Here is a 57,671-nt window from a genome sequence, read left to right as displayed (position 1 = left end):
GTCGCACGTTAAATCAACAACTGTATGCTCAATACCTTTGCTCTGTAACGCCTTAACCGTTGCTGTGCATTGCACACACTGTGGCTTGGAATAAACGATGACATCCATATTATACAACCTCAATTAAATCTTAATGATAATCATTACCAATGTATATTGGCACATATAGTATTTGGGATTTATGTTTTGTCAACATATTGATCCTCGACTTAAAGACCATAGACAATACATGGTTGATATGCAAATGATAATCAATATCATCTATTGTCACCAGTCAAATATGGAGCAGTAAGGTGAGTATTTCGAGTTCCGGTTCTAATGACATATCCATACATGATATGGAGTGGCAAGGCGTCACGTTAAGTGAAAGTGCCGCAAACAGAATTTCCCAGTTATCACATGGGCAAAAGCACTTCCACCTCACGGTTAAGTCCTCTGGCTGTACGGGGTTTGCATATGAAGTGGCGCTGATCGATTCGCCATCCGATGACGACATCAAGTACGAATCACATGACGTCATTTTCTATATTGCACTCAAAGCCCTACCTATGATCGATGGCACAGAGATCGACTTTGTGCGTCAGGGTTTAAACAGTAATTTTGTATACAATAATCCCAAAGTGAAGAACCTTTGTGGATGTGGCGAGAGTTTTGGAGTTTAACCATGTGCGCATTAGAAACGCAGCCTGAAGTTACAGAGTTACTGCAGAGCAGTCACTATCGTGAAGGTTTCTACACTGAGTTATCTTCAGATACTTTGTCGAAGGGAATCAACGAACAAGTCGTTCGAGCAATCTCCGCAAAACGTAACGAACCCGAATGGATGTTGGAGTTTCGTCTCAAAGCATTCCGTAAATGGCGAACGATGAAGGAACCGCATTGGTTAAAAGCCGATTATCCAGACCTAAATTACCAAGATTACAGTTACTACTCCGCGCCAAGTTGTTCTAGCTGCGACAAAGATAGTTGTGATAAAGATAGTGATGATGGCTCGAATGAATTTTTAACCGAAGAAGTCGAGACAGCCTTTGAAACACTGGGGATTCCAGTTAGAGAAGGTTCAGAAATTGCTGTCGATGCAATCTTCGATTCAGTTTCCGTCACCACTACCTATCAAAACGAACTGAAAGAACTCGGGATCATCTTCTGTTCATTCAGCGAAGCTATCCAAGAATACCCTGAACTTGTGCAACAATACTTAGGCACCGTTGTTCCACCTGAAGATAACTTCTTTGCAGCTTTGAATGCCTCTGTTGCCTCTGACGGCACTTTTGTTTACATCCCTAAAGGTGTGAGATGCCCAAGAGAACTCTCTACCTACTTTCGAATAAACCAAGCAAAAACAGGCCAGTTTGAAAGAACAATTTTAGTGGCTGATGAGGACTCATACGTCAGCTACATTGAAGGTTGCTCTGCCCCGATGAGAGATACCTATCAGCTTCACGCCGCCGTCGTAGAAGTCATCATTCACAAGCGTGCTGAAGTTAAATATTCCACTGTGCAAAACTGGTTCTCAGGAGCAGAGGAATCACAAGGCGGCATACTCAACTTCGTAACCAAACGTGCGGTTTGCGAAGGCGAGTACAGCAAAATGTCTTGGACTCAATCAGAAACAGGTTCTGCGATAACGTGGAAGTACCCAAGCGTGATTCTCAAAGGCGATTACTCTGTAGGTGAGTTTTTCTCCGTCGCTTTAACGAATGGCGTTCAACAAGCCGATACCGGCACTAAGATGGTTCATATAGGAAAACACTCTCGCTCTACCATCATTTCAAAAGGGATTTCAGCAGGCAAAAGCCAGAACAGTTACCGAGGACTGGTTAAGGTCACCCCTAACGCAGAAGGTGCGAGAAACTTCACTCAGTGCGATTCAATGTTAATCGGCGCTGAATGTGGGGCTCACACTTTTCCTTATATCGAAGTCAAAAACCCGTCTGCTCACGTTGAACACGAAGCGACGACCTCTCGAATTGGCCAAGATCAACTGTTTTACTGCACCCAAAGAGGGATCAGTGAAGACAACGCCATATCCATGATCGTCAATGGTTTTTGTAAAGACGTATTTTCAGAATTACCACTCGAATTCGCTGTTGAAGCGCAGAAACTTCTATCAATCAGCCTCGAGCATAGTGTGGGATAAAATGTTAGAAATTAAAAATTTACATGTCAGCGTTGAAGAAAATACTATCCTAAAAGGTATCAACCTAACCGTTAAACCTGGTGAAGTTCACGCAATTATGGGGCCTAATGGGTCAGGAAAAAGTACCCTATCCGCCACACTGGCAGGCAAGGATGATTACGAGGTCGTCAGTGGTGAGATTGTTTTCAAAGGTCAAGATCTTACAGAGCTAGATCCAGAAGAAAGAGCCGGTGAAGGGGTATTTTTAGCCTTTCAGTACCCTGTCGAAATTCCAGGTGTCAGTAACAAACTCTTTCTAAATACAGCTCTCAACGAGGTTCGTGAATATCGAGGCTTAGAACCGATCGATCGTTTTGACTTTGAAGATCTATTGGAAGAAAAAGCGCAATGACATTCTACAAATGGCGGTGCTCTCACCTGATCTTTGTATACTAGACGAGACTGACTCAGGTCTAGATATTGATGCCCTTAAAGCCGTCTCTGAAGGTGTAAACGCGCTACAGAATGAACAACGAGCTTTCATTTTAGTCACGCACTATCAACGTATCCTCAATTACATCAAACCAGATTTCGTGCACGTGTTGTACCAAGGAAAGATTGTAAAATCTGGTGACCACACGTTAGCTCAAGAATTAGAAGAGAAAGGCTATGGGTGGATCATTGATGAACAATAAACATTCATTGCTTGATTCATTTGAAACCCTTGTTCGACCGCATGAGTGGCAAAAAAAGCAATGGTCTAAATTGCTTGGAGTCGAGCAACCGTCCCCTCAACATGAGGACTGGAAATACACGTCTCTTGACCGATTAAACGAACTAGAGCTAAGCAGCGCACCACAACAGTCGACAGCTAACACGCCATACAACAAATTCAGTTTAGACATTGATGCTTATCGATTAGTCTTCGTCGACGGCTTCTTTTTAGCTCGATACTCCGACTGGATTCCAAAAGTTCGAGTGACTCCCATCGGTGCACTCTCTCCAATTGAGATCGATGAGCTATCTCGTTCAATCAAGCCAGACGCTTTTACCTATATTACTGATGCTACCGCTTCAAGTGGCATATCAATCGAAGTCGAAGCTAACACGCAGATATCGAAACCTATTTATCTTCTGCATATCAATTCCGAAAAACAAGGTGATGTATCAAGCTACAGAAGTCATATTGAAGTCGCAGATCATGCGGAAGTCACCGTCATCGAACACCATGTTTCACAAGGTAGTGGTGGAGGCGTAACATTATCTCGCTTAACACAACACGTTGGTTGTGGTGCTCACTACCATCACACTAAAATTGTCGAAGAGTCCTTAAACCAACATCACTTCGGTCACAACGATTTGATAGTTAATGCGCATGCTAGCGCCTACTCTTGTTGCTTGCTCTACTCCGGCCAATTGATACGACATCAAGTAAGTTCAGAACTGACTGGCGAACAAGGTTTTGTTGCTATGGACAGTATTTCCCTACCTCAAGGTGAAGCCGTTTTTGATACTCGCACCTATTTAAAGCACAACTCTCCTCACTGTCAAAGTGAACAAAATCATAAAACCATCGCTCGAAACCAATCTAAGTCTGTTTTCGACGGCATGATCTATGTTGACCCTGCTGCGCAAAAAACAGACGGGCAAATGGACACCCACAGTCTGATTCTAGGCGATGACGCCCAAGTAAACTCTAAACCTCAATTAGAGATTTATGCCGATGATGTCAAATGCAGCCATGGTGCAACAACAGGGCAAATCGACCCAAACCAAATCAACTACTTACGCTCTAGAGGTATCCCAAAAGAACGAGCCGAGCACATGATTACCTCTGCGTTTGTCATTGGCGTTACCGAGAGAGTTAAACACCCCGCCCTAAGACAATCTGCGATAGATAAAATCAATGCGTCACTCAATAAAGGATGTCCAAATGATTGATTCGAGCGAAAATACAAGCCCTTGGTTTAATGACTTCCCAGCTCTAAGAACTCAAGTTTACGACAAGCCTTTGGTCTATTTAGACAGTGCTGCAACGGCCCAAACCCCTCAAGTCGTTATCGACCGCATGACTCAGTTTTATCAACATGATTATGCGAGTGTTCATCGCGGTGTCCATTACCTAAGCTCTAAAGCAACCGAAGAAATGGAACAAGTGAGAGAAAAACTTGCTCAGTTCATTTCAGCTAAATCCAGAGAAACTATTGTTTTTACCAAAGGGACGACAGAGGCCATCAATCTCGTTGCGAATAGCTATTTGCGCCCTAGGTTAAAAGCGGGTGACGAAATCATCGTGACGGAGATGGAGCATCACGCCAACCTTGTTCCTTGGCAGATGCTTTCTGAAATTTATAATGTCAACATTCGTGTTTGGCCAATGGCAAAAAATGGCTATTTGAATCTCAACGACCTTGTCTCGTTAATGAATACAAAGACAAAGCTGCTGGCGATTAGCCACGTATCGAATGTTCTAGGCCGCGTAAACCCAATAAAAACGATAGTCAAAGCTGCACATAAAGCAAAAGTCCCCGTGTTAGTCGACGGTGCTCAAGCTGTCATGCACGATGAAGTCAATGTGACGGACCTCGATTGTGATTTCTACGCCTTCTCTGGGCACAAACTGTATGGCCCGACAGGCATCGGCGTGCTTTATGCAAAAAAAACACATCTCGACAACATGGTGCCATGGGAAGGCGGCGGAGCCATGATCGATCAAGTGACCCTGCCTTTGGGAACCTCGTTTGGCCAAGCGCCATGGAAGTTCGAAGCAGGTACTCCGAATATTGCCGGCATTTTAGGTTTAGGCGCCGCTCTAGACTACATTGAAGCTATCGGCTTCAAAGAGATCTCTGGCTATGAAAAAAATATAATGAATTATTTGGTGGAGAGCATTAGACAGGTACCAGCAATAGAGCTCTATGGCGACGATGATAACCGCACCGGCGTTTTGGCCTTTAATATGAAAAACCAACACTCTTTTGATGTGGGTTCATTCTTAGATAGATATGGTATTGCGATTCGTACCGGACATCTCTGCGCAATGCCCCTTATAAAACGACTCGGTCAGAACTCGCTGTGTCGCGCATCGATTGGCATGTACACAAGGCCCAAAGACATAGATGCCTTGTGCCAGTCACTAAAACGAATCCACCAACTGTTAAGGTAGCTTATGTCCCCTGAAAAGCTCCAGAAAAACTTCGAGCGATGCGCTGACTGGGAAGAACGTTATATGTATTTGATAGAATTGGGGGACCGATTAGAGCCCTTCCCTGTGACAAAGATGAATAAAACACATCTTATCGCAGGCTGCCAAAGTAATGTATGGCTAGATCTTTCCATCGGTCAACAGAATAAAATGTCGATACAAGCGACCAGCGATTCTTCATTAGTTAAAGGTTTGCTGGCGTTGGTGTTGATCGCCTATAACAACCAACAACCCGCGAGCGTTCTAGAATTCGATATTAAAGACTGGTTCCGCCAGCTAGACCTAAAATCTCAGCTTAGCGCCAGTCGGAGTCAAGGCTTAGAGGCCATAATAAAACATATTCGGTGTCACGCTCGGGCTGTTTAACCTTCAATAAACAATAGCCCAGCATGATTAGATCACGACATTTTGCTTCTTCTAAAAAGCGAACATAAAAAAGCCCCAACCTAAGTTGGGGCTTCTATCTATCTATCTATCTATCTATAATTACAGCTTAAAACGGCTGATTTCATTTTCTAGTTCATTAGACAGTTCAGAAAGCTGAGCAGCTTGTTCTGCAGCTTGGTGCGCTTCACCTGCTAGCTCGTTAGATACGTCACGGATTCCTTCAGTGTTACGAGTAATCTCAGACGTTACTGACGCTTGCTCTTCTGCAGCAGAAGCGATTTGAGTCGCCATATCACTGATACGTTCAACAGCAGCATGAATTTGCGTTAAGCTAGCGGCCGCTGAGTTTGAGTCATCAACACTGGTTTCAGCAAGCGTTCGGCTATCGTTCATGATACTTACCGCTTTGCCCGTTGTACCTTGCAGTAATTCAATCGTTTGTTGAATTTCTTGAGTTGAACCGTGTGTACGTTGGCTCAAAACTCTCACTTCATCAGCAACAACCGCAAAACCGCGACCTTGTTCGCCAGCACGGGCAGCTTCAATCGCTGCGTTAAGTGCAAGTAAGTTAGTTTGTTCAGCAATGCCTTGGATATTGGACAAGATAGCGTTGATGCTATTGCCGTGCTCTTCAAGCTCAAGAATCACGTTCGTTGCAACTTGAACTTCTTGTGCAAGGTTTTGGATTGAGCTTTGAGTCTGTGTAACTTGACCCGTACCGTGCTCACACGCGCCAACAGCTTCAGATGAATTCTGTGCAGTTTGATCAGCATTACCCGCAATCTCTTGTGTTGCTGCAGCCATTTCGTTCACGGCTGTTGCTACCATATTGATTTCGTCTTGTTGCATCTGAATGCGAGCACTACGCTCTTCAGCTTGAGAAGCCGTTTGACGTGCTTGGTTACCTAGCGCAGCAGATACTTCGCTTAGCTTGATCACCATGGTGTGCATGTTGCCTACAAAACGGTTGAAGTTTTCAGCAAGCTTACCAATTTCGTCATCGCTCTTAGGCTCAAGACGTTGTGTAAGGTCGCCCTCACCTGAAGCAATTTCTTCAAGTGCCGCTGAAACACGGTTCAAATCACGGAATAGGAAGCTCACTAACCAGGACACTAATACGATTACGATTAACGTAATAATGACCGCCGTTGTGATCAACTGAGTAAGTAGTGTTGAGTGATTCGCTTCTTCTGTTGCTTTGTCCATCTGAACTGCAAAAATCCAGTTCGTATTAGGCACATTAGTGAAGTAAAGAAGCTTCTCAGCACCGCGCTCTTTGATGATCTCGATGCTACCCGTACGCACTGCGTTTTCGATGATAGGCATAGAAATGTCGTTTGAAAGCTGGCTTACAGGCTTAAGGCTCAGTGCTGAGTCTGGGTGTGCTAGGAATGTGCCGTCAGAGGCATCAATGAGCATTGCGTAAGCGTTGTCACCAACATCTAAGCTGATAACATCGTTGACTAGTTGATCAATAAGTACATCCGCACCAACAACACCAACAAGCTTACCGTTATGACGAACAGGTTCAGCAATCGTAACTAGAAGCGCTTGGGTAATCGCATCTTGATAAGCGGTTGTAATAATTTGCTTACCGGCTGCGTTTGCTTCCTGGTACCAAGGGCGTTGACGAGGATCGTAACCGGCGCGATTACGTTCAGGATGTGAACGGTACATTCCGCCTTCTGGAGTACCTAAAAAGATATCGTCAAAGCCACCCGCTACACGAGCTTGCTTAAGGAAAGGAACAACATCATCCTCTCGTGAAAAGTCATTAAATGCTGATGCGATATCGGTGCGGATATCAATCCAGTTTTTAATACCTTCAGATGCTGCTTCTGATACGCTTTCAGCTCGCAGGTATACGCCGTTACGAGTCTGTTCAAATAATTGGTTTGCTGATAACCAAGTTAACGCTGTTGCCATAACGACAACAGCAGATAGGCTAGCACCTATTAACTTCTGCTTAAGTGTTAGTTTCATGTCAAAGTTTCACGAGTAGTGGATAATCTAGCGAATACTACCCAATTTAAGCAAACGATTCGAGCTATTTCACAGTTTTACATCACATTATATTTGCAATAAAACCAAAAACTTAGCTTTCGCCAATTACTTGGCTTTTCGCCAAATTCAAGGCGCCATTTCAACGACGATTTCTACGATATATACAGTTTTACAGGCTGTAAAATGGATAAAAAAAGGCAGGAGAGTTTCCTCTTCTGCCTTTTGTTTTACTTTGTATTCGACATCAAAAAGATGAAAAATCGAATAGTAGGTAGTCTATCTTTTCTCTGTTCGCATACCCATTAGTAGGCTCACACACATCAACAATAGAATGATGGTGAATGGCAATGCTGTTGAGATTGCACCCGCTTGCAGAGCTTGAACGGCTTCAGTACCGCCAACCCACAATAGAGCTACTGCAATCGCACCTTCAAGGAACGCCCAGAATACGCGTTGAGGCACTGGCGTATCAACTTTACCACCAGCGGTAATACTGTCGATGACTAAAGAGCCCGAGTCAGACGATGTAATAAAGAATACGAGAACCAATACAACCGCAATGATTGAAAGCAGAGTACCAAACGGCAATACATCAAACATTTGGAACATTGCCAGTGATACATCAGTTAAGCCATTTTGACCTAGGGTACCAACCTTATTCACGATTTGATCAATTGCCATACCACCGAACACTGACATCCAAATGATAGTCACTGTCGTTGGAACAATCAGTACCGCTGTAATGAACTCACGAACAGTACGACCTTTAGAAACACGCGCGATAAACATACCGACAAATGGAGACCATGAGATCCACCAGGCCCAGTAGAATACAGTCCAACCATGTAACCAAGCTTCATCTTCACGACCGTGAGGGTTGCTCAACGGAATGATGTTCTCGATGTATGCCATCAATGTTGTAGGGATTGAACCTAGAGTCACTGCGTAGCCGATTAGAGCTACTAGGATAAGCAGTAGGAAAGCAACCAACATGTTGATGTTACTGATAACTTTAACGCCACCATCAATACCACGAAGTACGGATACGACCGCTAGCAAAGTTACTACGGTAATAACAATGACTTGTAACCCTAAGCCTGCCTCAATGCCGAATACATGCTGAATACCACTTGCGGCTTGCTGCGCACCAAGGCCAAGCGATGTCGCCAAACCAAACAGGGTTGCAAGTACAGCAAGAATATCAACGATGTGACCAGCCCAGCCCCACGCTCTATCACCTAAAATTGGGTAGAAGATAGAACGAATTGAAAGCGGTAATCCCTTGTTGTAAGAGAAGAAAGCCAGTGAAAGCGCCACAACACCATAAATAGCCCAAGGGTGAAGCCCCCAGTGATACATGGTTGCACCGAGTGCTAGTTTTGCAGCTTCTGGTGTATTTGCCTCTACGCCAAGTGGCGTTTCATACCAACCTGTGTAGTAAGCCGCAGGTTCTGCGACACTCCAGAACATCAAGCCAATACCCATACCTGCAGCAAACAGCATCGATAACCAAGACATGAATGAGTAATCTGCCGTTGCATCAACACCACCAAGGCGGATTTTACCAAACGGAGAAACAATCAAGCCCAAGCAAAAAATAACGAAAATATTACCGGACCAAATGAACAACCAATCAAATGAATTGATAATTTGCCATTTAACACCATCCAATGCTGACTTTGCTGAAGCGGTATCTGTAAGCAGCACACCGATCAAGAACAAAGTGATGAGTCCCGCACTGATACCAAACACTGGGTTATGAACGTCAAAACCCCATTTTTGGACGTTATCTTGACCAACAGTGTAATCCGTACTGTCGATACTGTATTTATCTATACCTTTAGTCATTATTCCTCTCTACGGAATACTTATAAGGTCTGTTGACCTCATATCCCTTACTTTCCTGTGACTGAATCACAAACTCGAACATACGATCCAAGTAGTACAAGCTGTTGTCACAATAATTCAAATACTTGGATGTCTGAAGTTTAGCAGGTTAACTTATTGTTTTCAGTAAACTAGAATCAGTTCGATGGATTTTCAAACAAAATATAGATAATCACTTATGTTTACGGCGAAAAAAAGGCCGACTAAGTCGGCCTCTATTTGAAAAAATACTTTTAGCTCAAAGCACTTTGCTGCTTAACCAATTGATTCTCTGTACGTAAACCAAGAAACAAACTTAGGCACATAAGCAATAATATGAAGGCAAATGGTAGTGCCATTGAGACTGTTCCAGCTTGTAATGCCTGAATAGATTCAGTACCACCAACCCACAGTAGAACCGCCGCAATCGCGCCGCCCATCAATGCCCAAAATACACGCTGTGGAACAGGTGCATCGACTTTTCCGCCAGAAGTAATGCTATCAATAACCAATGAACCTGAGTCTGATGAAGTGATGAAGAACACCATAATCAAACCAATCGATACCACTGAAAGCACTGAGCTCATTGGTAACGCATCATAAGTGTGGAATAGAGAAAGTGTAATATCTTGCAGACCATTTATACCAATCTCACCCACTTTATTCGCCACCTGGTCAATCGCAATACCACCGAAAATAGCCATCCAAATGATAATGACAGACGTCGGGATAAATAAGACTGCAACGATAAATTCACGAATTGTACGACCTTTAGAGATACGAGCGATAAACATACCAACGAATGGTGACCAAGACATCCACCAAGCCCAGTAGAATACCGTCCAGCCCTGCATCCAAGTTTCATCATCACGACCATGAGGATTACTTAAAGGAATAAAGTTTTCGATATAGCCCATCAATGCCGTTGGAATGGCTTTAATACCCGCCATGCCACCAGCGATGGTTACAAAGATTAGCAAGCCCAAAGCAACCAACATGTTGACGTTACTTAGAACCTTTACACCGCCGTTAATCCCGCGAACCACTGACATTGTTGCTAAGAAAGTGACCACTGCGATAACAATCAGCTGCATGCCAATACCACCATCGGTACCAAACACATGGTTAATACCACTGGTAGCTTGTTGTGCGCCTAAGCCAAGTGATGTTGCAAGGCCAAAAAGCGTTGCAAGTACAGCCACGATATCAACGATATGACCAAACCAACCCCAAGTTCTGTCGCCTAAGATAGGGTAGAAAATAGAACGGATTGAAAGCGGTAAGCCTTTATTGAAGGTGAAAAAAGCGAGGGCTAGAGCAACAACGGCGTAAATAGCCCAGCCGTGAAGACCCCAGTTGTAGATAGTTGCGCCGAGCGCCAACTTAGCCGCTTCAGGAGAATAAGCTTCAACACCAAGTGGCGTTTCATACCAGCCTGTGAAGTAAGCCACTGGCTCTGCAACACCCCAGAACATCAAACCAATACCCATTCCCGCGGCGAATAACATCGACATCCAAGATAGGTTGGAGTGCTCTGCTTTGGCATCATTGCCACCAATACGTATCTTGCCATACGGGGAGACAATGAGGGCAAAACAGAAAATAACAAAGATGTTGGCTGCCCACATGAAGAAACCATCGAAGTTACCGATGACTTTCCATTTAATTCCATCAAGTGCTGATTTTGCGGTTTCAGGGTCTGCGACTAAAAGTGCGACTAGGAAGAGAATAATCGCTCCAGCGCTGATTCCAAAGACTGGGTTATGAACATCAAAACCCCATTTCTGAACGTTATCTTGTCCTACTGTATAATCGGTATTTTCAATACTATACCTATCTTTTACAGGCTCCATGCTTCCTCTCTAATTTGTAGCGCACAGTTTGCAACATTGCATTCGGCGCTTAAATTTCGAAAAGAAGAATATCAACCTGTCGCAAAAATACTAAAAAAACCTCCAAAAAGTAGGCATAAATGGCAAAGTTAGTAATTCAATTACACTTTTCATGTAATTTAGCGTAAGATCAGTCCACAAGCCCCAAATTGATAGCATACTTAGCCAACTCTGCAGTTGAGTGAATATCAAGCTTATGCTTAATGTTTTGTCTGTGTGTTTCTACCGTTCGGTAACTGATATTTAACCCCTTCGCGATCTCTTTACTGCTCTCCCCTTTTGCCACCAATTTCAACACCGCTTCTTCACGTCTGCTCAATGGATTCTTGACAGATTGAGTCGGAGTAATCGGTTGAGTAAACAAATTCTGCGTCACTTTTTCACAGAAATAGGTCGAGCCTTGATTGACCGTTTTGATCGCCTGCACCATTTTTTCAGCGGAAATCTCTTTCAACATATAGCCGACTGCGCCCGACTGCATCACCTTCATGATGTATTCACGGTTGTTATGCATAGTCAGCATCAGCACCTTCGCATCAGGGTCTTCTTCTTTAATCAGGTGGGTTGCATCAATGCCATTCATAATAGGCATGCTAATATCCATTAGCACCACATCGGGACGTAAAGACTTAACAACCTCTACCGCTTCTAAACCATTACTGGCGGTACCTATCACACAAATATCTGGCTCGAGTTCCAATCTCGCCATAAAGCCATCCAGTACCACTTGGTGATCGTCAGCGATCACAACTCGAATAACTTCACTCATTCATTAATCCCTCTAGTGTCAGTAACACTGTAATTTCCGTTCCGAGGCCAATCTCACTCATCAGTTCAAAATCACCACCGATGAACTCCACTCGCTCTCTCATATTACGCAGACCAATCCCTCGTTTTTCCATCGCTTTATAAGTGTTGAAACCGACACCGTCGTCTTGGATCAGCAGTTGCAATACATTGCCAATTTGCTGCGCGATAACCGTCACTTTGGTCGCTTGTGCGTGCTTTTCTATGTTGTTCAAAGATTCTTGCACGACTCGATACAAGGTCGTTGCGGCTTCTGATTTCAGCTTTCCCGGCTGCGTATTAAACAAGGTTTCCACTTCAATGCTCGAGTGCGCCTGAAAATCCAACAACAACGAAGACAATGCCGCTTCTAAGCCGATATCATCCAGTGAACTTGGTCGAAGTTGATGGGAGATGTGCCTCACCTCTTCAATCGCTCGCATCAGTGAATGCTGAGACTTATTCAAGTGCGCCTTGAGATCTTCATTTTGTAACTTATTACCAAGCAGTTCTAAATGGCAACGACTTGATACTAATAATTGATTAATACCGTCATGTAGCTCTCGCGCTAAATGCTTCTTCTCGTCTTCTTGAAACATCACCGTTTTATGGGCGAGCTCTTTCAAATTATTATCCGCGATTCGATGCTCGTGCATGTTGATGGCTAAGGTCAACACGATGATCACCGCCACGGTTACGCTTAAAATGACCACAATGGAAAAGAACGTGGTTTCAATATTTTTGTTGATCGCGGCCTGCATCGAAGCCACTTCTTGATGCACGTCTTCAATATATAAACCCGTGCCAATCATCCAATCCCAACGTTCTAGCCAAGCGGCATAGCTCAGCTTAGACACCACTTCTCCGGTTGACGGCTTTTGCCAAAGGTATTGGTGAAATCCTCCTCCGGTTTGCGCTTCCTTCAACAGCGCTTCGATTAGGAAGTCGCCATCTTCATCTTGCAGTTGAAGTAGGTTTTGCCCAATCAACTCTGGCTGGATTGGATGAACTAAATTGGTTCCGTGGCGATCATACGCAAAGAAGTAACCGTCAGAGCCATACCTAAGTTTAGACAATATGGTTCGAACTTCTCTTTTGGCTTGGGCTTCTTGGATATCGGGATCGTTGTAGATATGTTCGATGGCATCAAATGCGAGATCGACAGTGTCTTTGAGGGCGTTTTCACGCGACTTGATTAAGCTGTCTCTGAAGATCTCGATCTCTTTCGCACCCAACGTCTTAGTTTGATGCAACGAGATCCAACTAATGCTCGCCGTTACTAGCAGCAACGGGAGTAGCGTCAGCAAAATCAGCTTAGCTTTTAGAGGCATTCCTTTCCCTCACAAAAAACGGCTTACTGAACATCAATAAGCCGTTTTACTTTATCAATTTATAGATAGCCGTTGAAACATATCATTCACATTCTAGGCTTCACTCACATTCCATAGAAAGATGGGAAAGCGAGAAGTGATCCAAGTACGAGGATTTGAATCAGAATGAACGGCATCACGCCTCGGTAGATGTCCTTTGTGGTGACGCCTTTCGGTGCTACCCCTTTCAAATAGAACAAACTGAAACCAAATGGCGGTGTTAAGAATGAGGTTTGCAGGTTCATTGCAATAAGGATAGCAAACCAAGTCATGTTGATACCCATCAATTCAGCCACTGGCGCAATGATTGGGACGATGATGAAACAGATCTCTACGAAGTCGATGAAGAAACCCAGAATCAAAATAACCAACATGGTGATGATCAAGAAGCCCCACTTCTCACCTGGCAGCTGCAACATCCACTCTTCAACCAGATAATCACCACCGGTATAAGTAAACGCCATCGAGAATGCCGTAGCACCAAGTAGGATAGCAAAAACCATCGCGGTCACTTTAACTGTCTCTTTCGACGCAGCAAACACCATCGACCAACTAAATTGACCGTATAACAGTGCAAGAACCAATGCACCTGCACCACCTAACGCTGCCGATTCAGTTGGCGTTGCTACACCAGCAAAGATAGAGCCCAATACAACAATGATCAGCGCTAAAGGCGGAAGAATCGCTTTAAGCGCATTAAACACTTCTTGCTTACGGCTAATGGAGTCATCACGCTCAATAGGTTGAGCCGATTCAGGGTTGAGCTTTGCGTATATCAAGATATAAACAATGTAAGCACCCACTAGCATGACGCCCGGCCAAATCGCCGCTTGGAACAAATCCCCAACCGGTACACCCAATACATCACCCAATAAAATCAAGACGATGGATGGCGGAATGATTTGCCCTAACGTGCCAGAAGCACAGATGGTGCCGCAGGCTAAGCCTTTGTCGTAGTTATACTTGAGCATAACAGGCAGAGAGATAAGCCCCATTGCCACTACTGAAGCACCCACTACACCCGTTGATGCGGCAAGTAGTGAGCCCACCAGCACGGTCGAGATAGCAATACCACCTCGAACACCACCAAACAATCGACCCATTGACTCAAGTAACTGCTCAGCAAGCTTGGTCTTTTGTAGAACAAGCCCCATGAAAACGAACAATGGAACGGCCATCAGCACCGTATTTTCCATGATCGATTGAATTCGATATGGCATGAAGGCGAACATTTCGATGCCCTCAGCCCAAACACCAAAGATTAACGCGATACCACCAAAGGTAAACGCCACAGGGAAGCCAAGTAAAAGTGCAAACAAGGCTACGAAAAACATTACTATTCCAATCATGTTCAGCCTCTACTTATTCTTTGTATGAGTATTATTTGCATGCGTGTTATTTGCATGGATAAGGTGCGGATTAAAAATCTTGTTCAACGAGTGCAGGATCAAACCGACTCCGCTGAGTGCCATCAAGAAAAATGACAGTGGAATCATGGCTTTGATGATCCATCGATATGGCAGGCCACCCGGGTCACCTGAGGTTTCGCCGAGGTTATAACTCTCTTTGGCAACATCAATACCAAACCAAGCAACCAGCAAACAGAAAGGCATCAGAAAGATCAGTGTGCCTAGCAGGTCAATAATGGCTTGCGCTTTAAAGCTCAATTGTTCGTAGAACACATCAACTCGAACGTGGCCACCTGCCTTGATGGCATAAGGGACACCTAATAGAAAAACGGCTGAGAAAAGGTGCCATTCCATCTCTTGGAAGGCGATTGAGACATCATTGAAGGCATATCTCATGACAACGTCATACACAACGTTAGCGATAAGTAGAATAAACAACATACTGGAAAGCCATCCCAGTGCATCACCGATACGATTAAACAGGCGTTCAATATAAATTAGACTTCGCATTCCCGACTCCATGGAATTTGAAAAGACATCGCGTATTAGAGTTAGTGCAGCTAAAACAAGTAGCGCTAACTAGATGCACGACGTAGAAAGGGTTCTTGGGCGTATTACAGGGTTTATCCTGCTTAGGGCGTGTTAACCTTTCGTGGTTAAATTTTGTTCGAGATAAAAGCGTTTTAATCGCGGCGAGGGGGGAGTAGCCTAGTCATTCTAAGCAAATCCCCCTCAACAAAGAGTAAAACGCTTTTAGCCGAACCCTTCGGGCAGCGTTTGCTGGCCATTTCTACTACGTTATCGACTTCTCATGGAGGCTAGCTACACATCAAATCCTCTGCCTTGTATAAATACCCAGCAACTCGCTGCAAAAATCAGCTCGAAAGGTCAACACGCCCTAGTTATTATGGTTAAAATGAACCCGCCGCTTAGTCACTCTTAGTTACCTAACAAGAATAGCTTTGGGTTCATTTAGCTTCAGTTCAAAAACTGTCGATTATTTCGCTTGGCTATTTAAATAAGCTCTATGTGAAATATCTGTCCATGAACGTACTTGCTCTAGGTAGCTTGCTTGTGAAGCTTGAATCTCTTTTGCCAATGCATCTTTCTCAGCGTGCTTAGCAAGTAGGCGATCGTTCGCTTCTTTCAGTGCAGACATAACCTCTGGTGGGAAATCTTTAACTTGTACGTCTGGGTATTCTGTTTTCATTGAAACCCAGTTCTTTCCACTTTCGTGCGTTGCTTGTGTGTACATGTCGTAAGCCGCTGTACGCATTGCAACACGCAAGATTTCTTGTAGGTCTTCAGGAAGCTTGTTCCATGTACGCTTGTTCACTAGGAATTGAAGCTCTGAACCCGGCTCATGCCAACCTGTGTAGTAGTAAGGCGCGATCTTGTGGAAGCCCATACGCAGATCAAGTGATGGGCCTACCCACTCTAGTGCATCGATTGTGCGACGCTCTAGAGACGTGTAAAGCTCACCTGGGGCAATATTAGTAGGTTTAGCGCCTAGCTCCGCTAGAATCTCACCAGCAAAGCCAGGGATACGCATTTTCAGACCTTGTAGGTCTTCCACACTGTTGATCTCTTTTTGAAACCAACCGCCCATCTGGATATCTGTATTACCACCTGGGAACGACATCAAATTATGTGGAGAGTAAACCTGCTCCATCAACTCCATACCACCACCGTGATAGAACCACGCATATTGTTCAGCTGGCGTCATACCGAAAGGCATAGAAGTGAAGTAAAGCGTGTTTGGAACTTTACCTTTCCAGTAGTAAGAGCCTGAGTGCCCCATGTCGTATTGACCAGACTTAACCATGTCAAAAACGCCAAGCGGTGCTTTGTGCTTGTTCGCAGAATCGATTCTGATTTGCAGTCGACCGTTCGACATTTTCTCAGCCATCGCAGCCATGTTCTTCGTCGCGTCACCGAATACAGGGAAGTTTGGTCCCCATGTTTCAGCAAGCTTCAAGCGATAAACCTTATCAGCAGCAGTTGCACCAGTAGCGACCAAAGCTAAACAAGCCGCTGCAGTAACTGCAACGTTTTTAAAAACTCGTGTGAGGGAGTTAGAAATGAGACTCATATTCACGTCCTTTGTTGGGTTAACACTCTTTCTATGAGCATTTTTTATGATTCAACATAAGAGTGCACCGTGATGTAGCAACAAGATATCAGGGAGAGCACGCACGACGGACTCACATAAACTGCGTATTAGACCAAAGGATTACGTAGAACTACGTAGGAGATAATTTAGCGATGTCGATTTTAAAGGCTCTGGGAGATTCATTAGGGTAATTAGTATTGATAAATACCTAAGTAGTTATAGTGAAACTGCATTAACAATTGATTTCCATTTCGTGAGGAAGCTCTATTCTCGCCACACATCGAATACGCACTTAAATGCATTTATCCATATAAATCAAAGTTTCAGAGAATTAGACGTCCTACTTTGGTACCTACTGATTCGAAACATGGGACACGCGAAAGACTGGTGAATAACGGAAGGGGCCTGCCGATTGGGAAAAGGCTTCTGGGGCTAGGTTCGAATATGAGTATGGGTCGAGTTTAGGATTGAGATTAACATGATCCGCCAGATACAAAAAAGCCTCGATAATCGAGGCTTAAAAACTTTAACGAAACGAATGTCATCCCGCGGGATTACATAGCTTTGTAGATAACCTTGTTACCTGCAAGTTGCTCTTTCGCTACTAGGTTTTCTTCAAGAAGTTTTTTCAATGCGCCTGTTGCCCATGAAGCTGCTTTCGCGTCTTCTTGACCAGCTGCTAGGCCGATACCTTTAGGGTTAATGCCTTCAGCATTGCTAACAACGATGTCTAGAACTTGTTGTTGCTTAGGAGTCAGTGCTACTGCAACTTCTTTAGTTGCTGCTACTGCTTTCTCTACCGCTGGTTTTGCTGCTACAGTTTTTTCTGCTACAACTTTCTCTGCGACAGGCTTCGCTTTTTTCGGCGTTGCCACTGCTTTAACTACAGCCGCTTTAGTGCGTTTCTGCAGTTTAGCCTGCACCTTACGCTTATGAGCAAGTCTCATTGAATATTTCTCCAGTTCACTGCTCTTTTCGCAGTGGTGAAAATTTGAAGCGCGATTTATACCAAAAAAACGGAGCTATTTGTAGAGTGAAGCGTCGAAAGTCGACGAAAAATACCGATATTGTCTACTAGCGTCTATTATTTAATCATCGACTTATCAATTCAGGGTCATATACACTGGTTATCCATCCAGACAAAAATATGAAAATTTGGTGTTGCCTATGGACACTCGTCACCTTACAAATTTCTCTTTGCCTTCATTCAAACGTTCGTATCGTATTCTCGCCATCATTTTAGGCTTCGTTTGCTTGATCGTTGCGCTCTACAGCGACAACCCAAAGTTACTGATCGTGGGTGCTTTTTGCATTATTGCCCTACTAAGAACTGGCTATTATTTAATGTTGCGCAGCAGAGTGATGTTCACCCTCACACCGACTCATTTTCAGCAGCATTTTTATAAAGGCGGGTGGGTTTTAAAATGGAATAACATCCAAAAGATTGGGCTTTGTACCTATGAGAAAGATGGATGGCACCAACCTCTTCCTTGGATTGGTATCAAGGTTAAAGATTACTCGCCCTACCTCGATTCGATTTGCCCTAAAATCACTTGTGAATTACTGCTCAGCCAGCGAGCACTTTTGTACTTGGGAGCGAAGCAAGCGGGTAAAGAATCGAACTTTGAAGATATGGTTTTAGACTCATCGCACTACCACACTCGTTGTACCGAAAACGGGTGTGTGGAATTAAGCCAATATAAAGAATCAAAGAATACCGACGAAGTGAGTTTCAGCACTCAACAAACGCAAATGGATGCGGATTCATCCGATAAAGCAAATAATCACAACGCGGTGATTAAAGATTATTCAGGATTACAGGCGATGCTTGCCAACAGGATGAAATATCAAAGAGGCTTCCACGGGTATGACATTTTCATATCAACTCATGATTTGAATATCAGTGGGGAGGAGTTTGTTGGACTGGCTCGACGCTACTTGGCGGCAGCCGAACGTCTTTCTGATTAAAATTAAACAGGTTTAAAAGTAAAACCGCACGCAATAAAAAAGCTTAGCTTCCGTAACAAAAGCTAAGCTTCATTTTCAATCGTTCTTATATTAAATCAAAGATTTAATTAATAAAGAGGCATCTCGTCGGCAACGAATGGATTTGATGCGCGTTCACGACCAAATGTAGACTCTGGACCATGGCCCGGTACAAATGTCACGTCACTGCCTAGCGGCCAAAGTTTAGTCTTGATTGAAGCAATTAGCGTGTTGAAGTCGCCTTGCGGGAAATCCGTGCGACCAATAGCACCGTTAAATAAAACATCACCAACAAACGCCATACGCGCTTGCTCACTGAATAGCACGACGTGACCCGGAGTATGACCCGGCGTGTGAATCACATCGATAACTTGGTTACCAAAAGTCACTTTGTCGCCCTCTTCTAACCAAGTGTTTGGTTCAAAAGCTTTACACAGTGGGAAGCCGAACATCTGGCTTTGATTCTCTAGACCTTGAAGCCAAAAGTTATCGGCTTTATGTGGGCCAACAATGTTCACGTTCAAGATTTCAGCAAGCGGTACTGTTCCGCCCACATGGTCTAGGTGACCGTGAGTCAATACCAAATTCACCACTTTAACACCTAACTCTTCGATGATAGCAGCCAGTTGCTGAACATCACCGCCCGGATCGACAACAATGCCTTCCATTGTCTCATCACACCACACAATTGAGCAGTTTTGAGAGAACGAGGTAACAGGGACAACTTGATACTTAAGAGACATATACAAACCTTAGAGGGCAAACTGAAATTTGGGCAAACTATGACATTGGATGTCTACTTTGACAAGTACCTAGCATTCGCTCGTAAATTCAGCTTAACGCTACCAACTGCGGGCTGGACCTGTATCAATATGGATAAAGTTGCTACGCGCATAATAACCGACACCACCCGCATTCAAGCTTTTAGCAACGTCTCTTAATTCTTTTAGGTTAACGCCATCAATACGGAAATCGATCGCTTTACCTAACATGTGGTAGCTCTTCTTGGCTACGCCACTCGACTTTGAGCGCAGTGCTTCATTGGTCGCTGGAGAACGGTAACCAGAGATGATTTGAACTTCTTTTTGAATACCCAGTACATTTTGAATCTGAGTGATCTGATCAAACAGGTTCTTATCCATTGGATGAATCTCATTACGACGGAAATCACGGCACAGTTTGCTTAGACGAGCCATTTCATCACCAACATAGTTAGTACCATCGAAATAACAGGTCTCTAATCGTTCACCTGTGTGAAGATTGTTCATGCTAATCGTTCTTGGTTGATCAGGGTATGAAGCAAAAGCGATAGAAGGAGTAATTGAGGCGGCAACAGCAGTACCACCAGCGTAAGTCAGAAACTGACGGCGTGAAAATAAACTTTGAGACATACAGCAAAAAAACCAATTAGATCGAACGAAAAATGCACGATACATAATGGAAATTGCTGCGTCAACGTACAAAAACCGCCCAAAAGGTTAGTAATTGTAACCTTTGTACGGTTAGTTATTGATCCACATTATAATTTTATCAATAGAAGCTTGGTTGTCATTTTTTGGTCAAGATCACCCTTATTGGCTTCAATGATGGTTAACCACCCTCTTTATCATATTGGTAGATGTCACCACGATACTGTATGCCCCCTTCTTCAAACAGCACGGTTTGATAGATGATATGCAAGGGGATTCGCTTCTTGAGGCGAACCTTAGTATTAGGAGCAAGATCGTTACTTTGGTTAGGTACTTTCCTTACCTTGGTGGCAAACAACAATTCAGCCAATTCCTCTGCATGTTCGACACGTATACAACCTGAACTGTAAGCACGGAAGTCATCATTAAACAGGCCTTTACTTGGCGTATCGTGCAGATAGATAGCTCGCTTGTTGGGTGTGTTGAACTTGTACAAACCTAATGCATTACGTGAGCCCGCCTGTTGACGCATTCGATATGGGAACGAATTGAAATTGATGGTCTGCCAATCAATATCTGTGGTGTCGACGGTTTCCATGGTGCGCCAACCATCAATCACTTGAAAGTTGTGTGTCTCTAGGTAGCTTTCGTCCGCTTTTACTTTAGGCAAGATGTCTTTGACCATGATTTTCCATGGCACGTTCCAAGTAGGATTTAAGATAACCGAATCTAGGTTTATCTCTAAAAGCGGTGTTTTTCGCGACTTTCTGCCCACCACGACTTTGGACTCAAAGACCTCTTCACCATCTTCCCAATACTTCATATCAAAACTAGGGACATTGACGACGATGAGAGAGTCTCTGTCTCTTGGCCACAAACGAACACGTTCGGCATTGAGAGCCAGCGAAGTCAATCGTTCATCAAAGCTCATGTTGATCCATTTGATCGTATCCGGCCCGACGATCCCATCGTCTGTAAGGCCGTGCATTCGCTGAAAAGACTTAATTGCCGATTGCAGATCTTGGTCAAATACAGGGAAATCGACCGCGATCATCGAGGTATCAACACCAACCAAAGCAATGCGTTCAACAAGAATGGTTTTGTCTGAAAGCTCATCACCTAAGCGTTTCAACCCTTTCTGTCTGTATCGCTCTATATTGAGTTCAGACGCAGTTTCTAGCACGGAGTAGGTCGCCTTGAATTGGTCAAAATCCCCAACAGGCGGCGCATAGGACAATACCATTTCTAATAAGTAATCATTGGTGACACTGCTTTTCAATCTCATCAGGATATGTGGAGAAGGCGCAGGCAACTTGGAATGCAGCTTGCCCGAGAAATACCACTCTTTACCGGCAAGTGGCGCATTCTCAACGTAGCTTAGGTAATAAATAAAGGTATCGGTTAACAAGATGTCCAACTCTTGCCATTGCCCACGAGTTTGATAGTGGCGGATTTGCTTAAGTTGTCGTTCAAAAAGCGGGGCCATTTGCGCTTGTTCGAGAAGCGACAACTGGAATTCAAACGCCTTAACAAGTTCAGGCGAATCCCACAAAATTGGAAGAGATGAGTCTTGATAAATACTTTGGGTAAGCTCTGGATAAATCAGCATAAAAGAGAGCTCTGAATCAGCCGGAATAAATCGGCTCTCGTCAGAACTCGTATAGCTCCATGCATGCACAGAAACTAACACCAATAATCCACAGAAGTATTTTGCTAACATGCTTAACCCCATCACCAATCATCTCATAAGTATGGCAAAGAAATAGGAGTAAGCATGTTATTTTTTAAGGAGCTTTATGAACTAGATTGCACTCCAATGGTTATCCCACTGGACGGATGATTGCTGACTGGATTTTTTATAAGGCTTGCGTTGGCTCACCACACTGCCCGCTCCAGAGCTGAGTCGAAACTCACCATCAAGTAGCACTGCGCCAGAAGCATCAGACAACGCAGAGAGTTCCACTAACTCTTTAGTCTCTTTAGACCAAATACCATAACAGTTGCCTCTTGGCGAAGTCGCAATAATCCAATCATCTGACGCCGCAATACTGGCGATATAGTGATTGAACCTTGCCCATTGCTCTGGTTCTGCATTCAGTGATTCAAACTGCCCACCTTTAGTATGCATCGCCAACAGCGAAGGATACTCATCTGGTTCACCACGATATTGCTGGCCACATAGTACGGTTTCAGCACCATCATGGGCTAAGTGTCGAATGCTCAGCTTCTTGTCTAGCAATTCAACCTGATCAAGCAGCGCACCTTCAGGTGAAACATAACTTAAACTCGGTTGCATTGAATTCAAGTTTTTCGGTGTTCTACCGTCAGTATGAACGCCGCCAACACCAATCGCGAGATTACCATCCGGCATGATGATCACTTCATGAGGGCCGATACCAAAGCCCGTGAACTCCTCGACCTTACGATAGCCTTGTGAGACATCGTAAACACCAATCACACCTTGGCTACTGTCGGTTTTCCCTTCCGTGGCATACAGTAACTTGCTATCTAATGAGTAAACGCCATGACCATAGAAGTGGCGATTGTTACCTTTCACAACCATCTTGATCTGCTGACCATTTTTATAGTCAAACACCATAAAATAGTCACCAGGACGACGAGCAAAAACCACCGCATGTGATGATGTTGGGCAAATTGCGACGCCATGCCCACGATCTGGGATCGGCAGTTGACTCAACGGCATACCATATTCGTCAGCCACAACCGCTGAATATTGGCCACGACCATTAAGCGCACAGCCGATCAGTTGAGGATCATTAGATGTGCTTGCGGCGCCAGAGCGACTAGCGCAGCCAAACGGAAGTACAGGTACAGCAGCACAACCCAGTGCAGCCTTGAGTAGCGTTCTTCGTGTAGTATCAGTCACCATCGGTAGCATTAAATCCTATTACCACGCCAAGCTCTATTGCCACTTCTTCATGAATCAGGTACTTCAAACGTTCTAGTTTGTTGTATTGAGTCAGCACATTTCGATAGCCCTCTTTGCTCTGCAGCAACTCGAACAAACTTGAGTCTGTAGGCCAAGTATCTAACGTTAGCGTGAACTGGTCAGCAACACGGTCAGCAAGGTCATTTAAGCCCTTCTCTCTCAACAAGCCGTCTAGGCCATTGCCATCGGCTAGGTACAAATTCTGAAGTGCTGCTACATTCGCTTTTAGTTGAGTCATCGAAGTTTGTGCACGCCATGATTCTGAGAAGTAAGGACGCGGATGACCGATTTTAGCCATCGGACGACTCAGCTTTTTCATGCTGTAATCAAGTTGGTTGGTCAATAAAGCGATGTATTCAGACTCCCAACGAGTCTCGTCTAACGCTAGCCAAGGGTTAACCTGCCATGCCTGTGCAATCGAAGATGACTTAATCGCTAAGTTTTCAGTAATCGCTTGTGATGATTGGCAGCCTAGTGCTTTGTCTTGAAGCAGTGACGATTGCTCGTCATAAAGGGACCATTCCAACGCACCCAGCCCTTGAACGGTCACGCTCTGCTGTGCGATTTCGTCTTGAGACCATGCTTTATCCTGCTGAGTCAATTGACGCATTTTAAGACCGGTGGTGTTCTTCTTATCAGGCCAAAATTGAATATTCCAGCTCTCTTCAAGTGCCGCAGTTGGGCCTCTTTCTTGTCCTTGCAGTGCCATCCAACTGTTCATGGTGAGCTGCCACTGACTTTTCAAAGCATCTAACTCAACATCATTAGTTTGGCAGTAACCCTGCATCAAGACTTCTAGCTCATTGGCTTGCTTGGCGAATAGGACGGCAGAATCAAACTCTTGTTGATAGACACTGCGACTGATGTGGTCGGTCGTATCTGCTTGATAAGACACACCATTAACCTCAGATGAAGCAGCTTGTTCGCCCGATGATTGGCAGCCTGCCATGATTAATACCGACAAAGGCATTAACAAAAATTTATGCGTCATGCTGTTACCTTACTTCCTAATTTTTCTTTTAATTATATGAGTTCATTAAATACCAAACGACCGCTGACCTCGTATTCCTACAAGTTCAGCGGTGCTAAGTGGTTTGATAGCGGCTTTCTTAAGTCACTAGCCGTTAACTAAACTGAATTCAACTCAGCCTATAACGAGTTTAAGAACGCCAATAGCGCTTCACGTTCGCTGCGACTAAGAGCTAAAACGTTTTGTTTCGCCATTTCTGCTTCACCGCCATGCCAAAGTACCGCTTCCATAACGTTTCTTGCGCGACCGTCATGAAGCAGGAACGTATGACCATTCACTTCTTTGGTATAGCCTAATCCCCATAATGGCGTCGTACGCCACTCTTGGCCATTGGCAAGATATTCAGGGCGATTGTCGGCTAAGCCTTCCCCCATATCGTGCAACAACATATCGGTATACGGGCTGATTAATTGCTTAGACAACGCAGGTAACCCTTCACGCTCTGCTGTGCGAATTTCGGCTTGGTGGCAACTCTGACAACCAACGTCTTTGAATAATTTTTTGCCTTGCACTACAGCAGGCTTATCGACGTTGCGACGAATAGGGACCGCTAAATGCTGCGAATAAAACTCAACGAAGTCTAATATATTATCACTGACTTCTGGCTCGCCACCATTTGGGAAATCATCACAGGTTGATTGCGCTGATGTGCAGTTTTCATTCGGGAATAAGCGACTCGTTAAGCCCAAATCACCGTTAAACGCAGCCGCATTTTGCTGCATTAGGTTTGGCTGGCCAGCTTTCCAACCGAATCGACCCAACGCCATTTCGTTAGTTTGAACATCAAGAACGTAGTTCGCTTTGCCTGAAACACCTTGCTTGTCGGCCAACTGCTGTTTAGCAAATCCGAGAATCGTTTCTTGCGGGATGCTTTCAAGTAAACCAAGGCCAATCATTGGCGGCGCAACACGAGCTGAAAACTCAGTTTTAGGATGCATCTCGCCAAAGGCAAGATCAGTAATCTTTAAAATTGGTTTACGCAAAGTAACGACTGTACCGTCTTTGAATTCAACAGGAACATCGGTGTAGCTGATGTTCACTTTGCCCTCGGGTTTTACACCTTGAAGCGCGAAATCTTGTAACTGGCCGCCGTAAGTTGGTTCAGGAATACCACCATCACGAATGAAGGCTTGTCTCTGTTCTGGCGTTTCAGCAGGGATACTTAAGCGGACCAACAATGAAACCGCGTTCTGGTCATCTTTTTCAGGCGCATGACCACGACCATCTTTGATATGGCAATTTTGACAACCGTTGGTATTGAATAGTGGGCCTAACCCATCACGTGCATCGGTTGATGACGGCGCAGGAACCCAAGGGTTTCTAAAGAAGCTGTTACCTACGCTGAAATCCAAGCGTTTGCTCATTGGAAGGTTGGCTGCAGGAAGAGAAAAAGCGTTCGCGCCTTCTTTCTTTACTGTGGTTTTTCCACCAGAGTAGGTTTCATGGGCGTGCAACGGAGATAAGAAAAACAGTGCGGTTAATAGTGAGGCTGAGAGATACGACTTCATACATTGCCTTGCTGTGTTTTTGATTTTAGTTTTTATTAGGGAGTAACTTTTTTGAATAACAAACAATTAAGGGCTCAATAAGAGCCCTTACAATAGTTTTGGACTCGGGTTCTTAAAACTCGTGATCCGCTGTGTCTGGGTTTAGGCTATCAATGCCAATAACACCAGCAGCACGCTCGATTGCAGCGGTTTGAGACACTAGCGCAACAATAGTTTTGTTTACTAATGCGTTACCCGCAGCATTGTCAGCAGCAATTAGCTGATCGAAGTGCTGGTTATTTTTCTCTGCTGACACAACAAGTTGACCAACTTGCGCACGTGCTAGGTCAAACTGCTTTTGAATCTCTTTCGCCGCTTGCTCGTCTTTTTGCTCAACGAGGTCAAACAGGCTAGGACCTGAAAGTAGAGAACCATCTTCACGCTTGTACAAGCCAGTGTATACGTTGTAGATACCTTGCTCGTTGTAGTAGTGAGAGTTATGCGTGTTATCAGAGAAACAATCATGCTCGTCTTCAGTAGAGTTTGCTTCTAGTGCAACTTTCATACGCTCACCCGCTAGTTCACCTAGAGATAGTGAGCCCATACCAAATAGCATTTTACGTAGACCGTTCTCGCTAGATTCAGAAAGAAGCTCTTGACGGTAGTTGCCTTTTTCGCCTTCAGCCCACTGCTTTTCCATCCACTCTAGGTCTTGGATAAGTAGTTCAGCTGATGCTTTTAGGTATGCGCCACGACGGTCACAGTTACCATTAGTACACTCAGCACCAACAACGAAATCAGTGTAAGCACGCTCACCTGCACCGCTGTTAGTACCGTTTAAATCTTGGCCCCAAAGTAGGAATTCAATCGCGTGGTAGCCAGACGCTACGTTCGCTTCAGAACCACCGATCTCGTTCAGGTCTGCAATTAGCTCTGGAGTAATGTTAGTTGCGTCTACTGTTGTCTGACCAATTTGGAAAGTCTTATTTGCAACGATGTTTGCGCTAGCGCCTTCGTTACCAAGTTCATATTGGTAATCAGTCGAAACGTAATCGATAAGGCCTTCATCTAGCGGCCATGCATTTAATTGGCCTTCCCAATCATCTACAACAACGTTACCAAAGCGAAATACTTCAGACTGTTGGTAAGGTACACGAGAGTCTAGCCAAGCTTGCTTTACTTGTTCGAAATTGCCAGCAGAAGGAGAAGCTAAGAAGGTATCAATAGAAGAGTTCAACGCTTTTGCTGTAATTACTGAATCTGCAAACACTGCATGAGCAATATCGGCGTAATGTTCTACAACTTGATCTTGAGTTACTGCTGCAAAAGAAGAAGCAGAGGCAAAAATGAGTGACGAAGTTACGGCTTTTGTCACTAAAGATTTAATGGTCATGAAGCATCCTTGTTGAGCTTTGAATTATTATTCGTAGTAATAGTGCAAACCATTATCATTTACACCACAGATTTGAATAATACAAACTTACAATTTTATTGCAAGATAAATACAAAAAAACCTCACATTTGTGAGGTCTTTAAATACTTTTGTGCTATAGCAATAAAGGAAGCTTATCAAATATCCAGATTATGCTTACCGTGTGAGACTTTCGCCTTCAGGTAACTCTCATTTCCCGACTTGATATGTGCAGAAGTATTCACCACTTCTTCAATCTCAATACCGAAAGATTTCAGCTCATTGATTTTCTTAGGGTTGTTAGTAACCAAACGAATTTTTGTGGTTCCTAAAGCGCGAAGCATTTCTGCCGCTTCGGTAAAGTCGCGTAAATCATCACCAAAACCTAGGTGGTTATTCGCTTCATAGGTGTTCATGCCTTCGCTTTGCAGACGGTACGCATCGATTTTGTTATACAAACCAATACCACGACCTTCTTGGCGTAAGTAAAGAATCACTCCCCCCGTCTCACCCATAATTCTGATGGTTTCATCTAACTGCTCACCACAGTCACAGCGAGAAGAATGAAAAACATCACCAGTCAGGCACTCAGAGTGCATACGAACAAGAGGTATGTCTTGTGTCTTATCCGCTGATTTAAATATCACAGCAACATGCTCTTTATCTGTTTTCAATCCATGAAAAGACAGAAGTTCAGCATCAATACTGCTTGTTACCCCTACTTTGAAATCTATTCTGGCACGCACTTCCGCCATAGCTATACTCACTTGAAAATTCGATGTATTTAACAACACTACACTATATGTCTAGGCAATATTTTGTAGCTAACTATCTAATGATAGACACTATGAGGCTGTTAACAATTTTTTTCAAGGTCGACCACGTACAAATTGTTATATTATAACAATTAATTTTCTGGGTAACAAAAAACCCCACGTTGGGATGACCAACATGGGGTTATAAATCAATCAATTGCGGCTAAGACTACACTTTTTGCGGAACGATCAGCTTAGTTGAGTTTGCTTCCAGATAACAAGCTGCACCCAAGCATTCTCTAATTCACTTAACTCTTCTTGTGTCAGTGTAGAGATGCTCGACTTTGCACTGTATTTTTCTGCCCATTTATCAGAACGGACATGAGTATAGAACTCTTTTTTTAAATTTGAGATTACGTTATCCACAAACACATCCTTATATAACAGTGCTTAGCCTTTATAATCCGTTAATATTACAAAATACAGCTCAATTGGTAAACAGTAATACACAATTTTTATGAGTCCTTCCTAACACTCGCTACTGATAAATATACAAACAAAAGAAATAATAGGCTCGGTAACAACCAAAGTAATATGTTTGAAACACTCATTGCTGGCTTATAAAGCACAAATTCACCAAACCTTTCTGTCATGTACTGAGTGATTTCATTGTTACTCTTCCCTGCTTTCACCATATTGAATACAACAAGGCGTAAATCTTTTGCTATGGGAGAGTTCGACTCAATCAGATTTTGATTCTGACATTGTGGGCAGCGCAGCGATTTTGCCAAACTAATAGCACGCTGTTGTTGATTAGGGCTTTCAAACTCAAATAACTCTACCTGAATGCTTGTATCTTTATCACTCGCCGTAAACAAGTCCTCGGCTATTACAGGGAAGTTGACGACAATAGCGGAGCTAAGTATGAGCACTATGTTGAGCAGGAACTTCATCATCCATTTTTACCTTTAAAATAGTGAGCGAGTTCTTTGCGCCAAACCGATTCATTAATCACACCTAGCAACTTCTTAACTATTTGGCCTTCAGCATCGACTAAATACGTCTCAGGAGTCCCTATGACACCGAGTTCTAAAGCCAACTTCCCTTGAGGATCACTGATCACAGTTGCGTACGGATTGCCGTCGTTGGACAATACATTAAGCGCAGCACCGGGGTTATCTCGATAATTGAGACCGACAATTGGAATGCCTTTCTTCTGCAGTTCGAGTAAAAAAGCGTGCTCGGTTTTACATATTCCGCACCATGAAGCCCATACATTGACCAGTTGGTAAGGATGTTGAGTAATATCAGTAAGCGTAAGCTTAGCCGTTTCAGAGCTTAATGCTTCAGAATCGAATGACTCATCAGTAACGAGTTTTTCTGCCGTAAATTCAGGGAAAGCCCTTTTTTGATCTGAAACGCTGGTCGTTTGTTGCTTATTGTCGAGCGCATATGAAAATGCAACGACCAAAGCAACAGCCACTGAAAATAGAGCAATGAGTTTATTACGAACGCTGGTATGCATACTGTGCAGCCTTAACGGTTTTCTTTTTACGATTGGTCAGTGAAAGCACAGCACCTAGAATTGAGAACAGCCCACCAAGCCATATCCAACGAGCATACGCTTTGTACTGAACTCGAAATGCGTAAGCGGTAGCGTCAACTTTCTCACCCATGGTGATATACACATCGCCATGCCAGAACCATTTCATTGCGGGCTCGCTCATGTTCATCACTCGAACTTGATAATGTCTTCTTTCAGGTGTAATGGAAAAACTTTGCTCACCAGTTTCTAGCTTAAGTATCGCCTTCTCTGCGGTAAAGTTTGAGGCGACATAAAGCTCTGTATCTTCATGAGCAAGCGTCCAATCCATGAACTCTACTTGTGCTCCTGGGCTCAGTTTATAGCTGCGCTCAAACGAGTGGTAGCTATTCATTGCCGCACCTACAGCGAGTACTGCAACCCCGACATGGGCAAATGTCATCACCCAGACTTTTCGTTGGAACTTGGAACTGCGCGTTACCGCTAAGCCATAAACATGAGTGAGTAAAACCCAAAATGCGAGTGCCCATGTCATCAGAGCCATCACTTGTCGTTGGACTTGTTCCACTTGCCAAGAATAACAAACGTAACCCAATGCCAACGACATAAGAACTAACAATGAAATAACACCTTTGGTTGCTTGAGGTTTAACACTCAACAATGGGGCTAAGCCAACCACGCCAAGTGCAAGCAAAGCCAAAGGTGCAATCAACAGATTAAAGTATGGTGCACCGACCGATATGTTACCTAGCCCAAGCAGCTCAAAGACCATTGGATAAAATGTACCAAACACCACAACAGCGGTCGCTAATACAAAAATGAGCACCGCAACTAGGCTTAAAAAGCTCTTACTGGCGAAGCTAGTAATCGGGTTAGATTCAAAAGATTCCCCTCTGATGATAAGAAGAGAGAAAGAGCTCACTAGCACCAACATCAATATAAGTAGTAGTGCGATACCTTTGGTCGGGTCGACCGCAAACGCATGCACCGACGTTAATACGCCAGAACGAACAATAAAGGTGCCTAAGATACTCAAACAAAATGTAATGAAAGCAAGGCTTAGAGACCACTTCAGAAGCTGTTGTTTACCCTTAGCAACACCTAAACAATGCAGCAAGGCTGTCGAAGTGAGCCACGGTAACAAACTGGCATTTTCAACAGGGTCCCAGAACCACCAGCCGCCCCAGCCTAATTCGTAATACGCCCACCAAGAGCCAAGAATGATCCCTGCGGTTAAAAAGATCCAAGCAACTAGACACCAACTGCGACAATGGGCAACCCAATCAAACTCAATAGGATCAACCAGCAAAGCGGCAACTGCAAATGCCAGCACCACAGAAAAACCGACATAGCCAAGGTAAAGTAATGGAGGGTGAAAGATCAGGCCGACATCTTGCAGCATAGGGTTAAGGTCACGCCCTTCTAGCGGCAAGATCGAATTCATTTCAAATGGGTTTGATGCGAATAAGGTGAACCAAGCAAATATCGCGAGCAGTAGATTCATTACCCACAACACGCGGCTTTGGTATTCATTCGAATAGTGTTTTTGTAAGGCAATCACGCCAGACCAGACGCTGATCGTCAGTACCCAAAATAACAAGGAACCTTCATGGCCCGCCCATACGGCTGCTAGCTTAAAAAATGAGGGTAATTGAGTATTTGAATGTTCAGCGACATAGAGAATAGAGAAGTCATCACTGACAAAAGCATAACCAAGCAATGCGACAGAAGTGAGAGAAAACAATGCACTTGAAAGAGAGAAACTGCGGATTAAACTTATATTTTGCGTCCGTTTGTTTAGCATTTGATAAAACGAATGCACACCAATAATGCTACTGAGTACAGCAACCAACACTAAACTAAACAGCCCCAAAGAACCGACCATATCACCTCAATAAGGCTCCGCTAGAGCAGAGCCGATCCGAACACGCATCTCATGTTTACTAAAAGCATGTTCATTAATAAGCAGATGTCTAGTATCCAACATCTGCTCACTAATAAACTTGCGCGAAATTAAGCTATCGTTAACTGCCCTGCATAAAGGACAAAAGTTCGCAGCATTAATACGCCCATTAGGCTTAGCGAAGTCACGGAGAAAATATACACCGAGCTATGGCGGATTGAGGTTGGTGTCACGGCATTCAGCAACAACGGTAAAACCATGCCAACACCGATGACGCCATACCAGAACCAACTCGCCCAGAAACCACTGCCAATTGCGTTCCATACTGCTTGTTCACTTTGACCGCCAGCGAAGATAAGCCCAGTAAAGAAAGTAATAAGTACAAACAACTCAAACATCACTACCGGACGTTCAAATCCGTGGATCCATGAAATACTCGGGCTATGAGGTGATTCTTTAAAGACCAACACACCAAATAAAATACACGCCGCCGCACCCGAAGATAAACTCGAGAACAAGAACAAAATCGGCAGTACTGGGTTATTCAATAGTGGGAAGGTATTTAAAGCTGACAGCAAGAATCCGGTATAAGCGGCAAGCATCAAAGCAAGAACAGCTAGGAATATTTCCAGAGCATTCTCAAACACTTCTAATTTGCCAATCCAGTTCCCGACAAAGTCGAGTCGTCCTTTTAACCATGTTTGGTCACTCAAGAACACGACAATTTGATCTCTAAATATAATGCCGATCCAAAGGAACAAGATCACCATATACACTTGGAATAAGATCACACCCATCGACATCACAGACGTTGGATTATAGAAGATCATGATCTTCCAAAAGGATAACGGTTTTGTCAGGTGGAAAACCAAGATCAGCAAGCCTGAGATGATCCCAAATGGCGCAAGAAAAGCTGTCGCCTTTAACACACCATTATGAGCAGGATCGCCTTCAATAACCTTGCGCTTAAGGTAAATGGAGATCATTACGGCACCCGCCGACATCCCCGCGAGAAATAGATAGATTGCTATAATCCAGTCCCATACCACGGTACCAGACTGAAAAGCTGCGTCCCATGCACTCATAATCAAATCTCCCCTTTTTGGTGTGGCACTTTATAGAGTTTTGGTTGAGTGCCTAGATAGGCTTTATCTCTGTAAACCACCTCGGATTGAAGTACTTGGTTTATCTCACTCTTAGGGTCATTTAAATCGCCGAATGTCAGCGCTTTAGTTGGGCAAGATTCGACACAAGCAGGCAACTTTCCTTGTGCTAGATTAGTATCACGACAGAAGTTACATTTATCGGCTGACTTGTTCTCTGGATGGAAAAAGCGCACTTGATATGGACACGCTAACAAACAGTAACCACAACCGACACACTTCTCTTGATGAACGTCGACAATGCCGGTTTTTTCATCTTTGTAGGCTGCACCTGTTGGGCAAACCATCACACACGGCGCGTTATCACAATGTTGGCAAGAGTTACGAGTAAAACGGTAATCAACATTTGGATATTCGCCTTGGGGTTCACTCTTAATAATTTCTAAGCGCGACACGCCTTCAGGCACTTTATTCACTTCACGACATGCTTCTGTACAAGCAGTACAACCAATACACGCGGTTTCGTCATGAATCATTCCATAACGTTTAGCACCATCTTCTTGAACATTGGCTAACGTTTTACGACTTGTCACCGCCGCAGTTCCCGCTACACCCGTGGTAAAAATAACGGCACCAGCGCCTGCTAAAAAGTTTCTTCTTGAGCAGCTCATAGATTACTCCCCTTCTTTCTTCTGGTTGAAGTCTGAATGGCAATCCACACACAGCTTAATGGTTTGCTTTTTATCTAAGCCCAACACCTTTGCTTCAGTCGCATGAACATCATGACAGTTTGAACACGTTAAGTTTTGCGCGTGAACATCGTGAGTCCAGCTAGCTTCACGCAGATCATCAGGTTTGTGACAATCGATGCATTGGCTATTGGCATCTAAAATTAAGCTAGGATCGAGGAAAACCTTTTCGGTTCCTGGTTGTGATTGAGCCGCGCGATACTTCACCACTTCAGGTGCACCTTCACGGTGATCGGGGCTAATTGAACTATGACAATCGGTACAATTTACTTCACGGCCAAGTAAAGCGTGTGCACTTTCACCATGTGAACCCAATACCGTTTCTTTTGAATCTTTATGGCATTGAACACACTTGTAGTCTTTGTCGCGGATTAATTCGACTTCATGTCTTGTTGATTCTCCTACTGGCGTAACAGCAGGCTCAGCAACAGCATGAATGGAATAACCATAGAGGCAAAATGCTAGAAGGGATTTAAGCATTATGACTATGGCCAATTTAATATTGCCCATTTTATCCTTTCCTTATACCGGCATTATTTAACTCTCAACTAAATAATATTCCGGTTAAACAAAAGTACCCTTAAACGATATTATTACCGCTTAAATGATATCAATTCTTATTTTGGATAAGCCACAACGCTTTCTATAATCAGAATATACCTCTAATTAGGTAATGCGAAATTTGAATGGGTTAATATGTGAACACAATCACCCTATTTATATAGTGGTCAATTTAGGTAATTGATTGTTATATATGATAATAATTCTCAATTAAATTTTAATACCACTAACCACCAATACCCCTTTAGGGGTATATAAACTTCAACGTGATTGAAGTCACTACCGTTAATTGATCTAAGACAAGCTATATCCAACACGTAACAAAATGTGTTTGTTTATGAATTAATATAAACAGGAATTCTCCAGTTCTTAATTTGAATAGCAAACTCACAACGCTTGGTATAAGAATCAGTATATTGGAGATATCACTGTGAAAAAGCATTGGATACGTAATTCGGTCACAGCACTATTAATGGTTAGCGCATCACTAGCAAGCGCGACCAGTTTTGCTGCGTCTGAACAAAAAGAAATTGGCGACCCTCGTAACGACCAGTTCGAGCAAAACCACCCAGATCAATATCATTCATGGAGACAAACTTCAGAAAGCGAAGTTATTGAAGACGCACTAAAAGAAGATCCAAACATGGTCATCATGTGGGCTGGCTACGGCTTCGCAAAAGATTACAACAAAGCACGCGGCCACTTTTATGCCATTGACGATGTAAGACAAACACTTCGTACTGGCGGCCCAACGGACGAAAGCTCTGGCCCAATGCCAATGGCGTGTTGGAGCTGTAAGAGCCCAGATGTCGCTCGTGTTATCGAAGAGCGTGGTGAAGATGGTTATTTTGAAGGTAAATGGGCGCGTCTTGGCAACGAGATCATTAACCCTATTGGCTGTTCAGACTGTCACGACACCCAAAGCGAAGGCTTTAAGAATGGTGAGCCTGCACTGAAGGTGACTCGTCCTTACGTTGAGCGTGCATTTGAAACGATTGGTAAAAAGTTTGATGAACAAAGTCGTTTAGACCAACAAGCTTCTGTTTGTGCTCAGTGCCACGTGGAATACTACTTCACAGGGCCAACCAAAGGTGTGAAATTCCCTTGGGACCAAGGTACAACCGTTGGCGACATGGAACGTTACTATGATGCAATCAACTTTAAAGATTGGACGCATAAAGTATCGAAAGCACCCATGCTGAAAGCACAGCACCCAGGCTTTGAAACATGGCGCGAAGGCATCCACGGCAAGAACAAAGTCGTTTGTGCTGACTGTCATATGCCGAAAGTCACCAAAGAAGATGGCACTGTTTATACCGACCATAAAGTGGGTAACCCATTCGACCGCTTCGAAGACACGTGTGCAAACTGTCACACTCAATCGAAAGAAACCATGCGTAACATCGTTTCAAGCCGTAAAGCGCAAGTACTGAACATGAAGCTGACAGCAGAGAAACAAATCGTTGCTGCTCACTTTGAAGCAGGCGCAGCATGGGAAGCGGGTGCGACAGAGCAAGAGATGGAACCTATCCTACTCGATATCCGTCACGCTCAATGGCGCTGGGACTACGCTATCGCGTCTCACGGTATTCACATGCACGCACCTGAGATCGCTCTAGAAGTGCTAGGTACTGCCGTTGACCGCGCAGCCGATGCTCGTACTAAGATTGTTCGTCTACTGGCGAAGAAAGGCATCACCGATCCAATCGAGATTCCAGATATCTCGACAAAAGAAGCGGCTCAAAAAGCGCTTGGAATGGACATGGATAAGATGAACGCAGAGAAACAACACTTCTTAGACACGGTTGTTCCTAAATGGGAAGAGCAAGCTGAAAAGCGTGAAGCCAACTACGAATACTAGTTTCTTCAATTAGACCATTAAGTAAAAACCAGTCACACTATTGTTGTGTGGCTGGTTTTTTTAGGCTTTTGGGGAATACACATCAATATCGAACCCCCGTTCCACTCGCCAATTCAAGGGATAAACAATGAAAATCTTACTTTCGCTTTCGGCATTATGTATTGCACTACTCAGTTCAAGCGTTCACGCATCTGAGCGTGCTGAGACAGGGTGGGAATTAATAGAGAAAGGTGCATTAGTGGTTGATGTCAGAACACCTGCAGAGTTCGAACAAGGGCATCTAGACAACGCCATCAACTACCCTCTTTCTGAAGTGGCTACTCACTTTGCTAAGATAGATAAAGACCAACCCATCGTGTTGTACTGCCGCAGTGGCAATCGTTCAGGGCAAGCTTATCAATTCTTGCGTGCTCAAGGGTTTACTCAAATCCACAATGCTGGTGGCTTAATCGAGATGCAGGAAGACCAATAGTCTTAGAGATGAGAGCTTAAGTAAGGCCGCCTCTTTAGCAATTAGCCAAGCTTAACGGATCATCTGTTTGGCTTGGTTGATCGAATGGATAATAGAAACACGATCAATGCCCTTCTGATTGGAATCTAAGATTTGAGTCCACGCATCGATCGCTTGTTGATAGCGCATGCTGATGAAGTGATCGGTCGCAATCAGCATCAATGCCGTACGATCATTGGGATCAAGCTGCATTGAGTGCTCCAACAACGCATTAACATCATCACTCATCGCTTGAGAGCTAAGATAATAAAGTGCGGTTGCTTTGGCAGCATAGAGGCCAGAAGGTGCTTGAGGATCTAAGCGAATCGCATAATCGTAGCAAGTGAATGCCGCATCAAACTCCCCTTTCTGCATGTACACACCACCAAGCTTAAACCACAAGTCGGATTGATTCGGGTCTTGTTTGAGGCTTTGTTGAAGTTCATCTTCGAAATCTGTCGCCGTGTAATTATTGCTATCATCCAAAGGAAGTTGAGGTAACTCTTGTTTCAGTTGAGACCAGACCAGCACGCTCAAAGCCACTGCAGTAAGAGAAATCACCACATTGCCTTTTAGATGGCTGCCATTGTTGCTCGCGGCAATAACGACCGCGAGCAAAAACAGACTTATTAGTACCAACGCAACCAACAACCAGATATCCATTCCACATCCCTTTTATTTAGATCTACCTCTACTCTATCGTTTTCGTACTGCCTAGTTATTGATCAAAGTTTAGCGTTCGAGATTTAATGCTCAAACTTTTGCATAAAAGCGACGGGTTAAGGTTGGTATTCAGACCTAAGCCATAAGCCATAAGCCATAAGCCACATGAGAAGAGAAATGACAGGCAATAAAAAACCGAGCACTTAGGCTCGGTTTTTTCATTGGTAAGCTTAATTACTTAACGTAATCGAGATTACTCAGTGTCTTGCTCGCTATCACTTTCAGAGTCAGAAGCATCAGATGCTTGCTCTTCACTTGATTCAGAAACAACAGCCGTTTCAGCGTTCACTGCGTCAGCATTTGCTTCTTCAGTTTCTTCGCCTTCAACAATCTCAGCTTCTTCTACTTCGTCGATACGTTGTAGACCTACAACATTCTCGTCTTCAGCAGTACGAATCAGTGTTACACCTTGAGTGTTACGACCAACTTGGCTTACTTCCGCTACGCGAGTACGTACTAGTGTACCTGCGTCGGTGATCATCATCATTTCATCGCCTTCTTCAACCTGAACAGCGCCAACTACTGGGCCATTACGATCAGAGACTTTGATAGATACTACACCTTGCGTTGCACGGCCTTTCGTTGGGTATTCAGCCAACTCAGTACGCTTACCGTAACCGTTTTGAGTCACAGTTAGGATATCGCCTTCGTTTGAAGGAACAATCAGTGAAACCACTTGATCGTCTTCTGGAAGCTTCATACCACGAACACCAGAGGCAGTACGACCCATTGGACGTACTTTGTCCTCGTTAAAGCGAACAACTTTGCCCGACTTCGAGAACAGCATGATGTCGCTATTACCGTCAGTAATATCAACGCCAATCAGTGAATCATCGTCACGTAGGTTAACTGCGATTAGGCCGTTAGCACGTACGTTTGCGAATTGATCCAGTGATGTCTTCTTAACGGTACCGTCGCCTGTTGCCATGAAGATGAATTTCTCGTTAGAGAACTCAGAAACAGGCAGGATAGCCGTAATACGCTCACCCTCTTCTAGAGGAAGAATGTTAACGATAGGCTTACCACGAGCGGTGCGGCTTGCTTGAGGCAGTTGGTAAACTTTCAGGCGGTACGTTTTACCACGAGTAGAGAAACATAAGATGTTATCGTGAGTATTAGCAACAAGCAGACGCTCAATGTAATCCTCATCTTTCATCTTAGTTGCACTCTTACCTTTACCACCACGACGCTGAGCTTCGTAGTCGCTTAGGATTTGGTACTTAACGTAACCTGCGTTAGAAAGCGTTACTACCACGTCTTCTTGAGCGATTAGCTCTTCCATGTCGATGTCATGAACCGCTGCTGTGATTTCTGTACGACGTTCGTCGCCATAGATATCACGTACCGCTTCAAGTTCTTCACGGATAACTTCCATCAAACGCTCAGTGCTTGCAAGGATATGCATTAGCTCAGCGATCTCTTCTAGAAGTGCTTTGTATTCGTCTAGAATCTTCTCGTGCTCAAGGCCAGTTAGGCGGTGAAGACGAAGTTCTAGAATAGCTTGCGCTTGAGTTTCCGTTAGGAAGTATTGACCATCACGGATACCGTATTGGTCTTCAAGCCAATCTGGACGAGCTGCATCAGTACCAGCACGTTCAAGCATTGATGCAACGTTACCAAGATCCCAACCACGAGATACTAGACCAACTTTAGCTTCTGCTGGTGTTGGTGCGTTCTTGATCAGTTCAATGATTTCATCAATGTTTGCAAGCGCTAAAGATAGAGCTTCCAAGATATGTGCACGGTCGCGCGCTTTCTTCAATTCGAAGATAGTACGACGTGTCACAACTTCACGACGGTGATCAACAAAACACTTCAACATATCTTTAATGTTGAAAAGTTGTGGTTGGCCGTTGTTCAGAGCAACCATGTTGATGCCGAAAGTTGTTTGCAGTTGAGTTTGTGAGTAAAGGTTGTTTAGTACAACTTCACCGACAGCATCACGCTTACATTCAATAACAATACGCATACCATCTTTATCAGATTCGTCACGCAGTGCACTGATGCCTTCAACTTTCTTGTCTTTTACAAGTTCTGCAATCTTCTCGATCAGACGAGCTTTGTTCACTTGATACGGAATTTCAGTAACGATAATAGTTTCTTTACCGTTCTTTTCCATTTCAATGTTCGCGCGCGAGCGCATGTAAACTTTGCCACGGCCAGTCTTATATGCATCGACAATGCCCTTACGGCCACTGATTAATGCTGCTGTCGGGAAGTCTGGACCCGGGATGTAGTCCATTAGCTCATCAATAGTGATGTCTTCATTATTGATAAATGCTAAACAGCCATCAACAACTTCGCCAAGGTTATGTGGCGGGATGTTGGTAGCCATACCTACTGCGATACCAGAAGCACCGTTAACCAATAGGTTTGGTATTTTTGTTGGTAAAACTGCTGGTATTTGCTCGGTTCCATCATAGTTAGGAACGAAGTCAACCGTATCTTTATCAAGATCCGTTAATAGCTCACCAGCTATTTTTGACATACGAACTTCGGTATAACGCATTGCCGCAGCTGAATCGCCGTCAACCGAACCAAAGTTACCTTGGCCATCGACTAACATATAGCGTAGTGAAAACGGCTGAGCCATACGAACAATTGACTCGTATACCGCACTATCACCGTGTGGGTGATATTTACCGATTACATCGCCTACTACACGAGCAGACTTTTTATATGCTTTGTTCCAATCATTACCTAATACATTCATCGCGAACAAAACGCGGCGGTGTACTGGTTTTAGGCCATCACGCACATCTGGAAGGGCACGACCAACGATGACGGACATCGCGTAGTCTAGGTATGAACCTCTAAGCTCATCTTCAATATTTACGGGCGTGATCTCTTTCGCTAGATCGCTCATAGAGCCATTTTCCCTCTATAGTCAGATCGTATTTTTGAATACGTATAAGACCGAAAAATATAACACAAATTTACCTACGGAGGCATCACTTTCCCTCTCCTTTTACCATCTTGTGACCCTTGTAGCCAATCTATTGATGAGAAATTGCACCTCAGCGTCATATCTTGCTGAAACATGGTCACTTTACACTCAATAAACTAGCAAAATTGTAGATCTTCTGGTCAGCAGGAAAAGGCAAGTTATAATGCCTGCAATTTCATGGATGCATTATTTAACTTGGAAATGCCGATTATGACTAAATCACAAAACGTAGACCCAGCAGAAATCAAAAAATTCGAAGACATGGCGTCGCGCTGGTGGGATCTAGAAGGCGAGTTTAAGCCACTACATCAAATCAACCCACTGCGCCTAAATTACGTTCTAGAGAAAACCGAATGCCTATTTGGCAAGAAAGTTCTCGATGTTGGCTGCGGTGGCGGTATTTTGGCTGAGAGCATGGCCGTTGAAGGTGCGCTAGTCACAGGTTTAGATATGGGTAAAGAACCGCTAGAAGTCGCTCGTCTGCATGCATTAGAAACCGGCACCAAGCTTGATTACATTCAAAGCACCATTGAAGATCATGCTGAGCAAAACCCACAAACTTACGATGTGGTGACGTGCATGGAAATGTTGGAACACGTCCCTGATCCACAATCGGTTATCTCGGCTTGTTCAAAACTAGTGAAACCGGGCGGCCACGTATTCTTCTCGACATTGAACCGTAACTTTAAGTCTTACCTATTCGCTATAATAGGTGCAGAAAAGCTACTTAAGATTGTCCCAGAAGGTACTCACGACCACGAAAAGTTCATTCGCCCAGCGGAACTTATCAAGATGATAGACAACACTCCGCTGCAAGAATTGGGGATTACAGGACTGCACTACAACCCGTTAACGGACACTTACCGTTTGGGCACAAATGTCGATGTTAACTACATAGTCCACACGCAAAATCTCACCCGATAACTATTAATATCCCCAGCTTAAAATCTTTTAGAAAAAGACGATTGAAAAGAGTTGTAATTAACATAACTTTACGACTTTTTTCAGTCTAAATTTCGTGCGCTCGCTTCCATTTTGACCACCTAGATTTAATTTTAATCATCCAAAATCCATTGCCCATTTTGCTCAAAGATCAAGGGATTTTTTTTTATGTGTGCGCAAAAATAAAGCAACCTTAAAAGGCTATTTTTATACAATCAAGTCACATCGAACCTCGTCAGTTAGTGGTCACTTACAGTTTTTTTTCAATCCACCACTTATCCACAAGCACTCCCATTTCTTTACCTTGAAAAATATAAGCTGTAGCACTATCTTGTAACCCAACAAACAAATGACCCCTATATGTTGTGTTTGAACTACAATGTATGGGTAGACCAAGATCACAAAGCCGAAACGTAATTTACAAAAATTACACAGAAATACACAAAAACACGGCTTTGTTCAGTTTTGTTAGGGAAATTAAGCAGAATGAACCAACAACTTACTGTTACCAAACGTAACGGGCGCAAAGAAACAATCGATTTAGAGAAAATCCATCGAGTGATCACTTGGGCAGCTGAAGGCTTGCACAATGTTTCTGTATCACAAGTAGAATTGAAAGCTCACATTCAGTTTTACGATGGCATCACCACCACTGACATCCATGAGACAATCATCAAGTCAGCAGCGGATTTAATCTCTGAAGAGACTCCTGATTACCAATATCTAGCAGCACGTCTGTCAGTATTCCACCTACGTAAAAAAGCGTACGGCGAGTACGAGCCACCGGCTCTATATGACCACGTTGCAAAACTGGTTGATATGGGTAAATACGATAGCCACCTAATGGAAGACTACACGAAAGCTGAGTTTGACGAGCTTGACGCGTACATCGACCACAAGCGTGACTTAGACTTCTCTTATGCAGCGGTCAAGCAGCTTGAAGGTAAATACTTCGTGCAAAACCGTGTAACAAAAGAAATTTACGAGAGTGCTCAGTTCCTTTACATCCTAGTTGCTGCTTGTTTATTCGGTAAATACCCGAAATCAACTCGTCTGGATTACATCAAACGTTTTTACGACGCCTCATCTACGTTTAAGATTTCTCTACCTACACCAATTATGTCTGGTGTACGTACGCCTACTCGTCAATTCAGTTCTTGCGTACTGATCGAGTGTGGTGACAGCCTTGATTCTATCAACGCAACAGCAAGCTCTATTGTTCGTTACGTATCTCAACGTGCTGGTATTGGTATCAACGCAGGTCGTATCCGTGCGCTTGGTTCTGAAATTCGTGGTGGTGAAGCGTTCCACACTGGCTGTATCCCTTTCTACAAATACTTCCAAACAGCAGTAAAATGTTGCTCTCAAGGTGGTGTGCGTGGCGGTGCAGCAACCGTGTTCTATCCACTATGGCACGGTGAAGTTCAGTCTCTATTAGTACTGAAAAACAACCGTGGTGTTGAAGAGAACCGTGTTCGTCACATGGACTACGGCGTACAGCTTAATAAGCTTATGTACTCTCGTCTTGTTCAAGGTGGCAACATCAGCCTGTTCTCCCCTTCAGATGTACCTGGACTTTACGATGCGTTCTTCGAAAACCAAGAGCGTTTTGAAGAGCTGTACGTTAAGTACGAAAACGATCCTTCAGTGAAACGTGAAACTGTGAAAGCGGTTGAACTGTTCTCTCTACTAATGCAAGAGCGTGCTTCTACTGGTCGTATCTACATTCAGAACGTTGACCACTGTAATACACACAGCCCGTTTGATTCTGAAGTAGCTCCTGTTCGTCAATCGAACCTATGTCTAGAAATCGCGCTACCAACTAAGCCACTTTCTAACGTGGAAGATGACGAAGGTGAGATTGCACTGTGTACGCTTTCAGCGTTCAACCTTGGCGCAATCAATGAACTCGACGACTTAGCAGAGCTTTCTGAGTTGGTTGTTCGTGCACTTGATGCACTGCTTGATTACCAAGATTACCCGCTTCCAGCAGCATACAAATCGACAATGAATCGTCGTACTTTAGGTGTTGGTGTCATCAACTATGCATACTACCTGGCGAAGAATGGTGTTAAGTACTCTGACGGCAGCGCAAATGGCCTGACTCACCGTACTTTTGAAGCAATTCAATACCACTTACTAAAAGCGTCTGTTGAACTAGCGAAAGAACAAGGCCGTTGCCCATCTTTCCACGAGACCAACTACGCGAAAGGCCTACTGCCAATCGATACTTATAAAAAAGATATCGACTTAGTATGTGAAGAGCCTCTGCACTACGATTGGGACACGCTACGTGAAGAGATCATGGAGCACGGTCTGCGTAACTCTACGCTAACAGCGCTTATGCCTTCTGAGACTTCGTCTCAAATCTCGAACGCGACTAACGGTATCGAGCCACCACGTGGTTATGTATCAGTGAAAGCGTCGAAAGACGGTATCCTGAAGCAAGTTGTTCCTGATTTCTTAAATCTTAAAAACAACTACGAGCTACTTTGGAACATTGGCAATAACGACGGTTACCTACACTTAGTGGGTATCATGCAAAAATTCGTTGACCAAGCTATCTCTGCAAACACTAACTATGATCCAAGTGTTTACGACAGCGGTAAGGTTCCAATGAAGCAGCTGCTTAAAGACCTACTAACTGCATACAAGTATGGTGTTAAAACGCTTTACTACCATAACACGCGTGATGGTGCTAAAGACGACCAAGGCGATGCAGTTCAAGTGCCGGAAGAAGATTGTGAAGGCGGCGGTTGTAAGATCTAAACCGCAATAAACATTAAGACCCCAGAGAAGAGTTATCTTCTCTGGGTTTAAAGCATTAACAGGGTCCGTTTTATTGCGGGTCTTTAAAGGATTTGAGGCATTTATGGCTTACAGTACTTTTTCTCAACAAAAAAATGACCAACTAAAAGAACCAATGTTCTTGGGTCAGTCGGTAAACGTTGCACGTTACGACCAACAAAAATTTGAAATCTTCGAAAAGCTTATCGAGAAGCAGCTTTCTTTCTTCTGGCGCCCAGAAGAGGTCGACGTGTCTAGTGACCGTATCGACTACAACAAGCTTCCTGAGCATGAAAAGCACATCTTCATCTCTAACTTGAAGTACCAAACGCTTCTAGATTCTATCCAAGGCCGCAGCCCTAACGTTGCCCTACTTCCATTGGTATCACTACCAGAAGTTGAAACTTGGATTGAGACATGGTCATTCTCTGAAACGATTCACTCTCGTTCTTACACGCACATCATCCGTAACATCGTAAATGATCCAGGCGTAGTATTCGACGACATCGTTGAAAACGAAGAGATCCTGAAGCGTGCTAAAGACATCGCATTTTACTACGACGATTTGATCAAGCTGACGGCTGACTACCACCGCTACGGTGAAGGCAACCACAACATCAACGGCGAAGACGTTAAAATTTCACTTCACGACCTGAAGAAGAAGCTTTACGTATGTCTAATGTCTGTAAACGCACTGGAAGCGATTCGTTTCTACGTGAGTTTTGCATGTTCATTCGCATTCGCTGAACGTGAGCTAATGGAAGGTAACGCGAAGATCATCAAGCTAATCGCTCGTGATGAAGCACTTCACCTTACTGGTACACAGCACATGATCAACTTGCTGCGTAATGGCCAAGATGACTTCGAATTCATGCAGATCGCTGAAGAGTGTAAGCAAGAGTGTTTCGACCTATTCAAAGAAGCGGCTGAGCAAGAGAAAGAGTGGGCAGAATACCTATTCAAAGATGGCTCTATGATTGGTCTAAACAAAGATATTCTTTGCCAATACGTTGAGTACATTACCAACATCCGTATGCAAGCGGTTGGTCTAGGTACGGCTTACCCAGAAGCAACATCGAACCCAATTCCATGGATCAACGCTTGGTTGTCTTCAGATAACGTTCAAGTTGCTCCACAAGAAGCTGAAATCAGTTCTTACCTAGTTGGCCAAATCGACAACGAAGTAAAAGCTGACGACTTTGAAGGATTTGAGCTGTAATGCCAACAATCAAAATCAACAAGCTGACTTCTATTGAATCTAACCCTTCAAATACTCTATTGGAAACAATGGAACAAGCAGGGTTAGAGCCAGAATACAACTGCCGAGATGGCCACTGTGGCGCTTGCCGCTGTACGTTGGATTCAGGTGAAGTCGAGTACGTTGGTTTTGCTATGGCTTACACGCAAGGCGATGAAATTTTGCCTTGTATCTGTAAAGCAAAAACAGAACTATCGCTGAGTAACGTTATTCACAGAAATAAGCAAAAAAGTGCTTAATACTTGTACTTAGATCTTATACTTAGCTACTTAGCTACTTAGCTACTTAGCTACTTAGCGCGATTAGTACAATGTTGAATCGTTAACAGAAAAGCTTAAAAATTTAAGGGCCCGATAATCTTCATTATCAGGCCCTTTTTGTTTTTCATGTTGGCTCAATCAGACAACTCGCTTATTGCACCAACACGGCTTTGTTGATGTATATGATTTATTACATATATAGCTTTATAGCTTTATAGCTTTAACTTGGACTTTATAGCGTTAACTTGGTTTATAGTACCGCTTTAGGAATAAACATGTCTTTCAATCGCTTAACCGAAGAGTAAGTACCAAACATCGGTTTGTTGTCTAGATGCCTTCTCAGCATATCGGCGGCAACGGTCTTAATCACGTTGCGTTGGTCTTCGCGTGAGTACTGACGATAAAACTCAAGCACCTGTCCCCACTCTCCTGCTTCAGTAGACAATGCGACGCTAAATGTGTTGTCTTCTAACTTACCAGTAACCAAAGCCAGTTCTGTACCGCACTTCTCTCTTGTAGCGCCAGCCAGTGCAAAGGTTGCGGCTAATGGATCACTCTTTTCAAGTTGGCTCTCTTTTGGCTCAGCCATGACCCATGAATGACCAAAGCAGTCTTCAACCTGCTCATTCAATTGCAGCCACGCTGATAGGGCGCCTTTGGTCGACACTTCAGATACAGATAACGTCTTCTTTTTTTCCGCCATGATGTGTCCAATATGGTCAATCATTGGCTCATCAACGCTCACGACATTACTCTCTAGCAGCTTGTAAACCATTTGCAGAAGCTTAACGCGAATTTCTAAGTCTGCCTTAGGACCAAACAGTTTGACCTCAATAAAAGGCAGATAAGAGCGGTAGCCAAGTTCATAGCCTGCTGGAAGCTTAAGCTGGTCTAACACATCCGAGATACCCGACTCAGACAAACCAAACGTAAACAATCGACTGCATTCAGAGGCAACCACTTGAGGGTAGGTACGCGACAAGTCAGGAAGAATCTCAAACGTCACCATACGTTTGAATTCACTCGGTACACCAGGAGTAAAATAGAAAGTCGCATCGTTGATTTTCAGCTTGAAGCCGCAAGCCGTACCCACAGGATTATCAACAATCTCTGAACTCGCGGGCAATAAAGCTTGCTTAAGGTTACTGTCAGGCATCGGCATGCCACGTCCAGAGAACATCTCTTCCATACGAGTCAGCCACTCAGGGAACATGACAAGCTTTTGATCTGAGGCCGCAGCCGCAGCGGCCGCACTCATATCATCAGTTGTCGGCCCCAAACCACCATTGACGATAACCACATCATAGTTGAAGCTCAGCATCAGCAGTTCTTCAATCAGAGCGTTCATTTGGTCGCCCACAGTTGAACGCTTTGCCAAAGCAAAGCCGTGCTGATAAAACTCAGCAGACATCCAAGCTGCGTTTGTGTCGACAATGTCCCCATGAAGAACTTCTTCACCAGTGCTTAACATTGCGATTTTCGTCATATTTATATCCCTTGTGGCCATTAAAAGACACGGCATTATTTACAAACTAGTCTAAGGTTGAGTTTGAGTCATTCACCTTTTCACAAATATTACTAATGCTTAATCTAAGGTTTTCTTAGGAAAAGCAATAAATTATTAGTTCCCTAAACTCAGCATTTAATAGATAATTGTGACTCAGATCAATTATTAACTTCTCATGGAGACCCTTGTGGCCAAATCACCGTTACTAACGAAGGTTACTGCTGCATTTACAATGCTAATGTCAGTTAACTCGGTTGCAAGCCAATACGACTTCGACCAACCAATCAACCTTTCTTATTCGGATGAATGCGCTCAAGATTACTGTGTTAATGAAAGCTTGTACACCTATAAGCCTAGTAACAATTATGCGCTAAGCGAAACAAGCGACCAATATGATTTAACGATCGAAAAACAACCACTCTACCTTACCGTTAGCGATGGCAAAGATTGGGATTACCTCATGGGCCAAACTTATACCATTCTTGGTTTAAGTGTCGCAACCGTTGGCCTCATGACGCTTTTACCTGAAAGCATCACTAAGTGGGATGATGACCAGCGTGATATCAGTGCACTAGGTAAAAAATGGAAAGATAACGTTTCTGAAGGCCCAGTATGGGACCGTGATGAACACTTCCTAAACTACGTAATGCATCCGTATTTCGGTGGTGTTTACTACACCGCAGCTCGACATGCTGGTTATGACGAGTTTGAGTCTTTCTTATACTCTTGGACAATGTCGACATTTTTCTGGGAATACGGCGTAGAAGCGTTTGCTGAAGTACCGTCATGGCAAGATATATTTATTACACCATTCTTTGGGGCTGTTGTCGGTGAAATGATGCTAGAAGCAGAGCAAGACATTGTTGCTTCAGGTGGCGAAGTGATGGGCTCTCAAACCATGGGTGATGTTTCATTATTCTTCCTCAACCCTGTTGGCCATATCCACTACTGGGTAAGTGATGCATGGGGTGGTGACGCAGAAGTTAATCTGAATACTAACCCTTGGTGGGATAACAAAGACGCAGCCCGATTCGCTTACGATGCAGGGGCAACATACGACTCTCAGTTTGTTGGTATGAACTTTAAAGTAACGTTTTAAATCGACTTCCAGTCTCTGAACTCTATGTTACTGCATTTCAAATAAATGCGACAACTCTTCTAAAAGCGGCTCTCTAGCCGCTTTTTTTGTGCCCTACTCTTCATTCTCTTTTTTTGCATCACAGCTTAGTTTCAAAAATTGACACAGGTCAAACATTGTTCGATGTAACCTTCTACACTGAAATTAAAGAACTTTATCGCGTGATATCAATCATTTAATTAGCAACGAACAATTGAGACTTTGGGGGCTGATATGAACAGTACATTTATCGTAAACTTTATCGGACAAGCATCACCAGCAACAATCAAGCAACTTGCTGCGGTTACTCACGAAAACGACGGGAAATGGCTCATCAGTAAAGTTAACTTTATTGAAGATCAAGTTGCAGGCGTATTAAAGATTCAACTTCCTGCCATCAACGAATCAATTGTTAAGGATGCTTTCAGTGCCAATGCTGACTTGATCGTGCAGTTTGTTGATTCAGACCACACTCACAACGCACAAGACACAATACATCACTTACGACTCGACTCTAACGACAGAGCGGGTATCGTCAACGAAGTGACACATGTACTAGACAGACAAGGGATCAGCATTCTTGATATGGATTGCCACCGAGTCTTCATCGCTGGCGGCGGTGGTGTTAGCTCAAGCTTATTTACTTCCAAGATTGCCGTTAAGCTACCAATCGAAGTTTTGATTGATGACGTAGTGAATGAATTAGAAACGCTCAGTGAAGATACTCGAGTGATGATTGAAAGCTAACAAGCTAGCCTCCTGATGATAAATTCATCATTGGGGGGCTCCCCTCCAGACAGCCCCCTCCTCTTACATAACCTACAAAAAACCATATGGAAACATTCGAAATGCATAACTTAACCATATGAATTCAGGCATTCGTATAATATTTTTGTTACCATAGATTATCTTATACAATTTAATGATTTAGGTTCAAACATGGAAAGAAACACGTCGAGTTGGCAGCTCAATACCATCTCAGTAATCCTTCTCATAACACTATTCAGTGGCTGTAAAAGCGGTCATGAGAATAATGGTAAAACAACGTCTACTTCGTCATCATCACAAATTAACGTTAGCATCCCGAAAAGTGTTTCATTTTCTGAACCACAATCAGGGTCGAAGACAGAGTCAATTACAGTTTCTTTTTCCAAAGCCTTAAGCCAAGAGCTCACTCTAACTATCGTCACCAGCGATATCACAACACGCTCTACTGGTATGTTTAAAAGCTACGATGCTATCTCTAGCCAAAACGTCAAGGTTTCGGCGGGTGCAACTAGTGCAGCTCTTCCTTTGAATCTTACCCATAATAATCTTTACGAAGGGAACAAGACCTTTCACTACACCATTAGTGTGGATAACAGTGCAAATTACACTCTGACCAACAAGCAAACCGAAGTAACCATTAATGATAGTGACGCTCAGCCAACTGTCCGGTTTAGCAAAGACTTAAGTACCGTTGTAGAGGGCGATAGCGTTATTCAAAAAGTGGAACTAAGCCACTACACTTCTAAAGATGTTACGCTGACACTCGCTCAAACGGGCATCGCCACCGCTAAAGACTTCAGTGTTGATATCGCTGGTTCAAGTATCAAGATACCCGCAGAAACACTATCAACAAACATCAAATTTTCTGCGATTACCGACAGTTTCAATGAAGGCGGAGAATCCGTCATCTATACCATAGCTAGTGCAGGAAACGCGGCTATCGATGCTAAGAACAATTCTCTTTCGTTCTATATTCCCGGCCAAAAAAGCTTCAACGATACGGGTTATGTGACCTATTTCGATGGTACAGACTACGACAGTGTCACTCCACCAGCCTCGCACCCTAATCAAGATGCCGATTTTGGTTTAGATAAAACAGATGGAATTGAACACGCTGATGGGGAATATGGCTTCCGCTACACCAAGATCGATGCGAATTCTAACCCTGTCAGCTCATCAGCGTCGAGTTGGCGTTGTGTAAAAGATGGACGCACTGGGCTATACATCGAGAATAAACAAGCAGCTAAAGCACTGCCTTCGACAGGTGTCATCGAAGATTGGGTGAAAAAACACAAGCTAGATGCGAACGCAAACCCTTACCCTTGGGTAGATGAATCAAGCTCTTGGCGAAGTGCTTCATACACCTACACTTGGTATGACTCCGATGCGACCACCAATGGCGGTTATGCCGGTGCGCCTAACGACCTACTCTATAACGAAGGACCAATATCTTCTAAATGCGCTTACCCTGATGACAAGTCAGGTAACCGCTATTGCAATACCAGTAGCTATATTAATGCCCTAAACAGTTATGCCATCTGTGGTATTACCGATTGGCGTCTGCCTTCTCCTGCTGAGGCACGCTCATTTATAAGCTTTAATGTGGGTAACAAGCCATCAACTAGCGTGAACTTCTTCCCTCACTTAGGGAGCAAGATTTTTACAAAAACAAGCTCAGTAAAACAAAATGGTAGCGTGCGATGCGTTGATACAGCTACAGGAGAGCTCAAGCTTTGTAACAAAAACATTTTTGGCTCAGCAGGTATTGTCGCTGTGAGCGGAGGTTTAGATTAATGAAATTCCATATATGCTTAGGAGCACTGACCGCCTTACTATGCGGTAACGTATTCGCACAAACATGTGTAACGACGCAGCCAGCATCGATCAAAGACGGGCAGTTTATTGACCGTAAAGATGGTACATTACTGGACGTTACCACCAATTTACTTTGGTCTAAATGTAACGTAGGTGAAAGCTACAATTCGGCACAAGATAAATGTGAAGGAACAGCGCTGAAATACAAAAGCTGGCAAGATGCACTCAATGCAACTAAAGATACAAGCCTAACTACCATTGCGAGTCAAACGGGCTTTCGCTTGCCAAATATCAAAGAGCTGAGTTCAATCGTAGAGTATCGCTGTACTAAACCTGCAATTAACCTGACCTATTTCCCAACAACAACCAATGAACCTTACTGGACGAACACGCCAGACGCACACAAAATTAATAGTGCCTATGATGGTTTGATCATTGATTTCGAAGACGCTCTGGAAACGATTACCGTTCCAAGTAACTTTCCTTCCCCTCTTATTAGATTAGTTAAACCATTTAACTAGTTTTGTTCGAAACTGGAAATAAAAAAGAGCAGCTCAATCGCTGCTCTTTTTATTTATATGAAGATACAATTCAGTTACTTAACCGACCATTGTGATAATGATCGTTTGAAGTCTTCATAGCCAAATTCATTTAGCTTCTGAACTTCGCCATTGCTGCGATCGCAATAGATCGATGGCATTTTTAGGCCATTGAACCAGTTCAGTTTCACCATGGTGTAACCTGCACTGTCTAGCAGGTGCAGCTTTTGACCAATCTTAAGTGGCTCGTCAAAGCTAGCTTCGCAGAACTGATCGCCAGCAAGACATGAGCATGAACCAATCACATAGCCATGGCTACCATTTTCAGAGGCTTCTAATACCGATGCTGGCTCATTGTAGATAAGCGTATCAAGGCGGTGAGCTTCGGTTGCTGAATCGACAATCGCTGTTTTCTTCACGTTCTCTACGATATCAACCACAGTCACAACCAAATCAGTTGTTTTAGTGATAATAGCTTCACCCGGTTCAAGGTACATCTGCACGCCGTGCTTTTCAGAGAAAGCTTTTAGCGCAAGACCAAGCTTTTCAATGTCATAGCCCGGCCATGTGAAGAACACACCACCGCCCATGCTCACCCAATCTAGCTTATCTAGGTGTTCACCAAATTGTTCTGAAATTGAATCAAGCAAACCAATAAATGCATCAACGTCTTTGTTCTCGCAGTTCATGTGGAACATCACACCATTAATCTCATCAAAGATTTCAGGTTTGATGTGGTCAGCTTGCACGCCCAAACGCGAGAATTGACGCGCAGGGTTTGCCAAGTCTTGTCCTGCATAGCTCACACCTGGATTTAAACGTAAACCCAATGAAGCTCTATCTTCAACAATATGACGGTAAGCAGCAAGTTGACTTTGAGAGTTGAAGATCATCTTGTCGCAGATATCCGCAACTTCTCTCACGTCATCTTCGCTGTAACCCACACTGTAAGCGTGCGTTTCACCACCAAAGGTTTCGTGGCCAAGCTTGACTTCGTATGGGCCAGAGCTTGTCGTGCCATCGAGGTAAGGTTTGATGATGTCAAACACACCCCATGTCGAAAAACACTTCAGTGCCAATACCAATTTCACACCTGAAATCTCTTTCAGTTGCTTGGCTTTCTCTAGATTCGCAATCAACTTGTCTTCGTTGATCATGAAATATGGGGTTTTTAGTTCTTCTTTCTTAAACGTCATTTTTGTAAACACTCAAGCAGCATCTATAGATGGAAAGGTAAATTAACAATTTTGGTGTGATTTATTTTGATTTTGTCCTGTCCGAGCGCAGTGAGTTACAAAATCAAAATAAATGATACCAAAGCTTCAAGGCTATCATCATCGAAAAGGGAACAATCCATGTCCCCTTTAATTAGCAATCAAAACAAGAAATCAGTTCTTATTTTTTCAGCTCTTGAATCACAGGAAGACCTTGGCCTGCATCAAGTTCTTGAACATGCCAATCTAGACCGATTTCAGGCATCGTTGCTAGGAACGGGTCTGGGTTTAGCTGTTCCATGTTAAACACGCCTTTATCAGCCCATTCGCCACGGAAGAACTGAAGTGCAGCAGTAATCGCAGGAACACCCGTAGTGTAAGAGATTGCTTGGTGCTCTACGTCTTCGTAAGCCACTTCGTGGTCTGCGTTATTGTAGATGAATACGCTGCGCTCTTTGCCGTCTTTCTTACCTTGGACCCAAGTACCGATACACGTTAAACCTGTGTAACCCGGAGCTAGAGATGTTGGGTCTGGTAGTAGTGCTTTAAGAACATGCAGAGGCTGAACCACAGTACCGTCATGTAGCGTTAGTGGATCAGGGCTAAGAAGACCGATATCACGCATGCAGTTGAAGTAGTTCAGGTATGCATCACCAAAGCCCATCCAGAATTCGATACGCTTAGCTGGGATGAACTCTTTCATTGAACGAACTTCATCGTGCGCCATTGAGTAAACTTTGTGAGAACCACAGTTCGGGAATTCAAACTCAAGCATACGAGAGTGACAAGGTACTTGCTTCCACTCTTCATTTTCCCAGTAGAAAGAGTCGCCTTGGATCTCAAGCATGTTGGTTTCTGGGTCAAAATTTGTCGCAAACTTCTTACCGTGGTCGCCAGCATTCACGTCCATTACGTCAATTGAGTCAATCTCATCGAACAGGTGCTTAACCGCGTACGCTGCAAAGATTGATACCACACCTGGATCGAAACCCGCGCCAAGAATACCTGTGATGCCCGCTTCAGCGAACTTCTCACGGTAGCCCCACTGCCAATCATAAGCTTGTGGTACTTGTTGGCCTTCAGAACATAGATCAACCGCAACCGATGTATCTAAGTAAGATACTTTCGATTGGTAACACGCTTCCATGATCGCCATGTTTACCCAAGGAGGACCAGCGTTGATCACTAGATCAGGCTTAACTTCTTTAATCAAAGCAACAAGTGCATCAACATCGTCAGCGTCTACTGAACGTGCTTCTAGTTTCTTAGTTGAATCTTTAAGGTTGTTTTTACCCTTGATAGATTCGATGATTTTTTCACACTTCGCGATTGTGCGAGAAGCGATTGTGATATCACCCAGTACTTCGTTATTTTGTGCTGCTTTGTGTGCAACAACCCAACCAACGCCGCCTGCACCAATTTGTAGAATAGCCATAGTTTTAATTACCCTTGTTGTTCTGCTAGCTCAATGGCTAGAGTTTGAATTTTGTTAATTAAAGATTTGAAATCTGATGTCGTTAAGCACGGATTCAAGATAGTGAATTTAAGTGCGCTCTTACCATCCACGACAGTTTCACCCAATACCGCAACGCCACGAGTCAGCGCTTCCAGTCTTAGCGTTTGATTCAGTTTGTCTAAATCTAGCTCACCGTTTGCTGACGGCTTAGATCGGAACAGCACTGTTGATAGTGAAGGCTCCGCGAGTAGCTCTAAGTCCGCTTGGTTTTGAATCAGGTCTGCCACTTCTAGCGCTTGCTCAAGAAGGTGGTCGTACATATTGCCCAGTTGCTTTGGACCGACACTTTGCATCGTCATGAAGACTTTCAACGCATCGAAACGCTTGGTGGTCGCGATAGACTTATCGACTAAGTTCGGTAGCTCATCGTGTTCGCGATTCAAATAGTCTGCGTGATGCAGTAGGTACTTAAAGTTCGCTTTGTCTTTCAGCAGCACAGCGCCACAGCTGATGGTTTGGAAGAACAACTTGTGGAAGTCGACACTCACTGAGTCCGCTTTTTCGATACCTTTCAGACGAGCTTTGTGGCTACTTAAGATAAGCGCGCCACCGTAAGCACTGTCAACATGGAACCAAAGGCCTTGTTGGTTGGCGATGTCAGCAATCGCGTCAAGATCATCAATAGCACCGTGATCGGTTGTGCCCGCCGTACCGACAACAGCAAAAGGAATCAACCCTTGAGCTTTAAGTGTTTTCACTTCTGCGTCTAGCAAGTCAGGCTTGATAGTGCCGTTTGCATTGGTGTCAACACAGCATACTGCCGCTTCACCTAGCCCTAATAGAGAGGCTGACTTTTGAACCGTGAAGTGCGATTTCTTTGAACATAAGATACGCAGCTTGCTCGCGTATTCTGGTAAGCCAAGCTTTTGGATAGAATGACCATTGTGCTTATCTGCAACCCAGTCTCTCGCAAGCAATAAACCCATTAAGTTACTTTGCGTACCGCCGCTCGTGAAAACACCATCAGCTTGTGCGCCAAGTTGGTATTTGTCGCACATCCAATCCACCACACGCTGCTCAACATAAGTCGCAGCAGATGCTTGGTCCCATGAATCCATTGATTGATTCAACGCCGCGATAATCGATTCCGCAGCTACTGAAGCCATAAGAGGAGGAGTGTGAAGGTGTGCAATGCAGTCTGGATGTTGCACGAAGATGGAGTTTGCAGCGACAAGGTCTGCCGTGCTATCTACAACATCAACCAAAGCGTGTTGATTGTTATCGAGATCAACAGCATTGATAGCTGCTTCTAACACTTTTGGGTCTAAACCAGAATAAGGGGTTTCAACCTGTTCAAAAACGGCTTTCATTGCTTGAGTGGTTTGGTTCATCACACTAGCAAATTCGTCGCTACCGCCTAAACCTGTCTGGATGAAATGCTTGTTCCATTCTTGGTTAGTTTGTTCGCTTGAAGCTGGGTCTTGTTGTAAACCACCACCCGCTGCGATGATCGCTTCTTCCATGACGCGCAGTGCAAAGTCGATCTGCTCAAAAGAGATAATCATTGGCGGAAGGAAACGAATTACGGAACCATCGCGACCACCCTTTTCAACCATCAAGCCGCGCTCTAATGCTGCTCGTTGAATCGCTAAGGTTAGTTCGCCGTCGGATTGTGGTTCGCCAAACTTGTTAAGATCACCATTTGGTTGCTTGATCTCAGCGCCAAGCATCAAGCCTTTACCGCGAACTTCAGCAATACAGCCAACGCGTGATTGAATCTTCTCAAGCCCGTGACGTAAGTATTGACCTGCGATGTTTGCGTGCTCAACCAAGCCATCACGCTCGATGATTTCCAGTGCCTTAGCGCCAGACACCATTGCTAATTGGTTACCACGGAATGTACCGGTGTGCTCACCCGCTTTCCATGTATCAATGCTCTTATCGAACACAAGCAGCGACATAGGCAGTCCGCCACCAATCGCTTTAGACAAGCATAAGATATCAGGATTAACGCCTGACTCTTCAAATGCAAATCGATGACCCGTTTTACCCACACCACACTGAATTTCATCAAAAATCAGTAGGATGCCATGCTCATCACAGATGCGACGTAAACCTTGTAGCCAAGACGCCGGAGCTGGAATCACACCGCCCTCACCTTGTACAGGCTCGACGATCATCGCGGCAGGTTTCATGATGCCAGATTCGTCGTCATTCAACATACGCTCGATGTAACGAATGCTCGCGTTAGCACCCGCTTCACCACCAATGCCAAACGGGCAACGAAGGTTGTACGGGAAAGGCATGAAATGCACGTCAGACATTAAGCCACTACGACGTTCTTTAGTGCCAAGGTTACCCATCATGCCCATGGTGCCGTTAGTCATGCCGTGGTAAGCACCACGAAAAGCAAACATGGTGTTGCGACCTGTAGTTTGCTTGGCTAGCTTGATCGCGGCTTCCACAGCATCAGCTCCAGACGGGCCACAGAATTGAAGAACCGAGTTCGTTGAAAAGTCTTGAGGGAGAAAAGCTTTTACTCGCTTGATAAACGTCTCTTTTGCTTGAGTCGTAATATCAAGTGTCTGATATGGCAAACCAGAATCGAGTTGGTCTTTAAGTGCTTGGTTAATCTCAGGGTGGTTGTAGCCCAAAGAAAGTGTACCTGCACCAGCTAAGCAATCGAGAAAGAGTTGGCCACGAGTATCTTCAACTAAAACACCACATGCTCGTTTAATAGCAATTGGTAGGCGTCTTGGGTAAGAGCGAACATCCGACTCATGCTGTTCTTGCTCTAGCAAAATAGCGTCAGGCGTTAGGTCGTAAGTTCCCTCTACGATAGGAACCATAGTTGAAAATGAATTTGCGATAGTATTAATATCGACTTCAAAGGCGGTAGTCATAAAAGTCCCCTTGAATGTGTTCATACTCACCTCCATAACACGCAAATACCCACCAGCTCTCTTTAAATTTGGAGAGAGTTCATAGTGAAACACGCGTATTGTCTAGAAATGAGATATAGCTGTACGCTCGCATAAGTCAAATGACGAATACGAAATTAGGCCGTCTTAGGACAGCAGAAACTAGTTAGCGTGAGCTCAAGGTTCAGTAATGCTACTGTTTTGAAGAATTGGACATTTGTGCAGTATCGGACAGCTATGAAGAACTGGCCCTTTTGGAAATGCAGAGCTGATTAGCAATGTTGTTATTAGTGTGTTCAATGTTGGGTTTCCCATTAGCATGGCGAATTGCGCCATAAGTATCCCGTCTATCAGCTAAAGGCTAGCTGATACCTACCCTACGTAATGTCCCAATCAGCAAGAATGGTCACTACGCGTATCCCCCAGAAGCAATCGTTGCTCTTCTTGAACATTGTTCATTCCGAGATTGCGCGGGAAAATAACATAAAGTGAAATGAACGATCAATAGTTTTTAATAATCGCTTGATAAATAGGAGCGGTAACTGACAAATTGCTGAAAATATCGTCAAGTTAATCTTTAGGTAAGGAGATCCCCGGTTCATTCGTTCCTCACGCCCGAGGATGACGACGCGGGTATACAAACGTTGCTAGTGAGGCTTTGAGATCTCAGCACCCTTTCGTCATTCCCTAGTACGAGGAACGAGTTCATAGGGAACCTCGCTTTTAAAACGAAGTTAAAGGTATGAGAATTTGAATATTTTATCGACCGTCTAACCACGGGAGTCAAACAGGAAAAATGTGGGGTAATAAAATGTTGAACGGCAGAAACCAAAAAGCCCGAACATTTCTGTTCGGGCTTTTTAATTTGGAGCGATACATCGGGTTCGAACCGATGACCTCAACCTTGGCAAGGTTGCGCTCTACCAACTGAGCTAGTATCGCATTTGCTACACCCGTTAAGACGTAGACTTTAATAGATGGTGCCCCGGGCCGGACTTGAACCGGCACAGCGCGAACGCCGAGGGATT

47 protein-coding genes, 1 tRNA gene and 1 pseudogene (1 of these 49 running past the window's edge) are annotated in these 57,671 nt (G+C 44.0%); 17 read left to right on the top strand and 32 right to left on the bottom strand.

Annotated features, from left to right (window positions below; all coding sequences use genetic code 11):
* A protein-coding gene (gene nrdH, locus ACED42_RS11885; protein ID WP_009847124.1) for a glutaredoxin-like protein NrdH crosses the window boundary here: on the bottom strand, positions 1 to 108 show its beginning. It extends 114 nt beyond the left edge of the window; only the first 108 of its 222 coding nucleotides appear in the window; it begins with the start codon at positions 106 to 108; the stop codon falls past the left edge of the window.
* Between the two features lie 185 nt (positions 109 to 293).
* Here nrdH and ACED42_RS11880 point away from each other — a divergent pair, with 185 nt between their 5' ends.
* From ACED42_RS11880 to ACED42_RS11855, 6 genes and pseudogenes are all read left to right on the top strand, one after another.
* Complete coding sequence (locus ACED42_RS11880; protein ID WP_009847125.1) at positions 294 to 662, top strand: iron-sulfur cluster assembly accessory protein; 369 nt, start codon at positions 294 to 296, stop codon at positions 660 to 662.
* 2 nt (positions 663 to 664) lie between these two features.
* A complete protein-coding gene (sufB, locus tag ACED42_RS11875; protein WP_371702676.1) occupies positions 665 to 2,140 on the top strand; it encodes a Fe-S cluster assembly protein SufB in 1,476 nt (491 codons plus the stop codon).
* A 1-nt stretch (position 2,141) separates the two neighbouring features.
* Positions 2,142 to 2,814, top strand: a pseudogene (locus ACED42_RS11870) (ATP-binding cassette domain-containing protein).
* A complete protein-coding gene (gene sufD, locus ACED42_RS11865; protein ID WP_371702674.1) occupies positions 2,804 to 4,060 on the top strand; it encodes a Fe-S cluster assembly protein SufD in 1,257 nt (418 codons plus the stop codon). Before ACED42_RS11870 ends, sufD begins: the two are co-directional and overlap by 11 nt.
* Positions 4,053 to 5,285: a SufS family cysteine desulfurase gene (locus ACED42_RS11860; protein WP_371702672.1), complete on the top strand. Its 1,233-nt coding sequence runs from the start codon at positions 4,053 to 4,055 to the stop codon at positions 5,283 to 5,285. The genes sufD and ACED42_RS11860 overlap by 8 nt, the downstream gene beginning before the upstream one ends.
* 3 nt (positions 5,286 to 5,288) lie before the next feature.
* Positions 5,289 to 5,690, top strand: a complete 402-nt coding sequence (locus ACED42_RS11855) for a SufE family protein (protein ID WP_017101413.1) — start codon at positions 5,289 to 5,291, stop codon at positions 5,688 to 5,690.
* A gap of 120 nt (positions 5,691 to 5,810) precedes the next feature.
* Here the strand turns inward: ACED42_RS11855 and ACED42_RS11850 are convergent, their stop codons facing one another.
* From ACED42_RS11850 to ACED42_RS11810, 9 genes are all read right to left on the bottom strand, one after another.
* Positions 5,811 to 7,694, bottom strand: a complete 1,884-nt coding sequence (locus ACED42_RS11850) for a methyl-accepting chemotaxis protein (protein ID WP_017101414.1) — start codon at positions 7,692 to 7,694, stop codon at positions 5,811 to 5,813.
* 297 nt (positions 7,695 to 7,991) lie between these two features.
* The gene (locus tag ACED42_RS11845; RefSeq protein ID WP_009847132.1) at positions 7,992 to 9,563 is read right to left on the bottom strand and encodes a BCCT family transporter; all 1,572 of its coding nucleotides are present in this window, start codon (positions 9,561 to 9,563) and stop codon (positions 7,992 to 7,994) included.
* 272 nt (positions 9,564 to 9,835) lie between these two features.
* Positions 9,836 to 11,434, bottom strand: a complete 1,599-nt coding sequence (locus tag ACED42_RS11840; protein ID WP_371702671.1) for a BCCT family transporter — start codon at positions 11,432 to 11,434, stop codon at positions 9,836 to 9,838.
* Positions 11,435 to 11,603: 169 nt separating this feature from the next.
* Positions 11,604 to 12,242 carry a response regulator transcription factor gene (locus tag ACED42_RS11835; RefSeq protein ID WP_017110950.1) on the bottom strand — a complete coding sequence of 213 codons (639 nt, stop codon included), beginning with the start codon at positions 12,240 to 12,242 and terminating at the stop codon, positions 11,604 to 11,606.
* The gene (locus ACED42_RS11830) at positions 12,235 to 13,590 is read right to left on the bottom strand and encodes a cache domain-containing protein (RefSeq protein WP_371702669.1); all 1,356 of its coding nucleotides are present in this window, start codon (positions 13,588 to 13,590) and stop codon (positions 12,235 to 12,237) included. Before ACED42_RS11830 ends, ACED42_RS11835 begins: the two co-directional genes overlap by 8 nt.
* Positions 13,591 to 13,694: 104 nt before the next feature.
* Positions 13,695 to 14,978, bottom strand: coding sequence for a TRAP transporter large permease subunit (locus tag ACED42_RS11825; protein ID WP_017078694.1), 1,284 nt, complete (start codon positions 14,976 to 14,978; stop codon positions 13,695 to 13,697).
* Between the two features lie 9 nt (positions 14,979 to 14,987).
* Positions 14,988 to 15,560, bottom strand: coding sequence for a TRAP transporter small permease subunit (locus ACED42_RS11820; RefSeq protein ID WP_050395127.1), 573 nt, complete (start codon positions 15,558 to 15,560; stop codon positions 14,988 to 14,990).
* 475 nt (positions 15,561 to 16,035) lie between these two features.
* The gene (locus ACED42_RS11815) at positions 16,036 to 17,130 is read right to left on the bottom strand and encodes a TRAP transporter substrate-binding protein (protein WP_009847138.1); all 1,095 of its coding nucleotides are present in this window, start codon (positions 17,128 to 17,130) and stop codon (positions 16,036 to 16,038) included.
* 575 nt (positions 17,131 to 17,705) lie between these two features.
* The gene (locus ACED42_RS11810; protein WP_012604302.1) at positions 17,706 to 18,098 is read right to left on the bottom strand and encodes a hypothetical protein; all 393 of its coding nucleotides are present in this window, start codon (positions 18,096 to 18,098) and stop codon (positions 17,706 to 17,708) included.
* Positions 18,099 to 18,318: 220 nt separating this feature from the next.
* On the opposite strand from ACED42_RS11810, the gene ACED42_RS11805 reads away from it, so the two are divergent.
* Positions 18,319 to 19,119, top strand: coding sequence for a DUF2982 domain-containing protein (locus tag ACED42_RS11805; protein ID WP_371702666.1), 801 nt, complete (start codon positions 18,319 to 18,321; stop codon positions 19,117 to 19,119).
* Between the two features lie 107 nt (positions 19,120 to 19,226).
* On the opposite strand, the gene ACED42_RS11800 is transcribed toward ACED42_RS11805, so the two are convergent.
* From ACED42_RS11800 to nrfB, 15 genes are all read right to left on the bottom strand, one after another.
* The gene (locus ACED42_RS11800; protein WP_004733386.1) at positions 19,227 to 19,880 is read right to left on the bottom strand and encodes an MBL fold metallo-hydrolase; all 654 of its coding nucleotides are present in this window, start codon (positions 19,878 to 19,880) and stop codon (positions 19,227 to 19,229) included.
* A gap of 99 nt (positions 19,881 to 19,979) precedes the next feature.
* Positions 19,980 to 20,528 (bottom strand): DUF882 domain-containing protein, encoded by a 549-nt coding sequence (locus ACED42_RS11795; protein WP_371702664.1) that lies wholly within the window; start codon positions 20,526 to 20,528, stop codon positions 19,980 to 19,982.
* A gap of 199 nt (positions 20,529 to 20,727) precedes the next feature.
* Positions 20,728 to 22,266, bottom strand: a complete 1,539-nt coding sequence (locus ACED42_RS11790) for a murein L,D-transpeptidase (protein WP_371702663.1) — start codon at positions 22,264 to 22,266, stop codon at positions 20,728 to 20,730.
* A gap of 81 nt (positions 22,267 to 22,347) precedes the next feature.
* On the bottom strand, positions 22,348 to 23,436 hold the full coding sequence (locus ACED42_RS11785; RefSeq protein WP_371702662.1) for a DUF1513 domain-containing protein: 1,089 nt from the start codon (positions 23,434 to 23,436) through the stop codon (positions 22,348 to 22,350).
* Positions 23,426 to 24,487 (bottom strand): imelysin family protein, encoded by a 1,062-nt coding sequence (locus ACED42_RS11780; protein WP_102258311.1) that lies wholly within the window; start codon positions 24,485 to 24,487, stop codon positions 23,426 to 23,428. The genes ACED42_RS11785 and ACED42_RS11780 overlap by 11 nt, the downstream gene beginning before the upstream one ends.
* 158 nt (positions 24,488 to 24,645) lie before the next feature.
* On the bottom strand, positions 24,646 to 26,034 hold the full coding sequence (locus ACED42_RS11775) for a di-heme oxidoredictase family protein (RefSeq protein ID WP_371702660.1): 1,389 nt from the start codon (positions 26,032 to 26,034) through the stop codon (positions 24,646 to 24,648).
* Positions 26,035 to 26,146: 112 nt separating this feature from the next.
* On the bottom strand, positions 26,147 to 27,406 hold the full coding sequence (locus ACED42_RS11770; RefSeq protein WP_009848835.1) for an imelysin family protein: 1,260 nt from the start codon (positions 27,404 to 27,406) through the stop codon (positions 26,147 to 26,149).
* A 176-nt stretch (positions 27,407 to 27,582) separates the two neighbouring features.
* Positions 27,583 to 28,179 (bottom strand): GTP cyclohydrolase II, encoded by a 597-nt coding sequence (gene ribA, locus ACED42_RS11765; RefSeq protein ID WP_009848836.1) that lies wholly within the window; start codon positions 28,177 to 28,179, stop codon positions 27,583 to 27,585.
* 249 nt (positions 28,180 to 28,428) lie between these two features.
* Positions 28,429 to 28,605, bottom strand: a complete 177-nt coding sequence (locus tag ACED42_RS11760; protein ID WP_009848837.1) for a hypothetical protein — start codon at positions 28,603 to 28,605, stop codon at positions 28,429 to 28,431.
* 89 nt (positions 28,606 to 28,694) lie between these two features.
* A complete protein-coding gene (locus tag ACED42_RS11755; RefSeq protein ID WP_012604312.1) occupies positions 28,695 to 29,135 on the bottom strand; it encodes a cytochrome c-type biogenesis protein in 441 nt (146 codons plus the stop codon).
* Complete coding sequence (locus ACED42_RS11750; protein ID WP_135442627.1) at positions 29,132 to 29,704, bottom strand: DsbE family thiol:disulfide interchange protein; 573 nt, start codon at positions 29,702 to 29,704, stop codon at positions 29,132 to 29,134. The genes ACED42_RS11755 and ACED42_RS11750 overlap by 4 nt, the downstream gene beginning before the upstream one ends.
* On the bottom strand, positions 29,685 to 31,607 hold the full coding sequence (locus ACED42_RS11745) for a heme lyase CcmF/NrfE family subunit (RefSeq protein ID WP_371702659.1): 1,923 nt from the start codon (positions 31,605 to 31,607) through the stop codon (positions 29,685 to 29,687). Before ACED42_RS11745 ends, ACED42_RS11750 begins: the two co-directional genes overlap by 20 nt.
* A 128-nt stretch (positions 31,608 to 31,735) precedes the next feature.
* Positions 31,736 to 32,710 carry a cytochrome c nitrite reductase subunit NrfD gene (gene nrfD, locus ACED42_RS11740; RefSeq protein WP_102258305.1) on the bottom strand — a complete coding sequence of 325 codons (975 nt, stop codon included), beginning with the start codon at positions 32,708 to 32,710 and terminating at the stop codon, positions 31,736 to 31,738.
* Positions 32,711 to 32,712: 2 nt separating this feature from the next.
* Positions 32,713 to 33,399 (bottom strand): cytochrome c nitrite reductase Fe-S protein, encoded by a 687-nt coding sequence (nrfC, locus tag ACED42_RS11735; RefSeq protein WP_012604317.1) that lies wholly within the window; start codon positions 33,397 to 33,399, stop codon positions 32,713 to 32,715.
* Between the two features lie 3 nt (positions 33,400 to 33,402).
* On the bottom strand, positions 33,403 to 33,987 hold the full coding sequence (gene nrfB, locus ACED42_RS11730; RefSeq protein WP_009848843.1) for a cytochrome c nitrite reductase pentaheme subunit: 585 nt from the start codon (positions 33,985 to 33,987) through the stop codon (positions 33,403 to 33,405).
* Positions 33,988 to 34,468: 481 nt separating this feature from the next.
* On the opposite strand from nrfB, the gene nrfA reads away from it, so the two are divergent.
* A complete protein-coding gene (gene nrfA, locus ACED42_RS11725; RefSeq protein WP_017101428.1) occupies positions 34,469 to 35,899 on the top strand; it encodes an ammonia-forming nitrite reductase cytochrome c552 subunit in 1,431 nt (476 codons plus the stop codon).
* Positions 35,900 to 36,026: 127 nt separating this feature from the next.
* Entirely contained in the window at positions 36,027 to 36,371 is a 345-nt protein-coding gene (locus ACED42_RS11720) for a rhodanese-like domain-containing protein (RefSeq protein WP_371702657.1), read from the top strand.
* A 51-nt stretch (positions 36,372 to 36,422) separates the two neighbouring features.
* On the opposite strand, the gene ACED42_RS11715 is transcribed toward ACED42_RS11720, so the two are convergent.
* A complete protein-coding gene (locus tag ACED42_RS11715; protein WP_371702656.1) occupies positions 36,423 to 37,052 on the bottom strand; it encodes a tetratricopeptide repeat protein in 630 nt (209 codons plus the stop codon).
* 253 nt (positions 37,053 to 37,305) lie between these two features.
* Positions 37,306 to 39,978 carry a DNA topoisomerase (ATP-hydrolyzing) subunit A gene (gene gyrA / locus ACED42_RS11710; protein WP_017106649.1) on the bottom strand — a complete coding sequence of 891 codons (2,673 nt, stop codon included), beginning with the start codon at positions 39,976 to 39,978 and terminating at the stop codon, positions 37,306 to 37,308.
* Between the two features lie 258 nt (positions 39,979 to 40,236).
* On the opposite strand from gyrA, the gene ubiG reads away from it, so the two are divergent.
* The 4 genes from ubiG (at position 40,237) to yfaE (ending at position 45,285) form a co-directional block, all read left to right on the top strand.
* Entirely contained in the window at positions 40,237 to 40,983 is a 747-nt protein-coding gene (ubiG, locus tag ACED42_RS11705; protein WP_371702655.1) for a bifunctional 2-polyprenyl-6-hydroxyphenol methylase/3-demethylubiquinol 3-O-methyltransferase UbiG, read from the top strand.
* 504 nt (positions 40,984 to 41,487) lie between these two features.
* Positions 41,488 to 43,770, top strand: coding sequence for a class 1a ribonucleoside-diphosphate reductase subunit alpha (nrdA, locus tag ACED42_RS11700; RefSeq protein WP_009848849.1), 2,283 nt, complete (start codon positions 41,488 to 41,490; stop codon positions 43,768 to 43,770).
* Positions 43,771 to 43,873: 103 nt separating this feature from the next.
* On the top strand, positions 43,874 to 45,007 hold the full coding sequence (gene nrdB / locus ACED42_RS11695) for a class Ia ribonucleoside-diphosphate reductase subunit beta (RefSeq protein WP_004733365.1): 1,134 nt from the start codon (positions 43,874 to 43,876) through the stop codon (positions 45,005 to 45,007).
* Complete coding sequence (gene yfaE, locus ACED42_RS11690) at positions 45,007 to 45,285, top strand: class I ribonucleotide reductase maintenance protein YfaE (RefSeq protein WP_012604325.1); 279 nt, start codon at positions 45,007 to 45,009, stop codon at positions 45,283 to 45,285. The genes nrdB and yfaE overlap by 1 nt, the downstream gene beginning before the upstream one ends.
* A 271-nt stretch (positions 45,286 to 45,556) precedes the next feature.
* Here the strand turns inward: yfaE and ACED42_RS11685 are convergent, their stop codons facing one another.
* Positions 45,557 to 46,792 (bottom strand): CinA family nicotinamide mononucleotide deamidase-related protein, encoded by a 1,236-nt coding sequence (locus tag ACED42_RS11685; RefSeq protein ID WP_371702654.1) that lies wholly within the window; start codon positions 46,790 to 46,792, stop codon positions 45,557 to 45,559.
* A 208-nt stretch (positions 46,793 to 47,000) separates the two neighbouring features.
* Here ACED42_RS11685 and ACED42_RS11680 point away from each other — a divergent pair, with 208 nt between their 5' ends.
* The 4 genes from ACED42_RS11680 (at position 47,001) to ACED42_RS11665 (ending at position 51,034) form a co-directional block, all read left to right on the top strand.
* A complete protein-coding gene (locus ACED42_RS11680; RefSeq protein WP_009848852.1) occupies positions 47,001 to 47,912 on the top strand; it encodes a DUF3943 domain-containing protein in 912 nt (303 codons plus the stop codon).
* 252 nt (positions 47,913 to 48,164) lie between these two features.
* Entirely contained in the window at positions 48,165 to 48,677 is a 513-nt protein-coding gene (locus ACED42_RS11675; RefSeq protein WP_009848853.1) for a glycine cleavage system protein R, read from the top strand.
* A 192-nt stretch (positions 48,678 to 48,869) separates the two neighbouring features.
* A complete protein-coding gene (locus tag ACED42_RS11670; RefSeq protein ID WP_371702652.1) occupies positions 48,870 to 50,492 on the top strand; it encodes a DUF1566 domain-containing protein in 1,623 nt (540 codons plus the stop codon).
* On the top strand, positions 50,492 to 51,034 hold the full coding sequence (locus ACED42_RS11665) for a DUF1566 domain-containing protein (protein WP_371702650.1): 543 nt from the start codon (positions 50,492 to 50,494) through the stop codon (positions 51,032 to 51,034). The genes ACED42_RS11670 and ACED42_RS11665 overlap by 1 nt, the downstream gene beginning before the upstream one ends.
* A gap of 74 nt (positions 51,035 to 51,108) precedes the next feature.
* On the opposite strand, the gene nspC is transcribed toward ACED42_RS11665, so the two are convergent.
* From nspC to ACED42_RS11645, 4 genes are all read right to left on the bottom strand, one after another.
* Positions 51,109 to 52,248 carry a carboxynorspermidine decarboxylase gene (gene nspC / locus ACED42_RS11660; RefSeq protein WP_135442600.1) on the bottom strand — a complete coding sequence of 380 codons (1,140 nt, stop codon included), beginning with the start codon at positions 52,246 to 52,248 and terminating at the stop codon, positions 51,109 to 51,111.
* A 199-nt stretch (positions 52,249 to 52,447) separates the two neighbouring features.
* The gene (locus ACED42_RS11655) at positions 52,448 to 53,701 is read right to left on the bottom strand and encodes a carboxynorspermidine synthase (protein ID WP_009848867.1); all 1,254 of its coding nucleotides are present in this window, start codon (positions 53,699 to 53,701) and stop codon (positions 52,448 to 52,450) included.
* 8 nt (positions 53,702 to 53,709) lie between these two features.
* The gene (locus tag ACED42_RS11650) at positions 53,710 to 56,649 is read right to left on the bottom strand and encodes a pyridoxal phosphate-dependent class III aminotransferase (RefSeq protein ID WP_371702648.1); all 2,940 of its coding nucleotides are present in this window, start codon (positions 56,647 to 56,649) and stop codon (positions 53,710 to 53,712) included.
* Positions 56,650 to 57,509: 860 nt separating this feature from the next.
* Positions 57,510 to 57,585 (bottom strand) — tRNA-Gly (locus ACED42_RS11645).
* Positions 57,586 to 57,671: the final 86 nt, after the last annotated feature.

This window comes from Vibrio sp. FF145 (assembly GCF_041439075.1).
In the GTDB taxonomy this organism is placed as follows: Bacteria; Pseudomonadota; Gammaproteobacteria; order Enterobacterales; family Vibrionaceae; genus Vibrio; species Vibrio tasmaniensis_A.
The sequence above is the reverse complement of the archived record's forward strand: the minus strand, read 5'-3'. Positions and strand labels throughout refer to the sequence as shown.

What these genes read in the sequence shown, in the direction of transcription:
- ACED42_RS11780 (WP_102258311.1), bottom strand. Translation starts at nt 24,487, where the DNA reads ATGACGCATAAATTTTTGTTAATGCCTTTGTCGGTATTAATCATGGCA.
- ACED42_RS11810 (WP_012604302.1), bottom strand. Translation starts at nt 18,098, where the DNA reads ATGAGACTTGCTCATAAGCGTAAGGTGCAGGCTAAACTGCAGAAACGC.
- ACED42_RS11800 (WP_004733386.1), bottom strand. Translation starts at nt 19,880, where the DNA reads ATGTCTCTTAAGTATCAAGTTGTCCCTGTTACCTCGTTCTCTCAAAAC.
- ACED42_RS11860 (WP_371702672.1), top strand. Translation starts at nt 4,053, where the DNA reads ATGATTGATTCGAGCGAAAATACAAGCCCTTGGTTTAATGACTTCCCA.
- ACED42_RS11675 (WP_009848853.1), top strand. Translation starts at nt 48,165, where the DNA reads ATGAACAGTACATTTATCGTAAACTTTATCGGACAAGCATCACCAGCA.
- ACED42_RS11775 (WP_371702660.1), bottom strand. Translation starts at nt 26,034, where the DNA reads ATGAAGTCGTATCTCTCAGCCTCACTATTAACCGCACTGTTTTTCTTA.
- ACED42_RS11815 (WP_009847138.1), bottom strand. Translation starts at nt 17,130, where the DNA reads ATGAGTCTCATTTCTAACTCCCTCACACGAGTTTTTAAAAACGTTGCA.
- sufD (WP_371702674.1), top strand. Translation starts at nt 2,804, where the DNA reads ATGAACAATAAACATTCATTGCTTGATTCATTTGAAACCCTTGTTCGA.
- nrfD (WP_102258305.1), bottom strand. Translation starts at nt 32,710, where the DNA reads ATGAGTGCATGGGACGCAGCTTTTCAGTCTGGTACCGTGGTATGGGAC.
- ACED42_RS11665 (WP_371702650.1), top strand. Translation starts at nt 50,492, where the DNA reads ATGAAATTCCATATATGCTTAGGAGCACTGACCGCCTTACTATGCGGT.
- ACED42_RS11650 (WP_371702648.1), bottom strand. Translation starts at nt 56,649, where the DNA reads ATGAACACATTCAAGGGGACTTTTATGACTACCGCCTTTGAAGTCGAT.
- nrfB (WP_009848843.1), bottom strand. Translation starts at nt 33,987, where the DNA reads ATGGGCAATATTAAATTGGCCATAGTCATAATGCTTAAATCCCTTCTA.
- sufB (WP_371702676.1), top strand. Translation starts at nt 665, where the DNA reads ATGTGCGCATTAGAAACGCAGCCTGAAGTTACAGAGTTACTGCAGAGC.
- ACED42_RS11790 (WP_371702663.1), bottom strand. Translation starts at nt 22,266, where the DNA reads ATGTTAGCAAAATACTTCTGTGGATTATTGGTGTTAGTTTCTGTGCAT.
- ACED42_RS11850 (WP_017101414.1), bottom strand. Translation starts at nt 7,694, where the DNA reads ATGAAACTAACACTTAAGCAGAAGTTAATAGGTGCTAGCCTATCTGCT.
- nrdA (WP_009848849.1), top strand. Translation starts at nt 41,488, where the DNA reads ATGAACCAACAACTTACTGTTACCAAACGTAACGGGCGCAAAGAAACA.
- ACED42_RS11755 (WP_012604312.1), bottom strand. Translation starts at nt 29,135, where the DNA reads ATGATGAAGTTCCTGCTCAACATAGTGCTCATACTTAGCTCCGCTATT.
- nrfC (WP_012604317.1), bottom strand. Translation starts at nt 33,399, where the DNA reads ATGAGCTGCTCAAGAAGAAACTTTTTAGCAGGCGCTGGTGCCGTTATT.
- ACED42_RS11685 (WP_371702654.1), bottom strand. Translation starts at nt 46,792, where the DNA reads ATGACGAAAATCGCAATGTTAAGCACTGGTGAAGAAGTTCTTCATGGG.
- nrdB (WP_004733365.1), top strand. Translation starts at nt 43,874, where the DNA reads ATGGCTTACAGTACTTTTTCTCAACAAAAAAATGACCAACTAAAAGAA.
- yfaE (WP_012604325.1), top strand. Translation starts at nt 45,007, where the DNA reads ATGCCAACAATCAAAATCAACAAGCTGACTTCTATTGAATCTAACCCT.
- ACED42_RS11655 (WP_009848867.1), bottom strand. Translation starts at nt 53,701, where the DNA reads ATGGCTATTCTACAAATTGGTGCAGGCGGCGTTGGTTGGGTTGTTGCA.
- ACED42_RS11795 (WP_371702664.1), bottom strand. Translation starts at nt 20,528, where the DNA reads ATGTCTCAAAGTTTATTTTCACGCCGTCAGTTTCTGACTTACGCTGGT.
- ACED42_RS11670 (WP_371702652.1), top strand. Translation starts at nt 48,870, where the DNA reads ATGGAAAGAAACACGTCGAGTTGGCAGCTCAATACCATCTCAGTAATC.
- ACED42_RS11820 (WP_050395127.1), bottom strand. Translation starts at nt 15,560, where the DNA reads ATGGAGTCGGGAATGCGAAGTCTAATTTATATTGAACGCCTGTTTAAT.
- ACED42_RS11785 (WP_371702662.1), bottom strand. Translation starts at nt 23,436, where the DNA reads ATGGTGACTGATACTACACGAAGAACGCTACTCAAGGCTGCACTGGGT.
- ACED42_RS11845 (WP_009847132.1), bottom strand. Translation starts at nt 9,563, where the DNA reads ATGACTAAAGGTATAGATAAATACAGTATCGACAGTACGGATTACACT.
- nspC (WP_135442600.1), bottom strand. Translation starts at nt 52,248, where the DNA reads ATGACGTTTAAGAAAGAAGAACTAAAAACCCCATATTTCATGATCAAC.
- ACED42_RS11770 (WP_009848835.1), bottom strand. Translation starts at nt 27,406, where the DNA reads ATGACCATTAAATCTTTAGTGACAAAAGCCGTAACTTCGTCACTCATT.
- ACED42_RS11825 (WP_017078694.1), bottom strand. Translation starts at nt 14,978, where the DNA reads ATGATTGGAATAGTAATGTTTTTCGTAGCCTTGTTTGCACTTTTACTT.
- ACED42_RS11720 (WP_371702657.1), top strand. Translation starts at nt 36,027, where the DNA reads ATGAAAATCTTACTTTCGCTTTCGGCATTATGTATTGCACTACTCAGT.
- ACED42_RS11805 (WP_371702666.1), top strand. Translation starts at nt 18,319, where the DNA reads ATGGACACTCGTCACCTTACAAATTTCTCTTTGCCTTCATTCAAACGT.
- gyrA (WP_017106649.1), bottom strand. Translation starts at nt 39,978, where the DNA reads ATGAGCGATCTAGCGAAAGAGATCACGCCCGTAAATATTGAAGATGAG.
- ACED42_RS11715 (WP_371702656.1), bottom strand. Translation starts at nt 37,052, where the DNA reads ATGGATATCTGGTTGTTGGTTGCGTTGGTACTAATAAGTCTGTTTTTG.
- ribA (WP_009848836.1), bottom strand. Translation starts at nt 28,179, where the DNA reads ATGGCGGAAGTGCGTGCCAGAATAGATTTCAAAGTAGGGGTAACAAGC.
- ACED42_RS11750 (WP_135442627.1), bottom strand. Translation starts at nt 29,704, where the DNA reads ATGCATACCAGCGTTCGTAATAAACTCATTGCTCTATTTTCAGTGGCT.
- ACED42_RS11835 (WP_017110950.1), bottom strand. Translation starts at nt 12,242, where the DNA reads ATGAGTGAAGTTATTCGAGTTGTGATCGCTGACGATCACCAAGTGGTA.
- ACED42_RS11745 (WP_371702659.1), bottom strand. Translation starts at nt 31,607, where the DNA reads ATGGTCGGTTCTTTGGGGCTGTTTAGTTTAGTGTTGGTTGCTGTACTC.
- ACED42_RS11855 (WP_017101413.1), top strand. Translation starts at nt 5,289, where the DNA reads ATGTCCCCTGAAAAGCTCCAGAAAAACTTCGAGCGATGCGCTGACTGG.
- ACED42_RS11830 (WP_371702669.1), bottom strand. Translation starts at nt 13,590, where the DNA reads ATGCCTCTAAAAGCTAAGCTGATTTTGCTGACGCTACTCCCGTTGCTG.
- ubiG (WP_371702655.1), top strand. Translation starts at nt 40,237, where the DNA reads ATGGATGCATTATTTAACTTGGAAATGCCGATTATGACTAAATCACAA.
- ACED42_RS11840 (WP_371702671.1), bottom strand. Translation starts at nt 11,434, where the DNA reads ATGGAGCCTGTAAAAGATAGGTATAGTATTGAAAATACCGATTATACA.